The organism is Pseudomonas sp. JQ170C, from assembly GCF_035581345.1.
GTDB lineage: Bacteria > Pseudomonadota > Gammaproteobacteria > Pseudomonadales > Pseudomonadaceae > Aquipseudomonas.
Window position 1 is genome coordinate 4,116,721 of the sequence record NZ_CP141608.1, and the last position, 57,671, is coordinate 4,174,391.

Annotated in this window: 45 protein-coding genes and 1 pseudogene (2 of these 46 only partly in view); 30 read left to right on the top strand and 16 right to left on the bottom strand. The window is 59.5% G+C overall.

Annotated features, from left to right (window positions below):
* Positions 1-73, bottom strand: the 5' portion of a protein-coding gene (locus U9R80_RS18735) for a PACE efflux transporter (protein WP_301841785.1). It extends 365 nt beyond the left edge of the window; 73 of the gene's 438 nt are visible here — the first part of the coding sequence; the start codon lies at positions 71-73; the stop codon falls past the left edge of the window.
* Positions 74-197: 124 nt separating this feature from the next.
* Here U9R80_RS18735 and U9R80_RS18740 point away from each other — a divergent pair, with 124 nt between their 5' ends.
* From U9R80_RS18740 to U9R80_RS27390, 3 genes and pseudogenes are all read left to right on the top strand, one after another.
* Positions 198-1,073, top strand: coding sequence for a LysR family transcriptional regulator (locus U9R80_RS18740; RefSeq protein WP_301841784.1), 876 nt, complete (start codon positions 198-200; stop codon positions 1,071-1,073).
* 208 nt (positions 1,074-1,281) lie between these two features.
* Positions 1,282-2,265: pseudogene (locus U9R80_RS27385) on the top strand (cache domain-containing protein); the annotation flags it as partial.
* A 117-nt stretch (positions 2,266-2,382) separates the two neighbouring features.
* Entirely contained in the window at positions 2,383-3,168 is a 786-nt protein-coding gene (locus tag U9R80_RS27390; protein WP_442964983.1) for a methyl-accepting chemotaxis protein, read from the top strand.
* A gap of 51 nt (positions 3,169-3,219) precedes the next feature.
* On the opposite strand, the gene U9R80_RS18750 is transcribed toward U9R80_RS27390, so the two are convergent.
* The 3 genes from U9R80_RS18750 to U9R80_RS18760 form a co-directional block, all read right to left on the bottom strand.
* Positions 3,220-4,284, bottom strand: coding sequence for a YkvI family membrane protein (locus U9R80_RS18750; RefSeq protein ID WP_301841782.1), 1,065 nt, complete (start codon positions 4,282-4,284; stop codon positions 3,220-3,222).
* A gap of 82 nt (positions 4,285-4,366) precedes the next feature.
* Positions 4,367-4,744, bottom strand: a complete 378-nt coding sequence (locus tag U9R80_RS18755; protein ID WP_301841781.1) for a RidA family protein — start codon at positions 4,742-4,744, stop codon at positions 4,367-4,369.
* A gap of 21 nt (positions 4,745-4,765) precedes the next feature.
* Positions 4,766-5,896: an NAD(P)/FAD-dependent oxidoreductase gene (locus U9R80_RS18760; RefSeq protein WP_301841780.1), complete on the bottom strand. Its 1,131-nt coding sequence runs from the start codon at positions 5,894-5,896 to the stop codon at positions 4,766-4,768.
* A gap of 125 nt (positions 5,897-6,021) precedes the next feature.
* Between U9R80_RS18760 and U9R80_RS18765 the strand changes: the two genes are divergently transcribed.
* The gene (locus tag U9R80_RS18765; RefSeq protein WP_301841779.1) at positions 6,022-6,645 is read left to right on the top strand and encodes a helix-turn-helix domain-containing protein; all 624 of its coding nucleotides are present in this window, start codon (positions 6,022-6,024) and stop codon (positions 6,643-6,645) included.
* Between the two features lie 64 nt (positions 6,646-6,709).
* On the opposite strand, the gene U9R80_RS18770 is transcribed toward U9R80_RS18765, so the two are convergent.
* Positions 6,710-7,039 (bottom strand): DUF3077 domain-containing protein, encoded by a 330-nt coding sequence (locus tag U9R80_RS18770; RefSeq protein ID WP_301841778.1) that lies wholly within the window; start codon positions 7,037-7,039, stop codon positions 6,710-6,712.
* Between the two features lie 480 nt (positions 7,040-7,519).
* On the opposite strand from U9R80_RS18770, the gene U9R80_RS18775 reads away from it, so the two are divergent.
* From U9R80_RS18775 to U9R80_RS18815, 9 genes are all read left to right on the top strand, one after another.
* Positions 7,520-8,305 carry a sulfite exporter TauE/SafE family protein gene (locus U9R80_RS18775; RefSeq protein WP_264652681.1) on the top strand — a complete coding sequence of 262 codons (786 nt, stop codon included), beginning with the start codon at positions 7,520-7,522 and terminating at the stop codon, positions 8,303-8,305.
* Between the two features lie 158 nt (positions 8,306-8,463).
* Entirely contained in the window at positions 8,464-9,306 is an 843-nt protein-coding gene (locus tag U9R80_RS18780) for an ABC transporter permease (RefSeq protein ID WP_301841777.1), read from the top strand.
* A 12-nt stretch (positions 9,307-9,318) separates the two neighbouring features.
* Positions 9,319-9,972: an ABC transporter ATP-binding protein gene (locus U9R80_RS18785; RefSeq protein ID WP_301841776.1), complete on the top strand. Its 654-nt coding sequence runs from the start codon at positions 9,319-9,321 to the stop codon at positions 9,970-9,972.
* Between the two features lie 51 nt (positions 9,973-10,023).
* Positions 10,024-11,130 (top strand): ABC transporter permease, encoded by a 1,107-nt coding sequence (locus tag U9R80_RS18790; protein WP_301841775.1) that lies wholly within the window; start codon positions 10,024-10,026, stop codon positions 11,128-11,130.
* On the top strand, positions 11,123-12,211 hold the full coding sequence (locus tag U9R80_RS18795; RefSeq protein ID WP_301841774.1) for a polysaccharide biosynthesis/export family protein: 1,089 nt from the start codon (positions 11,123-11,125) through the stop codon (positions 12,209-12,211). Before U9R80_RS18790 ends, U9R80_RS18795 begins: the two co-directional genes overlap by 8 nt.
* Positions 12,212-12,281: 70 nt before the next feature.
* Positions 12,282-16,052, top strand: a complete 3,771-nt coding sequence (locus U9R80_RS18800; protein ID WP_301841773.1) for a CDP-glycerol glycerophosphotransferase family protein — start codon at positions 12,282-12,284, stop codon at positions 16,050-16,052.
* Positions 16,053-16,097: 45 nt separating this feature from the next.
* Positions 16,098-17,330 carry an accessory Sec system protein Asp2 gene (locus U9R80_RS18805; protein WP_301841772.1) on the top strand — a complete coding sequence of 411 codons (1,233 nt, stop codon included), beginning with the start codon at positions 16,098-16,100 and terminating at the stop codon, positions 17,328-17,330.
* An 18-nt stretch (positions 17,331-17,348) separates the two neighbouring features.
* Positions 17,349-18,368: a capsular biosynthesis protein gene (locus tag U9R80_RS18810; protein WP_301841771.1), complete on the top strand. Its 1,020-nt coding sequence runs from the start codon at positions 17,349-17,351 to the stop codon at positions 18,366-18,368.
* Positions 18,365-19,921, top strand: a complete 1,557-nt coding sequence (locus tag U9R80_RS18815; RefSeq protein ID WP_301841770.1) for a stealth conserved region 3 domain-containing protein — start codon at positions 18,365-18,367, stop codon at positions 19,919-19,921. The genes U9R80_RS18810 and U9R80_RS18815 overlap by 4 nt, the downstream gene beginning before the upstream one ends.
* A 554-nt stretch (positions 19,922-20,475) precedes the next feature.
* Here the strand turns inward: U9R80_RS18815 and U9R80_RS18820 are convergent.
* On the bottom strand, positions 20,476-21,411 hold the full coding sequence (locus U9R80_RS18820) for a KpsF/GutQ family sugar-phosphate isomerase (RefSeq protein WP_301841769.1): 936 nt from the start codon (positions 21,409-21,411) through the stop codon (positions 20,476-20,478).
* 235 nt (positions 21,412-21,646) lie between these two features.
* Between U9R80_RS18820 and U9R80_RS18825 the strand changes: the two genes are divergently transcribed.
* From U9R80_RS18825 to U9R80_RS18860, 8 genes are all read left to right on the top strand, one after another.
* The gene (locus U9R80_RS18825) at positions 21,647-22,687 is read left to right on the top strand and encodes a phosphotransferase (protein ID WP_301841768.1); all 1,041 of its coding nucleotides are present in this window, start codon (positions 21,647-21,649) and stop codon (positions 22,685-22,687) included.
* Positions 22,688-22,875: 188 nt separating this feature from the next.
* The gene (locus tag U9R80_RS18830; RefSeq protein WP_301841767.1) at positions 22,876-24,897 is read left to right on the top strand and encodes a capsular polysaccharide biosynthesis protein; all 2,022 of its coding nucleotides are present in this window, start codon (positions 22,876-22,878) and stop codon (positions 24,895-24,897) included.
* A complete protein-coding gene (locus U9R80_RS18835; protein ID WP_324803574.1) occupies positions 24,837-26,153 on the top strand; it encodes a capsule biosynthesis protein in 1,317 nt (438 codons plus the stop codon). Before U9R80_RS18830 ends, U9R80_RS18835 begins: the two co-directional genes overlap by 61 nt.
* Positions 26,150-26,926, top strand: a complete 777-nt coding sequence (locus tag U9R80_RS18840) for an SDR family NAD(P)-dependent oxidoreductase (RefSeq protein WP_301841765.1) — start codon at positions 26,150-26,152, stop codon at positions 26,924-26,926. Before U9R80_RS18835 ends, U9R80_RS18840 begins: the two co-directional genes overlap by 4 nt.
* Positions 26,927-26,933: 7 nt before the next feature.
* A complete protein-coding gene (locus tag U9R80_RS18845; RefSeq protein WP_324805243.1) occupies positions 26,934-28,442 on the top strand; it encodes an LTA synthase family protein in 1,509 nt (502 codons plus the stop codon).
* 6 nt (positions 28,443-28,448) lie between these two features.
* Entirely contained in the window at positions 28,449-29,024 is a 576-nt protein-coding gene (locus U9R80_RS18850) for a GNAT family N-acetyltransferase (protein ID WP_324803576.1), read from the top strand.
* The gene (locus U9R80_RS18855) at positions 29,021-31,129 is read left to right on the top strand and encodes a capsular polysaccharide biosynthesis protein (RefSeq protein ID WP_301841762.1); all 2,109 of its coding nucleotides are present in this window, start codon (positions 29,021-29,023) and stop codon (positions 31,127-31,129) included. The genes U9R80_RS18850 and U9R80_RS18855 overlap by 4 nt, the downstream gene beginning before the upstream one ends.
* Positions 31,130-31,140: 11 nt before the next feature.
* Positions 31,141-32,184 carry a phytanoyl-CoA dioxygenase family protein gene (locus U9R80_RS18860; protein WP_301841761.1) on the top strand — a complete coding sequence of 348 codons (1,044 nt, stop codon included), beginning with the start codon at positions 31,141-31,143 and terminating at the stop codon, positions 32,182-32,184.
* 55 nt (positions 32,185-32,239) lie between these two features.
* Here the strand turns inward: U9R80_RS18860 and U9R80_RS18865 are convergent, their stop codons facing one another.
* Both U9R80_RS18865 and U9R80_RS18870 read right to left on the bottom strand, forming a co-directional pair.
* A complete protein-coding gene (locus U9R80_RS18865; protein ID WP_301841760.1) occupies positions 32,240-33,592 on the bottom strand; it encodes an aminotransferase class I/II-fold pyridoxal phosphate-dependent enzyme in 1,353 nt (450 codons plus the stop codon).
* Between the two features lie 7 nt (positions 33,593-33,599).
* A complete protein-coding gene (locus U9R80_RS18870) occupies positions 33,600-41,123 on the bottom strand; it encodes a type I polyketide synthase (RefSeq protein ID WP_301841759.1) in 7,524 nt (2,507 codons plus the stop codon).
* A 1,141-nt stretch (positions 41,124-42,264) separates the two neighbouring features.
* Here U9R80_RS18870 and galU point away from each other — a divergent pair.
* The 4 genes from galU to U9R80_RS18890 all read left to right on the top strand — a co-directional run bounded on the left by galU (position 42,265) and on the right by U9R80_RS18890 (position 47,381).
* Positions 42,265-43,104 (top strand): UTP--glucose-1-phosphate uridylyltransferase GalU, encoded by an 840-nt coding sequence (galU, locus tag U9R80_RS18875; protein ID WP_324803580.1) that lies wholly within the window; start codon positions 42,265-42,267, stop codon positions 43,102-43,104.
* A gap of 206 nt (positions 43,105-43,310) precedes the next feature.
* Complete coding sequence (dusA, locus tag U9R80_RS18880; RefSeq protein WP_301841611.1) at positions 43,311-44,294, top strand: tRNA dihydrouridine(20/20a) synthase DusA; 984 nt, start codon at positions 43,311-43,313, stop codon at positions 44,292-44,294.
* Positions 44,295-44,419: 125 nt separating this feature from the next.
* A complete protein-coding gene (tal, locus tag U9R80_RS18885) occupies positions 44,420-45,346 on the top strand; it encodes a transaldolase (protein WP_301841613.1) in 927 nt (308 codons plus the stop codon).
* A gap of 130 nt (positions 45,347-45,476) precedes the next feature.
* Positions 45,477-47,381 carry an alkaline phosphatase D family protein gene (locus tag U9R80_RS18890; RefSeq protein ID WP_301841615.1) on the top strand — a complete coding sequence of 635 codons (1,905 nt, stop codon included), beginning with the start codon at positions 45,477-45,479 and terminating at the stop codon, positions 47,379-47,381.
* Positions 47,382-47,420: 39 nt separating this feature from the next.
* Here the strand turns inward: U9R80_RS18890 and rssC are convergent, their stop codons facing one another.
* Positions 47,421-47,903, bottom strand: coding sequence for an anti-sigma factor antagonist RssC (gene rssC, locus U9R80_RS18895; protein ID WP_013971741.1), 483 nt, complete (start codon positions 47,901-47,903; stop codon positions 47,421-47,423).
* Positions 47,900-49,084, bottom strand: a complete 1,185-nt coding sequence (gene rssB, locus U9R80_RS18900; RefSeq protein ID WP_301841616.1) for a two-component system response regulator RssB — start codon at positions 49,082-49,084, stop codon at positions 47,900-47,902. Before rssB ends, rssC begins: the two co-directional genes overlap by 4 nt.
* 270 nt (positions 49,085-49,354) lie before the next feature.
* Here rssB and U9R80_RS18905 point away from each other — a divergent pair, with 270 nt between their 5' ends.
* Positions 49,355-49,654 carry a PilZ domain-containing protein gene (locus U9R80_RS18905; RefSeq protein WP_301841617.1) on the top strand — a complete coding sequence of 100 codons (300 nt, stop codon included), beginning with the start codon at positions 49,355-49,357 and terminating at the stop codon, positions 49,652-49,654.
* A gap of 55 nt (positions 49,655-49,709) precedes the next feature.
* On the opposite strand, the gene U9R80_RS18910 is transcribed toward U9R80_RS18905, so the two are convergent.
* On the bottom strand, positions 49,710-50,417 hold the full coding sequence (locus tag U9R80_RS18910) for an MlaA family lipoprotein (protein WP_301841618.1): 708 nt from the start codon (positions 50,415-50,417) through the stop codon (positions 49,710-49,712).
* Positions 50,418-50,612: 195 nt separating this feature from the next.
* On the opposite strand from U9R80_RS18910, the gene U9R80_RS18915 reads away from it, so the two are divergent.
* A complete protein-coding gene (locus tag U9R80_RS18915; RefSeq protein WP_301841619.1) occupies positions 50,613-51,182 on the top strand; it encodes a phosphonoacetaldehyde phosphonohydrolase-related protein in 570 nt (189 codons plus the stop codon).
* Positions 51,183-51,306: 124 nt separating this feature from the next.
* Entirely contained in the window at positions 51,307-51,570 is a 264-nt protein-coding gene (locus tag U9R80_RS18920; RefSeq protein WP_301841621.1) for a DUF4404 family protein, read from the top strand.
* Positions 51,571-51,616: 46 nt separating this feature from the next.
* On the opposite strand, the gene queF is transcribed toward U9R80_RS18920, so the two are convergent.
* A complete protein-coding gene (gene queF, locus U9R80_RS18925) occupies positions 51,617-52,447 on the bottom strand; it encodes an NADPH-dependent 7-cyano-7-deazaguanine reductase QueF (protein ID WP_301841622.1) in 831 nt (276 codons plus the stop codon).
* A 69-nt stretch (positions 52,448-52,516) separates the two neighbouring features.
* Positions 52,517-53,011, bottom strand: coding sequence for a cupredoxin domain-containing protein (locus tag U9R80_RS18930; protein ID WP_301841623.1), 495 nt, complete (start codon positions 53,009-53,011; stop codon positions 52,517-52,519).
* A gap of 156 nt (positions 53,012-53,167) precedes the next feature.
* Between U9R80_RS18930 and U9R80_RS18935 the strand changes: the two genes are divergently transcribed.
* Both U9R80_RS18935 and U9R80_RS18940 read left to right on the top strand, forming a co-directional pair.
* On the top strand, positions 53,168-53,848 hold the full coding sequence (locus U9R80_RS18935) for a heavy metal response regulator transcription factor (protein WP_301841624.1): 681 nt from the start codon (positions 53,168-53,170) through the stop codon (positions 53,846-53,848).
* Positions 53,845-55,203 (top strand): heavy metal sensor histidine kinase, encoded by a 1,359-nt coding sequence (locus tag U9R80_RS18940; RefSeq protein WP_301841753.1) that lies wholly within the window; start codon positions 53,845-53,847, stop codon positions 55,201-55,203. The genes U9R80_RS18935 and U9R80_RS18940 overlap by 4 nt, the downstream gene beginning before the upstream one ends.
* A gap of 73 nt (positions 55,204-55,276) precedes the next feature.
* Here U9R80_RS18940 and U9R80_RS18945 read toward each other — a convergent pair whose 3' ends face one another.
* The 3 genes from U9R80_RS18945 to U9R80_RS18955 all read right to left on the bottom strand — a co-directional run.
* Positions 55,277-56,521, bottom strand: a complete 1,245-nt coding sequence (locus tag U9R80_RS18945; RefSeq protein WP_301841625.1) for a lipoprotein-releasing ABC transporter permease subunit — start codon at positions 56,519-56,521, stop codon at positions 55,277-55,279.
* A 72-nt stretch (positions 56,522-56,593) separates the two neighbouring features.
* Complete coding sequence (gene lolD / locus U9R80_RS18950) at positions 56,594-57,277, bottom strand: lipoprotein-releasing ABC transporter ATP-binding protein LolD (protein ID WP_177431073.1); 684 nt, start codon at positions 57,275-57,277, stop codon at positions 56,594-56,596.
* 7 nt (positions 57,278-57,284) lie between these two features.
* Positions 57,285-57,671, bottom strand: partial view of a lipoprotein-releasing ABC transporter permease subunit gene (locus U9R80_RS18955; RefSeq protein ID WP_301841626.1) — the 3' portion only. It continues 864 nt past the right edge of the window; 387 of the gene's 1,251 nt are visible here — the last part of the coding sequence; the start codon falls outside the window, past its right edge; it ends in the stop codon at positions 57,285-57,287.

The following is a 57,671-nucleotide window of genomic DNA, read 5'->3' on the forward strand; positions in this document are numbered from 1 at the left end:
CCAACGTCGACATGCACAGGCCGATCATTTCGTAGGCGGTTACATAGACCAGTTTGCGTTTGACACCTTGCACCGTATTACCTCGAATCCGTCTTCAATACGCCGCCCTGACGGGCAGCAGAGGCGCGCAAGAGTGCGTCAATCTTCTTGACAGCAAAAGTCAGCAGCTATCAGATTGACTGACAGGAGATTGAACTTTGAATTTTTCCAGCGACAACATCGAACTGTTTCTCGCGGTGCTCGACTGCGGCTCGTTCTCGGCTGCTGCCCGCGCCCTGGGTCGGGTGCCCTCAGCGGTGAGCATGGCCATTGGCAACCTGGAAGCCGAGCTGGGCTTTGCCCTGTTCGAGCGCACCCACCGTGAAACCCGCCCCACTGCCCTCGCCCAGGCGCTTGAACCCCACGCCAGGATGATTGCTGCGCAGCTGGGACAACTGCAGGTGCATGCGCTGGAGCTGTCCCAGGGCCTGGAAAGCACCCTGGCCATCAGCGTGGTGCCGGACATCGACCACACGCCACTGCTGAATGCGATCAAGACCATCAGCGAGCGGTATCCGCTCCTGGAGGTCGAAGTGCTCAGCGCACCCCAGGAAGAAGCCTTGCAGTTGCTGCACACCGACCGCGTCAGCCTGTGCCTGGCATTCGCCGGATTGTCGGTGGACCCGCAGCAGCGCTTTCAGAACATCGGCATGGAGTCGCTGGTGGCGACCATTTCGCCGCACCACCCTGCCCTGCAGCGCCAACCCCGGCAGATTGCCTACCTTGAAGACCTGGCCAACGTGCGCCAGATCCTGGTCGCCAGCCGTGACCTGCCGATCACCGACACCCGCGCCCTGATCGGCAAGGCCTACTGGCGTACCGACAGCCTGGGCATGGCCCTGGAGATGGTCGAGGCGGGACTGGGCTGGGGCGACTTCCCCCTGTCGCGGGTAGCGCCGCTGCTGGAGGCCGGTCGCCTGTTGCGCCTGGACTTCAAGAACACCCGCAACGAATTGCAATTGCCGGTCCATGCCTTCTGGCGCCACAACCAGCCACTGCCAAAAGCGGCACAAGCGCTGGTAAAGCTACTGTAGGAGCGGGCTTGCCCCGCGATTGCAATCTGCCGGCGACACCGCAATCTGCCAGCGACACCGCAATCGCGGGGCAAGCCCGCTCCTACACACCTGCGGCAATCTGGCTATCAACCTTTCAGCTTCCCAGCCGATACCGGTAAGAACAGGTACGAGCACTCGCCAAAAGCACCGCTCGGCACTTCTCTTCACTGGCACAAGGTCTCGGAACATGAACCTGAAATTTCGCCACAAGATCCTGCTGTGCGCCTGCGGCGTCGTGGTTCTGGCATTTGCGTTGTTCACCCTTTACAACGATTACCTGCAGCGCAACACCATCCGGCAGAACATCGAGTCCTCGGTCAAGCAGGCCGGCGCTCAAACCGCCAGCAGCGTGCAGAACTGGATGAGCGGCCGCATCCTGGTCCTGGAAAACCTCGCCCAGAACGTCGCCCACCAGGGCGCCAATGCCGACTTCCCCGGGCTGGTCGATCAGCCTTCGTTCACCAAGAACTTCCAGTTCACCTATGTGGGCCAGGCAAACGGCGTGTTCACCCAGCGCCCGGACGCCAAGATGCCCGACGGCTATGACCCGCGCCAGCGACCCTGGTACACCGCTGCGGTAGCCGCCAACCAGACCATGCTGACCCCGCCCTACATGGCCGCCGTCGGCGGCCTGGTGGTAACCATCGCCATGCCGGTCAAGAGCCAGGCCAACGGTGAGCTGATCGGTGTGGTCGGTGGCGATCTGAGCCTGGCAACCCTGGTCGACATCATCAATGCCGTGGACTTCGGCGGCATCGGCCATGCCTTCCTGGCCGACCGCAATGGCCAGGTGATCGTCAGCCCGAACAAAGACCAGGTGATGAAAAACCTCAAGGACATCTACCCGGGCAGCAGCCTGCAAGTGGCCCCGGGCATTCATGACGTCACCCTGGGTGGCCAGGAGCGGATCATCTCCTTTGCCCCGGTCAACGGCCTGCCGTCGGCCAACTGGTACATCGGCCTGTCCATCGACAAAGACAAGGCCTATGCCGGCATCAGCCAGTTCCGCACCTCGGCCATCATTGCCATGCTGATTGCCGTGGCCGCCATCGCCGGCGTGCTTGGCTTGCTGATCCCTGTACTGATGCGCCCATTGACCACCATGGGCCGTGCCATGCAGGACATCGCCCAAGGCGAAGGCGACCTGACCCGCCGCCTGGTAGTCGAGAACAAGGACGAATTCGGTGAGCTGGCCGGTGCCTTCAACCAGTTTGTCGAGCGGATTCACGCCTCGATTGCCGAAGTGTCTTCCGCAACCCGCCAGGTGCATGACCTGTCGGAACGGGTGATGAGCGCCTCCAATGCCTCGATCATCGGTTCCGAAGAGCAAAGCCTGCGCACCAACAGCGTGGCCGCGGCGATCAACGAACTGGGCGCCGCCACCCAGGAAATCGCCCGCAACGCCGCCGACGCCTCGCAGCACGCCAGCGGCGCCAGCGAACAGGCCAATGACGGCCGCCAGGTGGTGGAAGAAACCATCTCGGCGATGACCTCGCTGTCGCAGAAAATCAGCGAATCCTGCGCCCAGATCGAAACCCTCAATGCCAGCACCGACGACATCGGCCAGATCCTCGATGTGATCAAGGGCATCTCCCAGCAGACCAACCTGCTGGCCCTGAACGCCGCCATCGAAGCGGCCCGTGCCGGTGAAGCCGGTCGAGGTTTTGCCGTGGTCGCCGACGAGGTGCGCAACCTGGCCCACCGCACCCAGGAGTCGGCCGAAGAGATCCACAAGATGATCACCACCCTGCAAGTTGGCTCCCGCGAGGCGGTGCACAACATGAACGCAAGCCAGGTGTCGAGCGAGGAAAGTGTGATGGTCGCCAACCAGGCCGGCGAACGCCTGAGCAGCGTGACCCAGCGCATTGGCGAAATCGACGGCATGAACCAGTCGGTGGCCGCCGCCACTGAAGAGCAGACCGCCGTGGTCGAGAGCCTGAACCTGGACATCACCCAGATCAACGTACTGAACCAGCAAGGCGTCGCCAACCTCAACGACACCCTGAGTCACTGCGATGCCCTGGCCCAGCAGGCCGGTCGCCTGAAGCAATTGGTAGACAGCTTCAAGATCTGACTCGAGCGTTCTGGCGAGGGGCGCCCGGCGCCCCCCGCCAGACGTTTACCGCTACAGCGCGACGGCGCGCTTGAAACGCCCGATGCGCAACCAGCCGACCAGCACCGCCAGCATCAGCACAAAGCCCAGGTAACCGAAGAACGGATACACCTGACCGACCAGGCTGATAAAGCCGATCAGGCTGCAGACAAACGCCGCCACGCCCGCCGCCACAGAGCCCAGTCGAAAGCTGCGCGTACCCGCCGGCAACAGCCGCGCCATGAACGAGTAGAGCGTGCCGACCGCGGTGTTGACGATCATGCCGAAGATGATCACGCACATCACCACGCCCAGTGCCGGGGAAATTTCACTGGCAATCGAGAGCATCGGCATCGGCAAGTCGGCCACCGAATCCAGCCGCGACAGCAGGCCCGCGCTCATCACCAGCATCAGGCCACCCAGCGCCGCACCGCCGAGAATTCCGCCCCAGATCGCGGTTTTTTCAAAGCGTGCCGAGCCGCCGAGAATCGCCAGGATCGGCGCACCGGCGACGATGTTGTACGACACATAAAGGAAGGCGCCGAGCAGCCAATGGCTGGTGCCGGCCTCTTGCTGGCTGGCCACCTCATTGAGCGCCGCAAAGCTCAGGTCGCGGGTGAATACGCCGTACAAGGCAATGCCGCTGGCCACCAGGATGAGAAACGGCGTGACCGCACCGATCAGCACGATCACCTTCTGCACATCCAGGCAGACAATGGCGATCACCAGCACGGTCACCAGCATACTGCCCGCCAGCGCCGGCACGCCGAACTGCTGCTCCAGCAACGCACCGCCCCCGGCCAGCATCACCACCGTGACCGCGAACATGAAGAAGGTGATCATCAAGTCGACGAACAGGCCCAGGTAGCGCCCGCAGATGGCGTACACCACATCCTTGTGCGAAGCCGCCTGCAGGCGGTTGCCAAGGCCGGCCAGGGCCATGCCGAGAAAGGTGAACAGCGCCGCACTGACCAGGGCGCCGAGCAGCCCCCAGAGGCCGAAGTCGACGAAGAACAGCAACAATTCACGCCCTGAGGCGAAACCCGCACCGACGATGACGCCGATAAACGCACCGGCAATTTTCAGCTGCTCTTGCATGTCTGAATCCTCTGGTCTGTACGGCCCTGTGCGGGCCTTGTTGTTTTTGTCCAGCGATGCGCCAAGGCGGCGCGGGTACTGCTCAGTCGTTGCCGATCCAGGCCTGCACTTCAATCTCCACATCCACGCCCAGGGCAAGGCCTGCACTGACGGTGGAACGCACCGGGTAGCCCTGGGTGAAGAACGCCTTGTACACCTCGTTGAAACCGGCGAAATGCTGCATGTCCGACAGCCATACCGTGGCCTTGACCACCTGCTCGAAACCAACGCCGCATTCGGCGAGGGTTTCGCTGATGCGCTCGAGGGTGGCGCGGGTCTGGGCCTGGATATCGCCGCGCACCACTTCACCTTCGCGGGTCATAGGCACCTGGCCGGACAGAAACAAAAAGCCGCCGACCTTCACCGCCTTGGAGAACGGAAATGGCAGGTGGCTGGGGATACGCTGGATGCTCGAAGACATGGAAAACTCCTTCAACGGTGGTTAACGAAAACGTGCCGGTGACAAGCGCTGCGGCTCGACACCTTCGGCACTGAGGGGTTGCGGCAAGGGCTGGCCAAGCAGCAAGGCAGCGGCCAGTTGCGACACACCGGCCGCCGACTGGATGCCGTAACCGCCCTGGGCGGCCAGCCAGAAAAACGCCGGTTGCTCGGGGTCATGGCCAATCACCAGGTCGCCATCGGCGACGAACGACCGCAGCCCGGCCCAGGTGTGGCTGGGGCGGCGGATGCTCAGGGTGGTCATGTTCTCGATGTTGTAGATGCCCAGGGCAACATCCAGCTCTTCGGGCATCACGTCCTGGGGCGCGACCGGGTCGGCGTTGGCCGGGGAGCCGAGCAACTGCCCGGCGTCAGGCTTGAAGTAGAAGCTTTCATCCACACCGATCACCGCGGGCCAGCCAGCAAAGGCCTGGTCTTGCGGGCCCTCGAACGTGAAGGCGCTGCGGCGGCACGGTTGCAGGCCGACCGGCTGCACGCCACACCCGCGAGCCACTTCATCGGCCCAGGCGCCAGCGGCATTGACCAGTTGGCGCGCCTGCACCCCACTGCCGTCGGCCAGGCTCAAGTGCCACAGACCGTCCTCGAAATAGCCCTCGACCACCTCGGCATTGCACTGCACCTGGCCGCCCGCCTGACGGAAGCCGCGCAGAAAGCCCTGGTGCAAGGCGTGCACGTCCAGGTCCATCGCGCCCGGCTCGTGAATGGCGCCGGCCAGGGTCTCGGCGCGCAGGCTCGGCACCAGTGCCAGCGCCGCCTGGTGGTCGAGCAGCGTGACATCGGTGCCGCTGGCCAGGCTCTGGGCGTAGGTGGTGGCCAGCAGCTCCTGCTGGTCCAGGCTGGCGACATAGAGGCAGCCGCGCGGTTCAAGCAGCGGATGCTCGCAGAACCCTTGCGGCGGTGATTCATAAAATGCCCGGCTGGCCCGGGTCAGCGCCTGGATCTGCTCGGTGCCGTAGGCCTCCATGAACATGGCCGCCGAACGCCCGGTGGAGTGATAGCCCGGCTGGGCTTCACGTTCCAGTATCAGCACCTGCTGCGTGGGTGCCAGCCGGTACCCGAGAGAGGCACCGGCAATGCCGCCGCCAATGATCACGCTGTCGAACGTCTGCGTCATAACCTTGCCACCGCCTGTTCAAGAAGCTGAAATTATCACTTATGAGAATTCTAATATATGAGAATTTAGAAATACGCAAGCGGCCACGGTAAGATGCCTGCCCTGATGCCCGACCGAGATCCTTGATGAGTGCCGACCGCTCCCCTGCTGCCGACCGCCCTGGCGCGCTGCCCCTGATCGACCGCGCCGAAGTCGGCGCCCGCCTGCGGCTGGTGCGCAAGAGCCAGCAACTGACCCTCAAACAACTGTCGGAACGCTCCGGGGTGCCGGTATCGACCTTATCGAAAATGGAACTGGCGCAGGTGTCGGTGAGCTACGAGAAACTCGCCGCCGCGGCGCGCGCACTGAACGTCGACATTGCCCAGCTGTTTCGCTCGACCGGAATGGGCGATGCACCGGCGCCGACCACGGTCGTGGTCAACTCACTGCCCAGCGCACCTGGCTACAGCACCGGGACGTACGACTACCACCCCATCGCCGGGGAATTCCCCGAGCGCCTGATGACGCCGATGTACGCGCGGATCATTGCCCGGGAGCGGCAGCAGTTCGACGAATTCATCCGCCACCCGGGGCAGGAGTTTGCGTTGGTGCTCAGCGGGCGGGTGCGGATCGTGTTCGAGACAGGCGAAACGGTAAGCATCGGGCCGCAGGAAACGGCGTACTTCAACAGCAACGTGGGGCACATCTACCTGTCAGAGACGGAAGATGGCGGCGATGCCCATGTGATGGTGGTGATGACGGATCGGTGATCGGACTGTAGCCGCTGCCGCCAGGCTGCGATTGGGCGCGAAGCGGCCACAGGAGATTGCCTTGTTACGACTGCTGCGCAGCCGATCGCATGTCGGCAGCGGCTACGGAATCCTCCAGTGCATCCAGCAGGGCCTCCACCAACCCCTTGGCCATTTCCACCGAATGCAGGGTGGACCAGAGAAAGCCTTTGTCTGCATCGTCAATGCCGTTGGATGCCTGGTGCGCCGTGTCGTAGGCGCAGCGCAAATACAACGAGACATGCACCAGTGCATCGTGAGGGGCGATGCCGGCGTTGACGGAGAAGAGTTGGGGATGACCTGCGGCGCAGTCGCCGAAGGGTTTTTCAACGGTGGGATGGAGCGAAGGCGGTGGATCGGGGACTAATTTCTTCATGGTAACTCCTGCATGCAAAGGAGCTGCACCATCCGTTTCCACACGTGAGGTGGCAGCTGTACGCGGGGTGGAAAACCGGGGCATACAGGAAACCCGGCAGGCCAAAGGCCTCCCGCGCACAGCCGCCATAACGACTAATCCCGAATGACTACCGGGTTTCCACACCCGATCGCTGCACCAGCAACGACCCGTGGAGCCTAGAAGGAGCGGTTTCCAAGGGCAATCAGAACGAGATCGACAGACCGCGTACGATATTTCCTAGGACCAAAATTTGCCAGCCAGGAAACATCCCGAAGCACCACTACACCCCAGGTAGGAGCGGGCTTGCCCCGCGATGCGATGTGCCTGGAAGGTAGCTATCGCGGGCCAAGCCCGCTCCCACAGTGGTTATAACCTAATAACGAACTAGTCTATTTGGCTATAAAAAAACCTTTATGCTGGCTGCCATCCGATCACGGGCACGTTGGGCGTTTAGAGAATATGGATGTAGGTTCTTTCGGCTTTACCATTGCAGGCCTCGTCGTAGGTTTTATCGTCGGCATGACCGGCGTCGGCGGCGGCTCATTGATGACCCCCATCCTTCTCTGGTTCGGCATCAGCCCGGCCACCGCCGTCGGCACCGACCTGCTCTACGCGGCCATCACCAAAGCCAGCGGCGTCTGGGTGCATGGCAAAAACAAGAACATCGACTGGAAAATCACCGGCTGGCTGACCCTGGGCAGCGTCCCGGCGGCCGCCCTGACCTTGTGGTTCCTCAGCTCCCTGGATGCCGACACCCAGGCGGCCAACGCCGTCATCAAACAAGGCCTGGCCGTGGTCCTAATCCTCACCGCCCTGGCCATCCTGTTCAAAAGCAAACTGCAAGCCTTCGCCAGCAAACACGCTGGCGACCGCTACCACCTGAGCGGCACCAGCCTGAACCTGCTGACCGTCGTCACCGGTGTAATCCTGGGCGTCATGGTCTCCCTGACCTCCATCGGCGCCGGCGCTTTAGGCACCGTGGCGCTGTTTCTGCTCTACCCGTTCCTGGTCACCCGCCGCCTCATCGGCACCGAAATCGCACACGCCGTACCCCTGACGTTGGTGGCAGGCCTGGGCCACGCCAGCATGGGCAATATGGACTGGTCGCTGCTGGGTTACCTGCTGCTGGGATCGCTGCCAGGCATCTACTTCGGCAGCCACCTGACCGGGCGTATTTCCGACAGCGTATTGCGACCTTGCCTGGCGGGAATGCTATTGATGATCGGTTACAAGCTGGCATTTTGATATCGTTTTATGCAGGCCAATTACCATTAGTCCGAAAGAATTGTCCTACAGTCCTCTGGCTTGACGCTTATGCCATCTAGCGATTAATCTCGCGGGCCTTTACAGCATGGAAGCTATCCAGTTCCCCAAAACACGGCGCGGAACCGGAATTTCATGAAATGAATTCACCAGTGTGCCCCGGCGCACTGCTTCGCTTTGCGGTAAACATCTTGAAGCCTCGTTCCTCCTTCCAGATTCAAAAATCAGTCATCTTTGCCCTGGTTCTCCGTGAAGCGCGCGCGCGTTTTGGTGATCGACGGATGGGGGCGGTCTGGACGTTGATTGAGCCGATTTGCCATCTCCTGATCTTCACCCTGCTTTTCATGCTTATTCGTGGCCGCACAGTTGCTGGTGTCGATTACCCAGTGTTTGTGCTTGTCGGCATGGCCCCTTTCCTGCTTTACCGCAATACAGCCCTTCGCTTGATGGACAGCCTGCGCGAAAACCGCTCACTGTTCGGCTACAAGCAGATCAAACCTCTGGATACGTATATTGCCCGGGTACTGGTAGAAACCTGCATCAGCGCGACGGTCTACGCAATTATCGTATTTGGCTTCGCCTGGTACGGCTTTGACATGTCGGTACACAGCCCACTGCAGTGGGTTGCAACGCTGACCCTAGGCCTCTTATTCGCCTTTGGTCTCGGAATGCTGTTGGCATTGGTGACCCATGCCCTGCCCAGCCTGAAGATGGTCATCCGTATGGCCTTCTTCCCGCTGTATTTCATTTCTGGCGTGCTCATGCCTGCCGCCTACCTGCCTCAAGCAATGATGCCCGTGCTGCTGCTCAACCCCTTCCTGCACCTGGTCGAGTTGATTCGCGCCGAAGTATTGCCTCACTACACCCCTGTTGATGGTGTGTCTGAAACCTATGTCATCACCTTCACCATTGTGCTTCTTTTCATTGCCTTGGGTAGTTACCGCGCACGCCGACTGCACCTGATGTCGACCAAGAACGGATAAGGACAGTCCAACGTGTTTGAACTTAAAAACGTCACCAAGTCCTACCTGACGCCGAAGGGGCGTAGATTTGTGTTCCGCAACTTGTCGCTTGCGATTCCTCCAGGCAAGAACATCGGCCTGATCGGTCGAAACGGCGCGGGTAAATCTACCCTGATGCGCCTGCTTGGCGGTGCAGACATCCCTGACTCCGGTTCAATCGTCACGGACCGCAGCATTTCTTGGCCCGTGGGTTTGACCGGCGGCTTCCAGGGCAGCATGACCGGCCGTGACAACATCAAGTTCGTCTGCCGCGTCTATGGTGCCGAAGGCGATGCCATGCGCGAGAAGGTCCGTTATGTCCAGGAGTTCGCCGAAATCGGTGACTGGATCGACGAGCCGATCAAGACCTACTCCTCCGGCATGCGCTCACGCGTGGCCTTCGGCCTGAGCATGGCCTTCGATTTTGACTACTACCTGATCGACGAAGTGATGTCGGTGGGCGATGCGCAGTTCAAGCGCAAATGTGACGAAGTCTTCAAGGAAAAACTGCAGAAGTCGAACGTCGTCCTGGTCTCGCACTCCATGCCGGAGATCGAGAAGCTCTGCGATATCGTCTTGCTGGTACGTGATGGCGGCATCCAGGTTTATGAAGACGTCGCCGAAGGCATAAAGGCTTATAACAGCTGATCCAACACCCCTTACATCGCAGCACCGTTCCACTTCAAGGATGCATCACTTATGAGCAGTACGGGTAAAAACAAGGGCTGGCGCCTGGCGATTGGCATGGTGGTCGTTCCGATGATCCTGGCGGCTATCTACTACGGCGTGTTCGCCTCCGACCGCTACGTCAGCTCCGCCCAGGTGGTTGTCCGCCAGGATGGCAGCAACCAGGGGGCCCAGGTACCTGGCCTGGCCACCCTGTTGACCGGCACCAACCCCGCCTCCCGGGAGGAAACCTTGTACCTGCGCGAGTACATCGTGTCGATGGACATGATGCTGCTGCTCGAAGAGCGCCTGCACTGGATCGAGCAATACGCCGCCCAGCGCAGCGACATTTTCTTCTGGCTGGACAAGGACGCCGAGCGCGAAGACCTGCTCAAGTACTACCAGCGTATGGTTTCGGCGCACTACGACGAAACTACCGGCCTGCTGCGTGTAGAAGTTCAAGCCTTCACCCCCGAGCTGTCAGAGCAGATGCTGCGCACCATCCTCAAGGCCAGCGAACACTTCGTCAACGAAGTGAGCCACAGCATTGCCCGCGAGCAAATGAAGTTTGCCAAAGGCGAACTGGAAACCGCCCGCGTCAACTATGCAGAGCGCAAGACCGAACTGCTCGATTTCCAGAACGTCAACAAGGTACTGGACGGCGGCAACACCGCGCAAAGCCGTGCCAGCATCATCGCCGACCTGGAAGGTCAGTACACCAAAGAACAAGCCGTACTCACCGAGATGCTGTTCAAACTGCGCGCCGACTCGCCGCAGGTAAAACAGCAGAAACAAAAGGTCAACGCCATCACCCAGCAACTGGCGAAAGAGAAGCGCCTGCTGGTCTCCTCGCCTAACGGCTCGCAGTTGAACGTGGTCGCCTCGCGCTACCAGCAACTGACCCTGGACGCCGGCATCGCCGAAGAAAGCTACAAGACCGCGGTTGCCGCCCTCGACAATGCCCGTATCGAGGCCAGCAAGAAAATCCGCACCCTGGTCACCGTCGTCAGCCCCAACACCCCACAAATGGCCCTGTACCCAGAGCGCTTGTACAACCTGGCAACCATCCTGCTAGGCCTGCTCATGCTGTACGGCATCACCCGCTTCATCCTGGCTTCGATCGAGGATCACCGTGATTAAATCCCTTGTTGTCTCACACAAGTTCAACCTGAAACTGGCAGCACTGACCCTCGCGACCCTGGGCCTGGCGGGATGTGGCGGCACTATTTCCGGTGCTGGCCCGTACAAAGGCGATATCGAGGCCAAGAACCAGCCATACAACCTGGTCGAGATCAACGCCAACACCATCGCGCCGTACATGCGTAGCGCAGTGCGCCCTGTTCAGTCGAGCATCGCCAAACCGGTTGCGCCAACCGCGCGCCTGATGTCTGGCGACATTCTCAATGTACTGATCACCGACAACGCACCTGAAGGCTCGGCGCTGTTCGCGCCACTGGCTACCGGCGGCACCCAGCTCAAGACCCGCATCGACGACCAGGGCATGATCTCCCTGCCCTACGTGGGCCGTCAGTTTGTGGCAGGCATGACCCTCAACCAGGTTGAGAACTTGATCCGCAAGCAGCTCAAAGGCGTGACCACCGACGTGCAAACGCACGTTGAACTGGTGGGTGATCTGTCGGGTTCGGTGCTGGTCGCTGGCGCAGTGAAAACGCCGGGTCGCTTCAGCACCTTGCAAGGGCCGCTGACGCTGCTCGACGCCGTCAACCAGGCCGGTGGCCCGGTGCTTGAGCCGCACCTGGTGAACGTCACCGTGCGCACTGGCAACCAGGTGCAGCAGTTCAACTATGAAGATGTGCTGGCCGGCAACAACATCGTGCTGCGCCCGAACTCGGAAGTGGTGCTGGACCGGGCTCGTCAGCGCTTTGTTGCCATGGGGGCTGTAGGTGAACCTGGACTTAAGGATCTACCTGCGCAAAACACCAGCCTGCTAGATGCCCTAGGCTCAGTAGGCGGACTACGCGAAGGTAACGCGAACGCTGAAGGAGTATTCGTATTTCGGATGGAACCAAATAAAGCCAAACCCACAGTTCTGCGCTTGAACATGCGCGACCCTGCTGCGATTTTCTACGCACAGCAAATAGCCATGAAGCCAGACGATACTATCTATGTGACGAATGCCGCAGTATACGAATGGCAGAAAGTCATTTCCCCTATTGTGCAGACAATGATTTTCGGCACAGCAACTGGTATCGCAAAATAACATTGTCCCTTCTTCTTCATAGCGGGTAGTAACCCTACCCGCCTGTATTCATTAATTACCTCATACAGACATGACCAGAAAAAAACGGAAAAACAGCTCCAGGAATCGAGCAACCAACGTTAATAACGCTAGCAATCAAGCGATTCTTAACCATGTCGTTGAAGAAGTTAAAATACCGCTTCCGTTCTCAATCCCCAGTGAGCCGCTGAGAAAAGAGTCCTCATCGACATACTCCATCGTTTCGGCGGTTTACAACGTCGGCCTCTATTTACATGCATTTTTTGAATCCATCGTCAATCAAACGATCGACTTTGAGAAGTACATTGAAATCATCTTGGTGGATGACGGTTCAACTGATGAATCCGCGAAAATCATCCAAGAGTGGGTGGCGAAGTACCCCTTCAACATCAAATACTTCAAGCAAAGCAATGCAGGCCAAGCTCAAGCGCGGAATAACGGACTTCGGTACGCCAAGCATCAATGGCTGACCTTTGTTGACCCTGATGACTTTTTGTCGCTAAATTATTTTGAAGCGATAGATGCTTGCCTAAAAAAAGGTCACAAAGAAGGCAAAGAGCTGAAAATGGTCAGCGCGAACATGATTTTCTTCATGGAAAATCGAAATGAGTTCAGCGACAGCCACGCCCTTCGATTCCGATTCGCTAACGGTGACTTAGTCCTGCCGGTTAACGACCCTGGCAAATGCATCCAATTGAGCGCAAGTACCGCTATATTCAAACGAACCCGAGTACTTAGTGAAAACCTTTTCTTCAACCCGCTTATTAGACCCGCTTTTGAAGACGGACACTTCGTCAACAGATATCTGCTCGGGTTAACCGAAGGTCATATCGCGTATATTTCCGAGCCTAAATATTACTACCGCAAACGCGAAAACGGCACTTCCACCATTGATACGGCCTGGGAGAAACCAGGACGCTTTGATGCCCAGCTTCGCCTTGGCTACCTGAGCCTGATCAATGAAAGCCTCAAGAAACATGGCACAGTTAAAACCTTTATTCAGCGCACAATTCTTTATGACTTGGCGTGGCACTTCAAGCGCTTCATCAACAACGATGGAAAGCTTAGCCATCTAACCCCAGAAGGGCTGGAAAAATACAAAAGCCTTATTCGGGAAATCATGCAGCATGTTACGTTTGAAACCATCTTGAATTTCGAGCTCGCCGGCTTGTGGTTCTTCCAGAAGTTCGGACTGATTTCGTTCTATAAGAATACCGAGCCTAAGTTCAATATTGTTTACATTGATGAAACCGACGAACTTCGCGACCTAATCAAAATTCGCTATTTCACTAGGCACGCGAATACAAAAGAAATTTTGACCCTGGATTCAAAGCCGACCATTCCGGTATTCGATAAAACCCGGAAGCATGTTCTATTCGGCGATTCGTTTCTTTACGAGAGAATAGTCTGGTTCAAAGCCGGCGACACGAAAAACCTATTCATTCAAGTTGAAGGCAAACAAGATACGCGAATCAGCCTCAAGGGTAAACATTGCAAGACGGGTGTCGAAGTCGCTGAAGTCTTCAGACAGTTCCGCCCTCAAGCAGTGGATCCAAGCACCCTTCCAGAAGAAGTCAGGGAGTTGCGATCTAAAGCAACCGACAATGCTAATCGTTTGAAGTATGCTAACTGCTGGCTATTCATGGACAGAAACTCGTTCGCCGACGATAACGCAGAACACCTTTATCGGTATGTGAAAGAAAACCAACCTCACCAGAATATATATTTCGTCTTAGATGAAACGTCACCAGATTGGAAAAGGTTGAAAGCCGAAGGCTTTAAACTTATCCCGTTTGGCACGGATGAACACAAAACTGCCCTACTCAATGCCGTGCACCTCGTCTCATCTCATGCAGACCATTATGTTTTTGGCGGCCTGCCAAACGCCCACACAGCCGACCTGAGAAAATACAAATTCACATTCCTTCAACACGGTGTCATTAAAGATGACCTTTCTGCCTGGCTGAACAATAAAGACATTCATTGTTTTGTAACGTCATCCAAGCGTGAATACGATTCGATCTGTCATGGCGACAGCTACAAATTCAGCGAGCGGGAAGTTGTATTGACTGGACTCCCACGCCACGATCGACTGCGCACGACGCCAAGGAATGCAAAACCAAGCATTTTGATCATGCCTACGTGGCGTCATGATTTAGTCGGCAAAGCATCTGATGATGGCTTTGAGCGGGAAAAACAATCTGGGTTCGCTGAAAGTGAATACGCAACTTCATGGAAAGCATTCCTGCACTCACCCAAATTGAAAGCAATCGCCGACACGCATCAGTTCGAGATTGTATTTTTCCCGCATGCGAACGTCCAACCGTACTTGCCAGAATTTGAAGTGCCTTCTTACATAAAAGTTGGTACGCACGCACCCAACACCTCCATGCAACAGTATTTTGCTGATTGCGAGGTATTGGTCACTGACTACTCTTCGGTTGCGTTTGAAGTAGCAGCACTCGACAGAAAGGTCGTTTACTTCCAGTTCGATCACGATACTTTCTTCAACGGCAGCCACACCTACACCAAAGGCTACTATTCATACGAGTCTGACGGGTTTGGCCCAGTATGCAAGACATTAGAAAGCTCTCTGGAAGCCTTGGCCAATGCTGCAGACAATACGCTTGACCACGCACTTTACAAACAGCGTCGAGATGAAACGTTCGAGTTTCATGACACATTCAGTTGCGAGCGAGTATATAAATCTATTGTAAGACTTGAAAGAAGCACTGTATCACCCCTTGACTTGTCCAGGGCTGTGCGGCGCAGCGCCACTAAAGCAATGCAACACTCTAACTGGCAGTTGGCGCTTCACGCCTGGGAGCGACTCATTGAAAACTCGCCGACCATGCTGAGTGATTCCGATGCTGCAGAGTACTCTCGTACTCTCCGCGAGCTCCGTGAATATGAAAAATGCAGCAAGTGGCATGAAAAACTCAAAGCATCCGGTTTGTGGTCAGATCGAATGAAGGAAGAGGAGATTGCAGTTGGCTTTGAACTTAATCCAACTGGAATTGCGATTGACTCTTATGAGATGTATACAAAGAAATTCAAGGGAAAGAAGTTTTCGCCACAAGTAGTTACTGCTGCAGCCAAGCACTATCGCAAGGCCGGGAACATCGCAAAAGCTTTGGCACAATTTGATCTTTCAACTGACATGCATCACCCGTCCATTCTTTCTGAGCGCGCAAAAATTGCCGAGAAGCTGGACATGTGGGCAGAAGCGGAAGGACTTTGGACTGAGCTTAGAGAGATTTCTTACTCCGAGGACCTATCTCTCTGCATCGTACGCGCACAATACAAACAGGATTTGTTTGAGAAAGCGCTCAAAGAGTTGAACACTATCAAAGTTCCTGTGCACGACGATACTGCAAACATTATGGCCGGGGAGATTTTCTTCGCAAGCTCCAAATGGAAGGAAGCAGATAAATGCTGGACTGCAGCCGCTAGTTCCGAGGAGTTTACTCCCGATCATTGGCTGAAGCTTGCAAGGACTAGAAGACGACAAAATCAAATTTCCGAAGCTAACGAAGCTTTCAAAAACGCTAATAATGCGCTTGACGAGCGGACTCGCTATCAAGAGCAAGCTCTTCTCAGCTTAGCCTCTGCTGAGTGGAAAGCTGCCATCGAGCATTTGAATCAGTTCATTGCTCGTAAAGACTTGAAACCGAACCGGGATGCCACTGTAGATCTAGCAATAGCACTGCATCAGTCGGGCAACACTAAAGCAGCGAAAAAAACCCTAACTCAGTATTGCGAGCAATTTGGTAACAGCCCTCGAACTGAAAAAGCCTGGGCAGCAATAAAGCAATCGGCATAATCATTTTCAAGCTCAGGGAATCCTCCCTGAGCTTTAGGACTCGTGATGGACGAACTAGAATACAAATACCAAGCAACAACCATAAAATACAAGTTTAAAACCCGCATATATGATACACGCCATTTACTTGTTATTTTTTCTGGATTCGGTGCCAACTCTGAGTTCACCTATGACTTTGAAAATTCACTCCAAGCGTGCCCAGCAAACGTTCTATGGATAAAGGACGACTTTGGCGGGCACTGCTCATATTATATCCTGCAAAACAACGAATTCTCGCCCGAAATAGCCGTTCAAAAGTTAATTGAAAATACCCTGACGTCCCTTGGACTTCAAAAAGACGAATGCACCCTCGCAGGTTTCTCCAAAGGCGGCAGCGCAGCACTGTATCACGGCCTCAAATACAACTATAAAAATATTGTATCCACCGCACCTCAAATGAATATCGGGACTTATGTCTCAAATAACTGGGAACAAACAGCATATAACATGCTCGGCCCCAACAATGCTGAAAGAATCGAGCTATTAAACGGCCTTCTACCAAGCGCACTGAAATCAGACAAAAAACTTGACAAGAATATTTACCTTCTTACGTCAGAAGCCGACATACAATACCCCACTGAAATCGAACCATTTAAAGGTGAGTTTGTAAAATATAACAACTTCAACTTCTTCCTCAGTTGCTCCGTGCTTGTACGCGCCCACAATCAAGTTACTGCACACCACACCTCTCTTCTGCTCTCAATTTTTTATGCGCTGAGCAACAACATCGCCCCGCGTTTCGGTTATATTGAACTGCGCGGCGACGCGATCAATGAAGGCAAGAAAACTGATATTGGCAAACCAATTATCCAGCTCAAGACCCTCGAAGCTAGAAACAATAAAATCTTTATTGATGGCATCGGCATTCTGAAGCATGTCTCCAGTGATCAATGGAGCGATATAAAATTTCAATTAAAGCTTAAAGACATCAACTCCTCTTATGAAATTTCCTTTGATCTAGCTAAAGATAATCGACCGTTCTTGACGAGGGAATTCTATTCAGAGTCGTTCACTAGCTACGACAAATCGTGGTTTTGTACGATGAAGCATTCCGGTATCGATAGCACCGATATCCCAAGAGGCAAATACCAGTGCTTTCTGCGAATAATCATGAATGGATATGATCGTACCACTACACTTTTCTCTGAAGTCTCAAAATCCTCAAAGAATTCAGAGCAAACTGTTTCTACGTACTCTTCCAACGAAGGTGCATTCATAACAATTGACCATACAGAATAAGGCCGATTGCTCTTTACCATGAAGACCAATAACTTAAAAATTGGCACACACTACAACCGACTTACTACGATAATCCCTGTCGACCTTGGATTTCGCGCGCTGGACATATTGCGTAAAACGATCAACATTTGCAAGACTAATGAAAAGCTAGGCGGTTCTGTTGTCATCGGCCTTGCCGACAGAAGAACACTAATTGATAAAATTTTCATCTCGCTCGCCCGGCAATTCAAGCGAACAATAGTCGTGAATGTGCCTACTACCGGCGCGGTCAATACTGCCCTCCTGCGCAACAGAGCTTTTGAAAAGGCAGCAACAGAGTTCTTGCTTATTCTGGATGCTGACATATGGCCGGACTTTGAGCTATTTAATAAGTACCAGAGAAATATCGAACTGGGCTTAGCCCCCTTCTACTTTATCCCTTGTATGTACTTGTCTGCTTATGGCTCAAAAGCCTTGTTACGAGATGGAGATCCAGAAGGGATGACGGAGAAGTACTTCAATTTCTCTCGCAAGGAGTTCGTGCATCTTGCGAACCCCTCATCAATCACCATAATGCGCTCAATAGACTTTATTAACGCCGGCAGCTTCAACGAAGCATTTGAAGGGCACGGCTATGAAGACTTTGATTTCATGCTTCGCCTTGCTGTACACTATAACGTCCTAACTCCATGCGGCAAACTACTCGATACCTGCAATGCAAGATCCCCTCTTTTCCCCTCTGGATTTAGACGAGCATTAGGGCGGTTGTGCCTCCCGACATTATTGGAAAAAGATATGGCGTTTCATTTGTTCCACCCAACGCCAAAAAACAAAAGTTACCACGCAAGCCGAAGGTCCAATCTGGAGATATTCAAGTCCCTGCATGGTCATTTAGAGTCCAGCTTGCCCGAGTCCCGGACGTTGATCGAAGACTTCATTGGCTTATGCCAAAAGCACGACTTGAACCTCAGAGATTACTCCGCACTATTTGAAGACAAACCAGGCCACATCGATCGCTACGATACGTTCAGGCGTCGCCTGAGGTTTCTATTTAAATGAAAAAATTTAAGAAATTTTTTACTAACCCGGATCTGTTTTTCTATGACATGTTCCGGAAGCGCCTGAGCAATAAAGCCGTTAGCAGCCTCACTAAACAAGGCATCAAGCTCGTTAACAATCATTCCTACTCGGGCGATTCTGCAATTGATACGAACGCTCTGAGTCAACTGGGATTCAAGGGATATGTACTCGACAGGCTTCATGCGGGCGTGGGTGCTCGAGATGGCCGAGATCAAAATAGTTTAATATTGTGGGGCGAACATCTTTATCTATTATTTTGCCTAATTATCCACCACTGCAAAACAACCCATGCCCAAGTAGACATTTTTACCACTCATGGTGAAAACTTTAGCATTCGATCCGACAGCTTACCCGATGCTGCTCACTTGCTTGCACTTTTCTGCAAGCGTGCAAACTTCGTTATTGAACTATTCCACCCCACCAATGCAACGGAAGTCCTGAGCATTCACTTATTTGACATCGACGACACAGGCGTAGCCAGCGTCCGCACAAACAAGGCTTGGATAAAAAAATTCCCGTCAGCAGAAATAACTTCCCTGTATAACGGCCAGCGCAGTGCAGGAAAAAAAATTGACGCAGTTTACACTTGGGTCAACCAGTCCGACCCTCAATGGCAAGAGATGTGGAAGCAGAACTTTCCAGAAACTTACTACGACAAAGATCGCTATACTGATAATAGCGAGTTAAAGTACTCACTACGTTCCCTATCCAAGTATGCACCATGGATCAATCGCATCTTCATTGTTTCAAACTGCAAAAAGCCTAGTTGGCTGGTCCTTAACGATCGAATTCACTGGATTGATCACCAGGAAATATTCCCCGCTCCCGAAGCGCTGCCTACATTCAACTCTCACGCCATTGAATGCTGTCTTCATCGAATCCCTGATCTTGAAGAAAATTTTATCTACTTTAACGATGATTTTTTCTTGGCTCAGCCTTGTTTACAGTCTGACTTTTTCGATGAATTTGACCGCTCGATTTCTTATTTTGAACCTTACGGCATGGTCTCAGGCGCCTCTAACAGTGAAGACCCTGACTATCTAGTCGCCGCAAAAAACTCGAGACAATTGTTACAACTTCAGCTCCCAAGTTATGAAGCAAGACAACTCCACAAGCATGTCCCGTACGCGCTTAAAAAATCCGTTTTACAGAAAATAGAGCGTCATTACCCAAGCGCCTTTACCGCCACTCAAAATTCAAAAACCAGAAGCTCTAAGGATATTAACTTAACCTCCTTTCTGTATCACCATTATGCTGTAGCCCAAGGTTCAGCCGTGTGCGGTGACATCAGCAGCTATATCGTGAGACCGACTAATATCTTAAAAGTCATAAATCACGAGCCCTATAAGTACAAGATTCTTTGCTTCAACGACGGAAATGGCAGCGCCACCGACAGCGCATATAAAGAGCAGAGTACAAAGTACTTCAAGCTTCGCTACCACCAAGTAGCATCCTGGGAAGCCAGCAATTTCATAGCCGAAACCATCAATGAATCCACCCCGAAAAATCCTAGCTCAGCGGCTCTGAACTAGTAGTAATTCCGCCTAACATAGATGCAAGAACGGGTTTTTCGCATAGGAAAAACCCTACCTCTACTTCTATGCGTTGCGAAACGTTCACTTCAGGTTGCCCACAATGTCGATGGGCTGGGAAGCCCTCAAATCACTACTCGCTGACTGCCTAACCGGATCAAGGCCCTCGTTACACGTCATCAGATGACGCGACCACCCCAAGCATGACACCACCAAGACAACAGTAACGATACTCATTAGCACGATCAAAACTGTCATACATCTACCTCCGCGATTCATCTTCGGTAAATTTATCGTTTACGCTCGTTACTCTGAGTCCATAGTGTCTGCACGGGATGACATTTTTAGGACAGTGCAGGCAACCTTAATGCTAGCCCACAGGCTTGATGGGTATAAATTAATTTTACTTGGCCATAAATTATGGTCGACCTAGACAACGCAATAGCGGTATATGCCGCGCCTGAGATACGCGGCCATTCGAGAGATTTCTCGGAGCGGGCGGAAGGGAACGGGGGTGCTTACGCCAAACCTCTCCTGGAATTTCAGACAAAGGGTCAGTCGAAAATTTCAACCACGCCTACAACGGCTTCACTATCTGCCGCAGTGACTGCCAAAGCTCGGATTTTCTTCTGGCGCATATACAGCTCAGCATCGGAAAGCTGGGCGTCGGCGACAATTGTGTGAGGGCGAGCAGTCATGAAGGCTGAAACGCTCTGATTAACCACCCCTGGGTTGTCCAGCAGCGCCCGACGAAGATCACCGTCAGTCACGATACCAACAAGCTGGTTGTTCTCATTAACCAAAGTCAGCCCCAATCGACTCTGAGTCATCACCAGCAGGCAATCATGAAAGCTAGTATCCGGGCTGACCACTGGTGCCGGAGAATGCATAACGTCGGAGACACGGGTCAACAGCTTACGACCCAGGCTGCCACCAGGATGATAGCGAGCAAAGTCCATTGGCTTGAACTGGATGGCCTCGATAAGGGCTACTGCCAGTGCGTCTCCCATAGCCATGGTGACCAAGGTTGATGTCGTTGGGGCAAGGTTGTTAGGACAAACTTCACGTTCAACGGAAATGTCCAGCCAGATATCCGCGTGCTTGGCCAGAGTCGATTGACCGTTACCCGTCATGGCGATGAACTTGTTGCCGAAGGACTTCAAGCTCGGTATCAGCTTTATCAGCTCCTCCGTCTCGCCACTGTAGCTAATCAAAATCAGCACATCGATGGGCTTGAGCATGCCCAAATCGCCATGAAAGGCTTCAGCAGGATGCAGGAAGAAGCTCGGGGTTCCAGTGGAGGCGAAGGTTGCGACCATCTTTTGCCCGATTAAGCCGGATTTACCCATACCGCACACGACAGTGCGCCCTTTGCAACCAAGGATGAGCTCGACGGCATTCTGAAACTCACCTTCCAGACGGCCAGCCATTTGGGTGATTGCCTGCGCTTGAGCGATGAGAGCTTCTTTTGCTATTGCAAGGTGATTCATTTGTGACTTTCGTCCCTGATCAGCGTGGCATCGAGTGGCGAATTTTATGGTTTATGCAACATTTAGCAAAGGCCCTTTACTGAGAAGGGGGCAAATTTAAACCAAAATTCGCCACTGGGCCTAAGCTGGGGGCCCTTCCGAAAAATTTTCGTTGTACATGAAGGCGCTATGACGCAGCATATTGTTACCGAAACTGCTATAAATCAGATATATGGCGCTGGCCTAAGTTGAAGTCATGAACCTGGATTTACACCCTCTGCAAGGTTGCAGAACTGTCTTCCGCTGGCAGCAAGGCCACCTAGAACATCACCTACACGTATTGTTGCCGCAATGGCGTGAGCATCCCCTCGCTATCACTAGCCAGGACCTGGCGTCCAACGCCTCGTTCGTGAATTACGTGCGCCACCATCAACTCGTCGACCCCTGCACGGGTCAGCAAGTGGAACTGGTGGAGAAGTCGATTCGCAAAATTGCGTTCATCGGCAGCCAGGAAGCACGATTCTACCGAGCTCAAGACATGCTCACCGGCAGCGTGCATTTTCAGTACCCCGCCTGCCTGGGGATTGTTGAGACGCCGTGGGAGAGCCTGGTTTTTACCGAGTTCGTACGCGGAAAGCCACCTCGCATGCATGCCATTGCCAGGCAATTGGCATCGGGTATCGTCGAACTGGAAAACCTCAGCCACCGCTATTTGAGCGAGCAACCACTCCATAAGGCGCCGCTGTTTTGGAGCATGGATTTCTTCCGCCCCTGGTTCCTGCTGCGGCCTCGATTCAACTTTGCTCGTTGCCTACCCGAACTGGAGCGGCTGGGCCAGAGTGATGAGTGCTTTACCGGCCTGGCGAAGAAATTTAACGACTTTACACCCCTACTGAGCAAACTTGAATCTGCCGCACGGCGCAGCCCACGCTGTATCAGCCATATGGATTACCTGCGAAAGAACCTGTTCGTCGACGAGGGCAAGCTGCTGTTGATCGACTGGAGCGAGGTCAAGATCGGACGCGTGGGCTTTGATGGCGGCGCCTATCTTGGCAGCTTGTTCAGACGCAAGGACATGAAAGTGTTCCTCGCGGCACAACAGGAATTCATCGAGGCCTACCATGCCGCCTTACCCCACCGCTTCGACAGCGACGAAGCCTTGCGCAACTTGAACTATATGTTCCTGCTGACCGCGCTGTACCACTGCCTGCGCCCGGAAACCATCGAGGAGTACCAGACCAAGCAACGAATGCCGGTGCTACGTGAAAAGTACGACTATTTGCTCAGCCTGCTTTGAGCAACGCAAGGGTGGAACCCACTGGGCGAGCATGAAGATTTCGGATATTTCTGATTGATTTGTACGAAATGTCCGTCATCCGTTTGTGAATTTGTATTAACATCCGCGCGACATAATTTCCCCGACAGACAATCTATCGGATCTGCCGCGCACAGCCACACACTCAAACGGATTTCCGCTCCACGTTTATGGATGACGCTTCTCCTCGCCCGCGTTTGTTGATCCTGTCCAAAGGTGCTCAACGCATTGCCACGCTGCCCTCGCTGCTGCCCGATTTCGCGCTGCATAACGGTACTGTGGGCGACGTCGAGCAGGCTGACCGGGTTATGGCCTGGGGTCGTAAACCCAGCGCACTGATGGCGATGGACATCGCCGGCAAAGCCAGCAAGCCGATCCTCACGCTCGAAGACGGCTTTCTGCGCTCTGTAGGCCTTGGGACTGATGACCCGCCACTGTCGCTGATCGTTGACGATCTGGGTATCTACTACGATGCCGGTGCCCCTTCGCGCCTTGAACATCTGATCGCCTTGCCCCTGAGCCCTCGTGAATCCGAACGAGCTCTGGCGCTGCAGCAGTTGTGGCAGCAACAACGAGTGTCCAAGTACAACGATGCCCGCATCGAGCCAATCGACCTACCCGAAGACTGCATACTGCTGGCTGACCAGACGTTCGGTGACGTTTCGCTGCAAGGCGCCGGGCCGAGCGACTTCATGGCAATGCTTGCGGCCGCGCTGGAGCGTTACGCCACCAGCACTGTCCTGCTCAAGGTTCACCCGGACGTGGTTGCCGGCCGCAAACAGGGCCACTTTGACCTGAAGGCGCTGGCAGGCCATCCACGGATCCGGGTTCTGGCGCGCAATGTTCATCCCGCCGAGTTGCTGCCGCGCATGCGTGCCGTGTACGTCATGACGTCACAACTGGGCTTTGATGCACTCTTGTGGAATGTGCCCGTTCACACATGGGGCATGCCCTTCTACGCAGGCTGGGGCCTGACGGATGACCGCCTGCCGCCCCCGTCGCGGCGCCTGCCGGCAAGTCTTGCACAATTGATTCATGCCAGTCTGGTGCTCTACCCGCGCTATGTCTGCCCCGAGCGCGGTAAGCCTTGTACCCCGGAAGTGCTGATCAGTTGGCTTGGCCTGCAACGTCGTCATCGCAGCGCGCTACCGGGTGCCGTCCAGATGCTGGGGTTCAGCCGCTGGAAGGAGCCGCTGACCAAGTTGTTTTTCGACGGCACGGCCATCCGCTTCGTCAAACCCAAGAAGGCACCGGCCCCGGCACTGGCTGTGGTGTCCTGGGGCTGCAAGCACGACGACGCCCTTGCGACCCACCCGCATCCAGTCAGCCGGGTGGAAGATGGCTTTCTGCGCTCGGTTGGCCTTGGCGCGGGCAAAGCCCGCCCGCTGTCGTGGGTAGTCGATGATCTCGGCATCTATTACGACGCTACGCGCCCCTCGCGCCTCGAACACATCCTGCGGCATCACACTTTTGACCCGGAACTGCTGGGCCGGTCACAAGCCCTGCGCCTGGCCATCTGCCGCGCCGGCATCACCAAGTACAACTTGCCAGGCACAGCCTGGCAGCGGCCATCCCAGGCCCGACGGGTGATTCTGGTGACCGGCCAGGTGGAAGGCGACGCCTCGATCCGCTTCGGCGCCCATCGCATCCGCAGCAACCTGCAACTACTGAGGGCAGTGCGCGAGGGCAACCCTGACGCCTGGGTACTGTACAAGCCGCACCCGGAAGTTCAAGCCGGCACCCGCGCCCGCGGCAATGACGAAGCTCAGACCGTGGACTGGTGTGACGAGGTGATCGGCGATACACCTCTACAGCAGTTGCTGGAAGCGGTAGACGAGGTGCATGTGCTGACCTCGCAATCCGGCTTCGAGGCCTTGTTGCGTGGCGTTCCGGTCACCACCTACGGCCAGCCGTTCTATGCCGGCTGGGGTTTGACATGCGATCAGGACCTGCACGAAGACGTGCAGGCAAGACGTTCACGACGTCTAAGTCTCGACGAATTGGTGGCAGGCACGCTACTGCTCTACCCCACCTACGTCAGTCGCATCACCAACCGCTTCACCACCGCCGAACAGACTCTTTACGAACTACAGCATTGGCACGCGTTACCGCAGCCCGGAGCAACATCCAGATGGCAAGACTTGATTCAGCGCTTGAGCAGTTTATTGGGCTTGAAACGCCTGAGAAGCTGAAGGCGCGAGCAACGCTTCGCCCTCTAGCGCCTCATCCGCGTAACAGCTTCCTGTTTTTACAGGGCGTCAGCTCGCCGTTTTTCAATCGGCTGGCCACGGCGCTGCGGGCAATCGATCAACATGTGAACAGCATCAGCTTCAATGTCGGCGATGTGCTGTACAGCGCAGGCTCGCGCACATCCTGCTCCGCCCACCCGAATGAGCTGGAAGCTTATTACAGCGAGCGCTTTCGTGAACTGGACGTCACCGATCTGGTGCTGTTCGGCGACTGCCGTCCGGTGCATCGCCCCGCGGTTGCCCTAGCACGGCGCCTGGGCATTCGTGTGCATGTGTTTGAGGAAGGATATTTCCGCCCGTACTGGATCACCCTGGAACGCGATGGCGTAAACAACAACTCGCTGCTGCCACGGGACCCGGGCTGGTACCGCGAAGTCGGCAAGCACATTTCGCGCTATGAAAACGGCAATGCGTTCAAGCTGTCGTTTGCCGCACGGGCCGCCCACGACGTGCTGTACCACAGCGGTGGCGTGCTGAACAAAGTGTGCTTCCCCAAGTACCGCACCCACGCCCCCTTCAATGCTGCCGTTGAGTACGCAGGCTTCATCCGCCAGGGCATTCGCCTGTTGTTTGCCAGCCGCCGCGCCGATGAGCTGGTGGCCGAAGTCGCCCGCGAACACCGCCCGACCTTCCTGCTGCCCCTACAGCTGGACAGCGACGCCCAGATCAAGGATCACTCGCCCTTCGCCAACATGTTCGAGGTCATCAACCATGTGATCGCCTCGTTCGCCGCCCATGCGCCTACCAAGGCGCGTTTGTTGGTGAAAGATCATCCGCTGAGCCCAGGCCTGGTGAACTACAGGCGCATTACCGAGGCGCTGGCACAGCAATATGGCGTGAGCGACCGGGTCGACTTCCTCGCCACCGGGCACATGCCGACACTGCTGTCGCATATCGCCGGCATGGTCACCGTCAACAGCACCGCGGGTGCCTCGGCGCTGCTGCACAGCCGCCCGACCTTTGCCCTGGCCAACCCGATCTACGCCATGCCGGGGCTCACTCAGCAAGGCAGCCTGGACGACTTCTGGCAGCACCCTGAGGCGCCCGACATGGCGCTGTTCCAACATTTTCGCAACACCGTCATCCACACCACGCAAGTCAACGGCGGCTTCTACACCCGCTGCGGCATCGACATGGCCGTGACCAATTGCCTGGAAGTGTTGATGGCGAAAACTTCAAGAATCGAAAATTACCTATGACACACCCGTCTTCACCCCGCTGCATTCTTATCACCGGCGCTACCGGCGGCATCGGTGGCGCGCTGGCACCGGCCTATGCCGCGCCAGGCGTGACCTTGATCCTGCAGGGCCGCCGCCAGGACCGTCTGGAAGAGATGGCCAGCGAATGCCGCGCCCTGGGCGCTCGCGTGTTGCTAGAAGCGCTGGACGTGCGCGACCTGGAAGCACTGCGCGCCATGGTGCGCCGGGTCAGTGACGCCGAACAGCCTGACCTGGTACTGGTCGGCGCGGGGCTCAACACCGCAGTGGGCAGCAATGGCGAGGCCGAGTGCTGGGATGAAAGCCGCGCCTTGCTCGAGGTCAATGTGATGGCGGCGCTCGCCACGGTGGAAGCGGCCTTGCCGGCCATGCGTTCGCGCGGCCATGGCCAGATTGCCCTGTTCAGCTCGCTGGCCGGCTGGCGTGGTTTGCCGGTGACGCCGACCTACAGCGCCAGCAAGGCGGCGATCCGCGTCTATGGCGAAGCCATGCGCGACTGGCTGGCCCCGCAGGGGGTGAAGCTCAATGTGATTATTCCCGGCTACGTCGAATCGAAAATGTGCTTCGAGATGCCCGGCCCCAAGCCGTTCCTGTGGACCGCGGAAAAAGCCGCCCGCCGCATCAAGCGTGGCCTGGCTGCGGACCAGGCACGCATCAGTTTTCCGTTCCCGCTGAACCTCGGCACCTGGTTGCTGGGTGTGATCCCGCAGCGTCTTTCTTCGTTCATCCTGCGTGGTCTGAATTACAGTGATTGAGTTGTCCATCCTGCAGGTCGGCGTTATCGGCCTGCTGCTGACCGTGCTGGTCGAGCGCCTGCTGATCCCCCGCCCCAACCTGCGCCGCCCGTTGAGTTGCTGGCTGGTGCACGGTGGTTTGTGGTGCGCCTGCCTTGCGCTGCTGTATGGCCTGACCGCGCGCCCGCTGTTCAGTGGCGTGAACGTGTTGCTGTTGTGGCTGTTGATCGTGATGGTCAGCAACGCCAAGTACCACTCGTTGCGCGAGCCGTTTGTGTGCGCCGACTTTGAATACTTCAGCGATGCGGTGCGCTTTCCGCGGCTGTACCTGCCGTTCTTCGGCTTCGGCAAGGCGGCGCTGCTGGCCGTTGGATTCGTGGCTTACCTGTGGGCCGGGCTGACGTTCGAGACGCCCGTGACGGGTGGCCACATCGAGGCGTTCTGGCTGGCGCTGGGCGGCTTGTTGCTGTTGAAACTTGGCCATCGTCGCCAGGTGCCGAGCTTCGATGCCGAGGCGGACGTAAAACGCTGGGGGTTGGCTGCAAGCCTGTGGCGCTACTACTGGGCGGCCCGTGCGCCGGTTGACCGTGAAGCCCTGGGTTCGGCGTTCAACACCCGGGCTCCAGCCCCTACCACCGCGCCCCTGCCCGACCTGGTGTCGGTGCAGAGCGAATCGTTTTTCGATGTGCGTGACCTGTGGCCCGGTGTCAAAACCCAGGTGCTGGGCGAGTACGACCGCCTTGCCGGTGAAGCCCTCGCCCGTGGCAAGTTGCAGGTTGCCGCGTGGGGCGCCAATACCGTGCGCACCGAATTCGCCTACCTGACCGGCATCGCCAGCGAGCACCTTGGCGTACACCGCTTCAATCCCTACCGGGTACTGGCGCGCCAGGGCTTGCCGAGTGTTGCTGCGCACCTCAAGGCCCAGGGCTATCGTACCGTGTGCATCCACCCCTACAACGGCAGTTTCTACGGCCGCAACAAGGTGCTGCCAGCGCTGGGTTTCGATGAATTCATCGACGTGCGCAGCTTCAACAACTCGCAGAAAGCCGGCCCGTTCATTGGCGATTGCGCCGTAGCCGACAAGATCCGCGAGCTGCTGCAAGACCCTGCGCGCACCCAACCGCTGTTCATCCATGCAATCACCATGGAGAACCATGGCCCGCTGCACCTGGAGCAGGTCGAGGCCGCCGAACTGCCTGCCTGGTTCAACCGCCCGCTGCTCGCCGGCATGGACGACCTCGCGCCCTATGTGCGCCATATCGCCAACGCCGACCGCATGCTCGGCAAGCTACGCGAGACGTTGCTTGGGCACCCTCGCGAAGCCCTTCTGTGCTTCTTTGGCGACCACGTGCCGATCCTGCCGGATGTCTATCAGGCCATTGGCGCACCCGCCGGTGATACCGACTACCTGATCTGGTCGAACCGTCACCAGCCCGGCACGCATCCCGGCCCCATCCGGGTTGAAGCGTTGTCCAGCCGCCTGGTTGATTGCGCTCATCTGAAGCGCAAGCCTGTTGCTGTCGAAGGCGTGGCCTGAACCGTGGTGACGATTGTGCTGGGGTCCAGCCTTGCAGCGGCGCAGACCGCTGATCCCGCATTGCAGCGCGTGGTGACCCAGGGGCGAGGCTCACTGGCGTTCCTGCTGGGCAACACCGAAAGTCGCCAACGCCTGCTCGGCAACTGCATCAACTGGGACCGGGTCCTGCTGGCCATGGAAGAAGGCAAGGCGCTGGGCTATGTGGCGTTCAAGCATCACCTGCGCGGCCCCTACGCCCTGCGTGTGCAGCCCTTCGCCCAGGAGTTCGGCAAGGTTCAGGGCTGGGTCCGCTTCGCCGCCTTCTGTTTGAGCGAGTACCGCGAATGGCGCTACTCGTTTCTGCTGTACGGGTTGCGCGTGAACAAGTCGGCCCGTAACCGTGGCATTGGCTCTGCGCTGGTGCAGGCCTGTTGTGCGCACGCTGGCGCAGAAGGCTTCAAGGACGTTTTTCTCGAAGTGCCACTGAGCAACGACCGGGCACGGGCCCTGTACCTGCACAACGGCTTTGACCTGTTGCGCAAGCGCTGGGTGCCTTTCCCACCGGTGCGCAGTATGCACCGGCTTGCGGAGCCTGCCTCGTGAGTGGCCCAACGATCACATTGCAACCGCTGGTAGACGGCCCTGGCTGGGTCGGCGTGATGTCGCAGTGGGTGGCCTGGAAGGTGCTGCACCTGCCGCAGTTTCTCGGCCCTGAAGGCCCACCCTATTGGTTGTGGCGGCGCGGGCAAAAAGCCCCCAAAGGCCTGAAGGCTATCGCGGGTATCGGCTACAAGGATTCCTCGGCCCCGGCCCGGGTGCTGTGCAAGCGCTGGGGGTTGCCTTACATCGCCATTGAAGACGGCTTCCTGCGCTCATCTTCGCTGGGCGTCGAGGGCGACACACCGATGTCGCTGGTGGTCGACCCGGTGGGTATCCACTACCTCGCCGATCGTCCTTCGCTGCTGGAAAACATCCTCCAGGCGCCAGATGAACTGACCCCCGCCGAGCTGGACAGCGCCCGCCAATTGATTGCGCTGATGCGCAGCAGCGGTATCGGCAAGTACAACAATGCCCCGGATCTGGACCCGGCTGATCCATTGGGCCGCGAGCGCCCCCTGGTGCTGGTGGTGGACCAGACCGCGGGCGACTACTCCATCCCCGGCGGCGGCCTGACCGAGGCGGATTACGTTCGCATGCTTGATGCGGCTCTGGCAGAGAACCCCGATGCCGAAGTGCGCGTGCGCATCCACCCCGACTGCGTGGGTGGGCACAAGCCCAGTTGCCTGCTGGCGGCAGCGACTGCGCGGGGCGTTGCCCTGGAGGCCCGCCCGGTGTCGTGGGCATCCCTGGCCCGCCGCGCCCGGCGGGTGTACATCGGCACCAGCCAGGCCGGGCTCGAGGCGTTGATCCAGGGTGTTCCGGTGACCTGTTTTGGCCTGCCGTTCTACGCCGGCTGGGGCCTGACCGACGACCGCATGCCGATCCCCCGGCGCCAGGCGCGGCCGGACCTGGTGCAGTTGGTGGCGGCGGCCTATGTGCGTTATTGCCGTTACGTCGATCCGCTGACCGGGCAACTCACCGACGCACTGACGGTGGCCCGGCAACTGGCGCGCAAGAAAGCACAAGACGCGGAGTTCGCCGGCGACATCATCGTGCTGGGGATCAAGCGCCATAAGCAGCACAACATCCGGCGTTTTTTCAGCAGCCGCTGGGGCCGCCTGAGCTTCGCCGAAGACAGCCCGACCCTGGTAGCCGATGTCGCCGCCAGGCAAGGCAAGGTGCTGGTCTGGGCCGCACGCGAACCTGCCGATCTCAAAGCCCGTGCCGCCGCCGCTGATGTGCCGGTATGGCGTGTCGAAGATGGTTTTTTGCGCTCCAATGGCCTGGGCGTGCGCAACGCGCCAGCGCTGTCGCTGGTGCTCGACCGCCGCGGCATGCACTTCGACACCAGCGCCCCGTGCGATCTGGAACACTTGCTGGAACACACGGACTTCGATGCCGAGACGTTGATGGAAGCGGCCCGCTTGCGCGAAGGGATCGTTGCCCGGCGCGTGAGCAAGTACAACCTCAATAACGCCGCTGACAATCAGATCCACGCCCGCCCGGGCCAGCGCCGCATCCTGGTGCCCGGGCAGGTGGAGGACGACGCCTCGCTGCGCTACTGCACCGACGGCCTGCGCGATAATCTGTCACTGCTCGCCCATGTAAGGGCCAGCGCTCCGGATGCCTGGATCGTGTACAAGCCCCACCCGGATGTGGAGGCCGGCAAACGTCGCGGCTTCACACCTGACCACAGCCAACTGGCGTTGGCCGACCAGGTACTGTGCGGGGTCGATATCGCCAGCCTGTACGACCAGGTCGATGAAGTGCATACCCTCAGCTCCACCGCAGGGTTTGAAGCGTTGTTGCGCGGCCTGACCGTGGCCACCTATGGCACCCCCTTTTACGCCGGCTGGGGTCTTACCCACGACCACCTGCCCTTCACGCGCCGCACCCGGCGCCTCACCCTGGACCAGTTGGTAGCCGGCGCCCTGTTGCGCTATGCGCGCTATGCCGACCCCCAGCACGCTTTGCCCTGCGATGCCTGGCATGCCCTGACATGCCTGTCGAACCATCGCCCGCAGCAGCTTGCGCATCACCCGCGCCTGCAGCCGCTGCTCAATTACACCCGGACCATGCTCGGCTGCGGCCGTACAGAGGTCCCCTAAAGGACTAGACCATGCCTGCATCACTGAAGGATCTGGGCCGTTATGCGGCACTGCCCTGGCATTGCCTGCAACTGCTGACCCACGCCAAGTCATTCGAGAACAACCCTGTGCTGGGCAGCGCCCGGCTCAATGCCCTGGGCCTGCACGTGCAGCGTCGACAATTGGCCATGGCCATGGCGGCGATGCGGCGCCGGGCCCTGGCGCCACGGCTGGACGCTGGCGAGCTGGCACATTTTGAGGAGCAGGGCTTTTTCGTGCGCGAGAACGCCTTGCCCGCCGAACAGTTCGCCGCCTTGCGCGCCGAGCTGGGCAACCTGCGCAGCACCGGCTGGGAGATGCGCCAGGGCAAGGCCGTGACCCGGCGGGTGAGCCTGGACCAGGATGTGCTGGAGAAGAACCCGGCCAGCGCCGCGTTCGTGGCCGACCGCGGCGTGCGCGACTTGATCGCCTATGCGTCGTCCAACACCGGCGGCATCACGTACCAGCTGCAGTCGATCGTGATCGACGGCGTCAATGCCGAGAAGGACCCGCAAACCCGCCTGCATGCCGACACCTTCCATCCCACTGCCAAGGCGTGGTTGTTCCTGGATGACGTGGAAGATGACCAGGGGCCGTTCAGCTACGTGCCCGGTTCTCATCGCCTGACGCCGGAACGCCTGGCCTGGGAATACCGCCAGAGCCTGGATGCGGCCCGTTCGCCGGAGCAGATGCACCGCGAGGGGTCGTTCCGGGTTCACGAACATGAACTGGCCGAACTCGGCCTGCCAGCGCCACGGCGCTTCTCGGTTCCGGCCAATACGCTGGTGGTGGCGGATACCTCGGGCTTTCATGCCCGCTGCCCGAGCTTGCAGCCGAGCCACCGGGTGGAGATTTACGCGAGCCTGCGCCGTAATCCGTTCATTCCATGGCGCGGTGCCCACCTGTTCGCCCTGCCGTGGATTGCCAACCATCACATGCGCTGGGACATTCGCCTGAAGCGCTTGATGGGGTTCGACAAGCGCAGCCACTGGCGTTTTATCGAAGCGCTCAACGCTTACGAAAAGCCGTATATCTGACCGCTTCGCGGGGCAAGCCCGCGCCTACGGTAGGAGCGGGCCGCCCCGCGATCGTTCAAGAAAGCCGGGCCATCTCTTCGGCAACGATGGCCACGGTGCTGATGATCTGCTCCTCGGTGTGCTCGCAAGACACAAAGAACCGCACCCGCGCGGCCTTTTCCGGCACCGCCGGATAAAGGATCGGCTGGGCGTTGATCCCGCGCTCGAACAATGCGCTGGACAACCGTCCCGCCTTGAACGAGCTGCCGGTAATCACCGGAATCACCGCAAGCCCGGTGCTGGTGGCCGTATCCAGCCCCGCCGCTTTGGCCAGGCGCAGGAACAGTTCGCCACGGGCCTGCATCGTTTGCACCCGCTCCTGATCCCCCGCCATGCACTTGAGCGCCGCCAGCGCCGACGCGGTCACCGAAGGCGGCATGCCCACGCTGTACAGGAAACCCGGAGCCAGAAACTTGAGGTGCTCCACCAGCGCCGTGTTGCCGGCAATGTAACCGCCACAACTGGCCAGGGCCTTGCTCAAGGTTCCCATCCAGATATCGACGTCATCACCCGCCAGGCCGAAATGCTCGCGAATGCCTTTGCCGTTCGCGCCCATCACGCCCAGTGAGTGCGCCTCATCGACCATCAGAAAGACTTTGTGCTTGCGTTTGAGCTCGACGAAACGCGGCAGGTCCGGGTAGTCGCCGTCCATGCTGTAGATGCCTTCGACCACCACCAGCACCCGCTCGAAATGCGGGCGCTGCTCGGCCAGAATCCGGTCCAGTGCCTGCCAGTCGTTATGGGCGAAACTCAAGCGCCGCGCCCCCGACAACTGGATGCCCTGCAGCACGCTGTTGTGGATCAGCTCGTCATGCAGCACCAGGTCGCGCGGGCCGAACAGGTAGCCGATGGTGGTGACGTTGGTGGCGTGGCCACTGACAAACACCACCGCATCGTCAACCTCATAGAGGCTCGCCAGCTCACGCTCCAGCTCACGGTGCAGCGGACGATCACCCGACACCGGCCGGCTGGCCGACACCGAGGTGCCGTAGCGATCAATCGCTGCCTTGGCCGCCTCGGCCACCACCGGGTGACCGGAGTAGCCAAGGTAGTTGTAGCTGGCGAAGTTGATGTACTCACGGCTGCCGATGCAGGTTTCAGCGCCCGCCGTGCCCTCGTGCATACGAAAGAACGGGTTGGCCAGGCCCAGGCGTGCAGCGCTCTGCTGCATCACCCGCAACTGCTGATAGCCGGGGTGCTGGTCGAAGCGATAGAACGCCTCGGGCACCTTCAGCGCGGCCTGCTGTGCTTGCTCCAGGGTCGCGCCGCCGGCTGTATCGCCCGCCTCGCTGCGACGGCGTTCCAGTGCTTGCTGGATCAGCCGTTGCTTGATACCGGCGCCTAGGCCGGTGGGCGTTTTTGCAGTCATCGGACTTTCACTCAATCAAACGGTTAGGGACTGCAGTGTTATCGGCAAGCTCGGCGTTAAGTTCAGCGATCTGTTCACGGCTCAGCTCACTGCCGTGACGCGCCAGCACGTTCTCGGCCAGGGCCGCAGGCGCCGAGGCTTCGTTGCCCCCCGCTTCGCCACGCAGCAAGTCGAGAATGCGCACGCTGAGCTTGTCGATGCTGGAGCTTTCGCTGAGCTCCATTACCGGCAGGCGAATGCCGAAACGCTCTTCCAGTGCGACGACCAGCTCGACACTCATCAGCGAGTCGAGCCCCAGTTCCTGCAGCGGGCGCTGGGTGTCCAGACGCGCCGCCGGCAAGCGCAGGATTTCGCAGACTTCGTGCTTGAGCAGCTCGACAAAGCGCTCCAGCACCTGTTCGTCGTCAAGCTCGGCGAGCATGCGCTGAATGTCTTCGGCGTCGTTGTCGTCGTCCTGTTCGCCGCCATGGGCGCGGACCAGTTCGACAAAGCGCGGCGTCGCCGCACTCGGCAGGAAGCGCGACAAGGCCTTCCATTCCAGCTCCAGCACGCCGATGCCGTCGTCACCCTTGAGCAGCATCTGCTCCAGGTGCGCCAGCGCCACGTCCGCCCGCAGTGCTGCTCCGCCCATGCGGCTTTGCAGGGCATCCTTGATCTGTTCGTTGCGGGCCAGGAAGCCGACGTCGTCGATGGCGCCCCACAGCACGGCGGTAGCCGCCAGCCCCAGGCTGCGACGATGGCGGGCCAGGGCTTCGAGCCAGTGGTTGGCGGCCACATAGTTGGCCTGGCCGGGGTTGCCAAACAGGGTGGTGGCCGAGGAGAACATCACGAAGAAGTCCAGGGCCAGTTCACGGGTCAGTTCGTGCAGGTATTGCGCGCCCTTGGCCTTGGGCTCCAGCACACGCTGCAGCTGCTCGGCCTCGAGGTTGCGGATCAGGCTGTCGTCGATCACCGTGGCCGCATGCACCAGGCCGCGCAAGGGATACGGGCTTGCATTGATGCGCTCGAACACGCCGCGCAGCTGCTGCGCATCGGTGATGTCACAGGCCAGCGCCTGCACATCAATGCCCTGGGCCTGCCATGCGGCCAGGCTTGGCTGGACCTCGACACTGGCCGGGCCACGGCGGCCGAGCAACACCAGGTGCCGCGCGCCTTTGTCCACCAGCCACTGCGCCGTGCGCAGGCCAAAGCCGCCCACACCACCAGTGACCAGGTAGGTGGCATCGCCACTGAGTTGCAGGTGCTGTACCGGCTGCTGACGGGTTTCCACCAACTGCTCGATCGGGTTGCCATAGGTGACCACGATCTTGCCGATCTGCCGGGCCTGCTGCATGTAGCGGAAGGCCTCGACCACCTGGTTGGCGTCGAACTCGCGGAACGGCAATGGGTGCAGGATGCCTTGCTCGAACAGCGCCATCATCTGCGCGAACAGGCGCCGGGTCAGGTCCGGGCGCTCGCTCATCAACTGGTCGGCATCGATGCCGAAGTAGCTGATGTTGTTGCGGAACGGACGCAGGCCGATGCGGGTGTTCTGGTAGAAGTCGCGCTTGCCCAGCTCCAGGAACCGGCCAAACGGCTTGAGCACCCGCAGGTTGCGGTTGATCGCTTCGCCCGCCAGGGAGTTGAGCACCACATCGACGCCACGCCCGCCGGTCATTGCCAGCACTTCGTCGGCATAGGCCAGAGAGCGCGAGTCGAACACCTTGTCGACACCGAGCAGGCGCAGGAAGTCGCGCTTTTCGTCGCTGCCGGCGGTGGCATAGATCTGCGCGCCGCACCACTTGGCGATCTGGATCGCAGCGATGCCCACGCCGCCCGCGGCGCCGTGGATCAGTACCTTCTCGCCCGGCTCCAGGCGTGCCAGGTAATGCAGGGCGTAGTAGACGGTGAAGAACGTACTTGGAATGGTCGCCGCCGCCTCGAACGACATGCCGTCCGGAATACGCGCCACGGCGTTGGCGTTGGTCACCAGGCGGTTGGCAAAACTGCACGGCCCGAAGCCCACCACACGGTCGCCCGGGGCGAAATCGCCCAGCACATCGGCGCCTTTGCCCTGGACCACGCCGGAGAATTCAAAGCCCAGGGTCGGCCCGGAGAAGCCGTTCTCGATGGCTTCATCCGACAGCAAGCCAAGGGCGAACATCACGTCGCGGAAGTTCAGGCCGGTGGCACGTACGGCAATGTCCAGCTCGTCCGGCGCAGGCAGGCGCGGCTCGCGCACTTCCCAGCGCAAGTTGCGCAACTGGCCGGGCAGGTCGAAGCCCAGGCTGATGCGCTTGTCGGCATCGCCCACCACCCGAGCCTGATCGTCCAGCACGCGCAAGCGCGGCACATAGCGCTGGCCATCGGCGGTGATGGCCAACTCGGTTTCGGCATCGGCGTGCAGCAGTGCGGGCAGCAGGCTGTCGACCGGTGCATTGAAGGCCAGGTCGAGCAGGCGAACCTTGCAACTGACCGACTCGTTCGCCAAGGTGCGGCCAAAGCCCCAGAAGGCGGCATCGGCAATGGCGTCGACGTTCTCGGCACTGTCACCGGCGTACAGGTGAGCCGCAGCTCCACGGGTCAACAGCCAGCATTGCGGCGCCATACCAAGCGACTCGCACGCCTGCACCAGTGCAGCCGCCTGCATGCAGCGCAGGCCCTGGCCATCGAGGCCCTGGTTGGCATCGAAGCCGACCAGGTGCAGGAGCTGCTCCGGTGCCTGGTCCAGCGCAGCCAGCTGTTGCGCCAGCGCCTGGGCATTGCCGGGCAGCAGCAGGCTGACCTGCTGGCCTTGCTCGCGCAGGGCCTGGGCCAACTGCTCGGCAGCGCCCTGCCCGGCCTCGGCCACCAGGGCCCAGCGTTGCACCGGTGTTTCGACTGTCGGCGCATGGCCACCCAGCGGTTTTTCCGCCAGCAACAGGTAACTGCCACAGGCGTTGCCCGGCAAGGCTTCGAGGGTGTGGGTCAGGGTCAGGCCATGACGCTGCAATTCATGCAGCCAGAACGACGGGCGCTGCTGACGCGACAACGCCTGCTGCGGGCCTGCCAGCCACCAATCGGCCTGAGCACCGAATACAAAGTCAGCCCAACGCGCCGGGTACTGCGCCAGCAGCGCCAGCTGCCCATGAGCATTAAGCGCGTTGGCGGCCTGACGCAGGGCTTCGCCGATGCTGTCCAGGGCGGCCAGATCCGTCGGTACCAACACCCAGTCGTACTGACCGGCGTCCGCCAACTGATCAAAACCGACAATGTCCAGTGCCGGGCAATCGTCGCGCAGCATCTGCGCCAACTCCGGCTCCTGCACGCAGTAGCTGTAGTCGACGCGATCGAAGTCGATACCGGCGTACAGCGACTCGATAAAGGACTGACCGCCAAAACCAAGCTCCAGCACCCGCAGGCGCTGCCCGGCCGGCAAGGCGGCAAGCCGTTGGGCCAGGGTTTCGCGTACCCCGGCAAGCAGGCGTTGCTGACCCGCTGCACCCAGTACCAGGCGTGCCAGGTTGGCCCCGCTGGTTTCTCGCGGCAGCAGCTGCTCGAGGGTCTGGCGACCGTCCAGCAAGGCCAGCAAGTGGCGACCGATGCGGCCGACCGAATGAATGATCTGGAAGTGTTCCGGATAGCTCTTGAACAGCTCCTGCCAGATTTCCTCGGAGGCAGGACGCTCGCCCGCTTCGACGACTTTCCAGTTGCCATCGGCATCACAGCCAAGGCTGCCGTCGTCCTGGCCGTGGCGCAGCAAGGTCGCCAGGTAATCGCCCGGCACGCCTTCGTGCTGTGACCACAGGGCAACCTGCTCGGCGCTCAACTGGCCGCCTGCCTGCTCGATCAGGTCGAGAACAAAACTGGAACACAGGGCTTCGAGCAAGGGCTCGACTTCATTGAGGTAACGCGCCTGCACAGCTTCGTCACCCAACCCTTGCAGATGAGCTACCAACGGCGTGCCGGCCTGGGCCTCACGCACCAGCGGAACCACCTGGCCAGGCGCAGCCACACCGACATGAGCCAGGTGTTTGATATCGCCCGAGCGGTCGCGCTGCAGGCGCACGCCGCGGAAGCGCGCGTCCTTGATAAACAGCACGGCATTGCCGGCTGCATCGAACAGGGTGAAATCCACCAGCAACGAATGCTCGGTGCGCTTGAGTTGCACGACTTCGGCCAGGCACGGCACACCGCCGGCCTTGGCAAAAGCGATACGGCCAAACTTGACCGGAATGAACGCCAGGCCCTTGTTGCTGCCCGGCTGGCTGACCAGCAGTTCGGTGATCAACTGGAAAGCACCGTCGAGCAAGGCCGGGTGCAGGTGCAGCGAGGCCAATTCGTCGGCGATGGCCTCAGGCACGCTCAGTTGCGCCAGCACCCGCGCAGGCTCCACCCAGACGGCGGAAACCGCCTGGTAGGCCGGGCCGTAGTTCAGGCCAACCGCGCAGGTCAGCGCCAGGTGCTGCTCGCCGGTGAAGTCCGCCGGGCGCTGCGGCAGCGCCGGCGCACGGCCACCAAGTAGCACGCCACGGGCTTCACCCGGCAAGCGTGCCACGACATGCTGCACCCACTCTTCGCGCTGGGCCAAAGTGCGCGAGGTGACGCGCAGGGTGCCGTCTGCCTCTTCGACGTTGACGCGGATTTTCTTGCTGCCTTCGCTGCCGAGCAGCAACGGGTTATGAATCTCCAGCTCTTCGATATCGACGAACTCACCCGGCTGGTGCAGCAACGCCACCGCCAATGCCAGCTCGGTGAAACCGGCGCCGGGGAACAGCACCGACTCACCCACCTTGTGATCGCCCAGGGTCGGGAACAGCTGGGTGTCCAGACGGTTTTCCCAGGTCAGGGCACGGTCGGCCAGCGGGTAACCCAGCAGCGGGTGCACACGCTCGCGCTGCAGTACACCAAAGGATTCGGCGCTGACCGGCAACTGGAAGCTGTCACGCTGCCAGGCGTAGTTCGGCAGGCGCACGTTGTTGCCTGCTACCGGGAAGTGCGGCTGCCAGTCTGGCTCGCCGCCCGCAATCAGCAGCTTGGCCATGCAACGCTCCAGCAACGCCGGGCTGTTGTCCTTGCGCAGCAAGGTGCCGATCACCTGGCCTGGCAACTCGCGCGCATTCAGGGCGTCGGTGACGTAGGCGCGCAGGATCGGGTGCGGACCGACTTCAACGTAGAGGTTGAAGCCCTGCCCCACCAAAGCGTCCATCGCGCCCTGGAACAGCACCGGGAAGCGGATGTTCTGCCACCAGTAACGGCTGTCCAGGCGCTGGCCGTCCAGCTCGCCGCCTACGACAGTCGAGTAGAATGGGATATCGCCGCTGCGCGGCCGAATGTGTGCAAGGTCGGCAATGACCTGTCGCTCGATCGGGTTCATCGCCGGCGAGTGGAAGGCATAGTCCAGGCCCAGGCGGCGGACGAATACCTGACGCTCGGTGAGCGCTTCTTCAAGCACGCTCAACGCCTCGACGCTACCGGCGACAGTGGCCCCACGGGCACTGTTTTCGCCCGCGATCACCAACTGGCTATCCAGGCCCAGCTCCACCAGCACGGCTGCGGTGTCTTCGCCCGACAGGCCCACGGCGCTCATCTGGCCGCTGCCGCGGGTCAGGCCCTGCAGGCGGCTACGGTGGAAGATCACTTGAGTCGCGTCTTCCAGCGTCAAGGCACCACAGGCCCAGGCAGCGGCCACTTCACCCACGCTGTGGCCAATCACTGCCGCCGGGTGGAAGCCCTGGGCTGCCAGTACACGGGTGACCGCCACTTGCAGGGCGAACAGCGCAGGCTGGGCGATCTCGGTGCGCACATAGCGATCTTCACCGTTTTCACCCAGCAGCTCGGCGCGCAGCGAATAGCCCGCCAGTGGCTGGAAAATGGCATCGACTTCAGCGACGGCAGCCTCGAACAGCGGGTTGCCAAGCATCGCGCTGCCCATGCCCTGCCACTGCGAACCGTTGCCGGAGTAGACGAAGACCGGCCCCTGGACCTTGTCCAGCGCCTGGCCCGCTTCCAGCACCGAACTCAGCTCGCTGAGGCTCGGGTCGTCGGCGTAGTCCGCCAGCGCCTGGGCGGCTTCGGCCGGATCGGCGCTGACCAGCAGCAAGCGATGCGAGTGGACGTCGCGACGGAACATGGCCTGGTAGGCCACGTCGTAATAATTGGCCTCAGGGTGCGCGGCCAGGTAGTTGGCAAAACGCTCGGCCGTGGCGCGCAGGCCATCGGCATCCTTGGCGCTGAGCATCAATGGCACGCGACGCGCCTGGGTCGGTGCGGCAGACGCCGGCAGCGGCTCAGGGCTTTGCAAAATGACGTGGGCGTTGGCGCCACCGAAGCCGAAGGAGTTGACCCCGACGGTCAGTTGCCCTTCTGGCTTGAGTGCGTGGGTTTCGGTCACGACCTTGAGGTTGAGGTCGGCAAACGCGATGTTCGGGTTGAGTTCTTCAACGCCGATGGTGGCCGGCACTTTGCGCTCGATCAGGCAGTTGAGCGCCTTCATCAGGCCGGCAACGCCGGAGGCTGCTTCCAGGTGACCCAGGTTGCTCTTGACCGAGCCGATCGGCAGCGGATTGCCAGCCCCACGGGCCTGGCCCAGGGCCTCACCGATGGCGCGGGTCTCGACCGGGTCGCCTACTGCCGTACCCGTGCCATGCGCTTCCAGGTAATCAAGCTGCGAAGGGTCAATACCGGCCTTGGCATAGGCGCGCTTGAGCAACGCTGCCTGGGCATCGGCATTGGGCAGGGTCAGGCTCGACTTGCGGCCATCGGTATTGACCGCACTGGCGGCGACCACCGCCAGGATCGGGTTGCCGTCGGCCACAGCCTGGTCGTAGTCCTTGAGCAGGAACAGACCACCGCCCTCGGAGCGCGCATAACCGTCGCCGCTCTCATCGAAGGAGTGGCAACGCCCGGTGCGCGACAGCATCGAGGCCTTGGCGAAAATCATGAAACCGAACGGGTGCATGTGCAGGCTGATGCCACCGGTCACGGCCTGGTCGATGTCACCGCTGAGGATGGCCTGGCAGGCCTGGTGAAAAGCCACCAGCGAAGACGAACAGGCGGTATCGATGGCCATGCTCGGGCCGCGCAGGTCGTAGAAGAATGACAGGCGGTTGGCGGCGATGCTCATGGTGTTGCCGGTGGCGGTGGCGGCGTCGATCGAGGCCATGTCTTCCACCAGGCGATACGCCTGCTCCACCGCGGCGATCCCCAGGTACACACCACAGTTGCTGCCGCGCAGGCTGGACGGCTTGACGCCGGCGTTCTCGAAAGTTTCCCAGCACATTTCCAGCAACATGCGTTGCTGCGGGTCCATTACTGCCGCTTCGCGCGGCGAGATGTTAAAGAAACCCGCATCGAATGCACTGACATCGCCCAGGGTGCCGGCCGCGAAAGTGTAACTGGTAGCCGGGTTGGCTTTGTCCGGGTGCAGGAACTCGGCGTGATCCCAGCGGGAGGTGTCGACCTGAGTAACCAGATCCCTCCCGGCCATCAAGTTCTGCCAGAAGCTGCTCGTGGTAGAGCCGGGAAAACGGAAAGAACAACCAACAATTGCTACCTGTCTACGCTTTGTCAAAACCCATTCCTTTAAAACTCTTCCGGGCACCATCCCATCCATCGGACAGCCGGCGTGCCAGGCCAATATTCATTTGGCAAGTCGTTAAACGTCACCTGCGGATCATCTTTTTATCTGGAGGTTGCCTTGCTGCACACAGGAAAGGTGCAAGGCGAATGGCCTACACGCATCGCGTAGGAAATCTTCAGAAATACTGTGGGAATGATACGCGGTCTGGAGGGTCAGGGAAAACCCAAAGCGGCGGGTGGCGGGAAAATGTTCGATGTGGTTCACGTGAGTGAGAATTTGTCGTACGACTGAACTAACATTCGGCCTCGCTCGCAGCCTTTTTCCCCCTTCGATCAGGCGGTTAAAGCACCCAAGAGGTCGTTGTGACAACCCAGCTTTCAAAACTCATCTTCCTTCCAGACGCCCCCGGCAATACCGACATTGGTGCCCCGCACAGCCAAATTCCTCACTACGGCATATCAGCTTCATATGGGCTAGCCGGAGTTCGATCCCCACCTGAACCCGCAGTCAATTACATGGATTACCTCGTAGCACGCCTGCTTTCCCAGATCGACCAGCCACCGGGGCTTGTTGCGCACGTATGTGCTGCGCTGGAGTGGCCTGAGCGAATCACCCACCTGGTGCTGAGCGTTACTTCGAGCGGGGTGTATATGCCTTCATTTGGCGTATCTGACTGGCGACCTGAGTTTACTGTTGAGTATTCGCAGGCACCGCACTGATTTCTGGGTGACCAAAGCGATTTGAGTGGGCGGTTGGTGGAACTTCGTATGCCGGTGCTACGGCTACCGGGTGATAATGACCCTGTCAGCCCGGTTGGGGTGGATGAATATCAAGTGCTGCTGTTGCCCTGTTCAACGCTGCATGTTCTCAAGGGTCCAGGGCATGACCTGTCTGGGAGCCAGTCATGCGAAGAAGGAGGCGAAGTTGATTGATGGATACATGGAAATTCATGACGTAACAGGATCGTTTCGCGGACCTGAAAGATTCCACCCGCAATAAGATATGCCACCTCTATTCAGCAAGCTTGAAGTTGTTTTTATTCAAGCACTTACTGGACATCCAGCATTGTGGGTTTGTTTCCACTTGCTTTAGACTGCGCGGCAAAATGGACGCACTCATACCAAGGAACCTCATGATCAAGAAATGCCTGTTTCCCGCAGCTGGCTACGGCACTCGTTTTTTGCCTGCCACCAAAGCCATGCCCAAGGAAATGCTGCCGGTGGTGAACAAGCCACTGATCCAATACGGCGTTGAAGAAGCGCTGGAAGCTGGATTGAACGAGATTTCCATCGTTACCGGCCGCGGCAAGCGCGCCCTGGAAGACCACTTCGACATCAGCTACGAGCTGGAAAACCAGATCAAGGGCACCGACAAAGAGAAGTACCTGGTCGGTATCCGTCGCCTGCTCGACGAGTGCTCGTTCTCCTACACCCGCCAGACCGAAATGAAAGGCCTGGGCCACGCCATCCTGACTGGCCGCCCGCTGATCGGCGACGAGCCGTTCGCGGTCGTGCTGGCTGACGACCTGTGCGTCAACCTCGAAGGTGACGGTGTACTGCAGCAGATGGTCAAGCTGTACAACCAGTTCCGCTGCTCGATCGTCGCCATCCAGGAAGTCGATCCGCAGGAAACCAACAAGTACGGCGTGATCTCCGGCGAGATGATCCGTGACGACATCTACCGCGTGAACAGCATGGTCGAGAAGCCGGCCCCTGAAGACGCGCCGTCGAACCTGGCCATCATCGGCCGCTACATCCTGACCCCGGACATCTTCAAGCTGATCGAAGAAACCGAGCCAGGCAAAGGCGGCGAGATCCAGATCACCGACGCCCTGATGAAGCAGGCGCAGAACGGTTGCGTAATTGCCTACAAGTTCAAGGGCAAGCGTTTTGACTGCGGTGGTGCTGAAGGCTACATCGACGCCACTAATTTCTGCTTCGAGAACTTCTACAAGACCGGCAAAGCTTACTGAGTGCTCGGTGCTGTGTAAGAAAGCCACCTTCGGGTGGCTTTTTTATGCAGCGCGAATGCCTTGCACTCTTGGTAAACTGTGACCCTTATGTTTTTGATGCGGATCTGGGCGGCGTCTCGGCCACCCCTCTGGAAACGCCCGAAAACACCCCGAAAATGGTACAAACCGCGTCGTAGAAAATGCCTCCAGAATCCGCTTCAACCTCAATGAACACCCGATCTGAGCCCTCCCGCCGCTTCAGCGTGGCGCCGATGATGGATTGGACCGACCGCCACTGCCGCTTCTTCCTGCGCCTGCTCTCCAGCAATGCCCTCCTCTACACCGAAATGGTCACCACCGGCGCCCTGCTCCACGGTGACGCCGAGCGCTTTTTGCGCCATGACGAAGCCGAACACCCCCTGGCCTTGCAATTGGGCGGCAGCGTGCCGGCGGATCTGGCTGCCTGCGCCAAGCTGGCCCAGGAGGCCGGCTATGACGAGGTAAACCTCAACGTCGGCTGCCCAAGTGACCGGGTGCAGAACAATATGATCGGCGCCTGCCTGATGGGGCATCCGGCGTTGGTAGGCGATTGCGTCAAGGCGATGCAGGATGCAGTGCAGATTCCGGTGACGGTGAAGCACCGCATCGGGATCAACGGTCGCGACAGTTATGCCGAGCTGTGTGATTTCGTCGGGCAGGTGCGTGACGCGGGCTGTCGCAGTTTTACTGTGCATGCGCGCATTGCGATCCTTGAAGGGTTGTCGCCGAAGGAAAACCGTGAGATTCCGCCGCTGCGTTATGACGTGGCCGCGCAGTTGAAAGCGGATTTCCCTGATCTTGAGATCGTGCTCAATGGCGGTATCAAGACGCTGGCCGAGTGCCAGGCGCATCTGCAGACGTTCGATGGGGTGATGCTGGGGCGCGAGGCTTATCACAATCCGTATGTGCTGGCTGAAGTGGACCAGCAGTTGTTCGGCAGCCAGGCGCCGGTGATCAGCCGCAGTGAGGCGCTGGCCAAGTTGCGCCCCTATATCGCCGCGCACCTGGCATCGGGCGGCGCCATGCACCATGTGACCCGGCACATTCTCGGCCTTGGCCAGGGCTTCCCGGGGGCACGCAAGTTCCGTCAGTTGCTGTCGGTGGATATCCACAAGACCAACGACCCACTGGCCCTGCTCGATCAGGCCGGCGAGCTGTTGCAGGGGCGCTGACTCCGGAACCTGTGCCGGCTTGCGGACTCGAAGCTTTATCCATTGCCCTTGCTTGCCAGCCAGCCCTTGAGCGGCTGGCAGCGCTCGGGTAATGTCGACCCAATCGCACAGGACAGAGCACGCCCATGACCTCCAAGCTGGAACAACTCAAGCAGTTCACCACTGTGGTTGCCGACACTGGTGATATTGATGCCATCAGCCGTCTTAAGCCGGTCGACGCCACCACCAACCCCTCCCTGTTGCTCAAGGCCGCCGCCATGCCCGGTTATGCCGACCTGCTCAAGCAGTCGGTCGAGCACGGCAAGGGTGATGTCGGTCTTGCCTGTGACACCTTTGCCGTGGCCATTGGCGCCGGGATTCTCAAGGTGATTCCGGGGCGTATCTCCACCGAAGTCGATGCCCGGCTGTCTTTCGATGAGCCTGCCTTGCTGGCCAAGGCGCGCCAGTTGATCGACCTGTACGAAAAGGCCGGTGTCGGCCGCGATCGCGTGCTGATCAAGCTGGCCTCGACCTGGGAGGGCATTCGTGCCGCCGAGAAGCTGGAGAAGGAAGGCATCCAGACCAACCTGACGCTGCTGTTCTCGTTCGCCCAGGCGCAAGCCTGTGCCGATGCCGGGGTATTCCTGATTTCGCCGTTCGTGGGCCGTATCTACGATTGGTACAAGAAGTCTACCGGCAAGGAGTATGTCGGCGCCGAAGATCCAGGCGTGCAGTCAGTGACACGGATCTACGACTACTACAAGACCAACGGTTACAACACCGTGGTCATGGGGGCGAGCTTCCGTAACATCGGCCAGATCGAGCAATTGGCGGGCTGTGACCGCCTGACCATCAGCCCTGAACTGCTGCAACAGCTCAGCGATGACCAGGGCGACCTACCGCGCATCCTCAAGCCAGGCAACAAGGGTGAAGCACGCCAGCACCTGACCGAGGCGCAGTTCCGCTGGGCGTCCAACGAAGACGCCATGGCCACCGAGAAGCTGGCCGAGGGGATTCGCCAGTTCGCACGGGACCAGGAAAAACTTGAGGCCTTGTTGGCTGCAAAAGCCTGATACAAATCGGGTTTGCCACTGAGGCGAGGAATGCGGAGCATTCTTTCCTTTTCGCGGGTCAAGCCCGCTCCTACAAGCGGTAGGAGCGGGCTTGACCCGCGCTGCTTTCGACTTTGCTTTCAGAGATCTGATGCCTGAATCTTCTGCACTACCCGCAGTACTGGCCGGCCCCCTGCTGCGTCGCCTCGAATCACAACGGATGGTGTTCTGGCTGGTCGCCTCGCAGCCCCTGCAGCCCGTGCTGGAGTTAAGCGTTGCAGGCATTGCACCCAACATCGACTGCCAGGTCGTGCCCATCGGTCGCCAGGCCTTCGTACACCTGATCGACATTCACCTCGACAGTCCGTTGCCCTGCGATGTGCAGATCGACTATGACTTGATCCTGCAGACTGCTGCCGGCACACAGGGCATCGCCGAATGGGCCCCGCACCTGCTCTACGACGGCGCCCGGCAGCCGAACTTCGTCCTCCGCTCACGCCTTGAGCATCTGCTCCACGGGTCCTGCCGCAAGCCCCACCACCCCGCCGCCGACGGTTTGCTGTGTGCAGACCGCCTGCTGATGGAGTGCACCGATCCCACCGCGCGCCCCGCCCTGCTGATGATGAGTGGCGACCAGGTGTATGCCGATGACGTCGCTGGGCCCATGCTGCGTGCCATCCACGCCTTGATCGAGCGACTGGGGTTGTTTGACGAGCAATTGGAGGGCGCCGTGGTCGATGACAGCCAGGCGCTCTACCGCCACGCCGCCAGCTACTACCACCGCGCTGACCTGCTGCCCGCACTGGAAAGCAACGAAACCCTGCGCGAGCGCTTCTTCGGTGGCGCACGCAAGCCGATCTTCACCAGCAGCAATGCCGACAATCACCTGGTGACCTTTGCCGAGGTCATGGCCATGTACCTGCTGGTGTGGTCGCCGGTGCCGTGGACGCTGGTCGATGTGCAGATGCCGGCCGGGCTCACCGAACAGCGCCAGGTGCGCTTCAAGCAGGAGCGGCAGTTGATCCAGGGCTTCGTCAGCGGCCTGGGCGGGGTGGCCCGGGTGCTGGCGCACCTGCCGAGCCTGATGATTTTCGACGACCATGACATCACCGATGACTGGAACCTGTCGGCGCAATGGGAGCAGACCGCCTATGGCCATCCATTCTCCAAACGCATCATCGGCAACGCGCTGCTCGCCTATTTGCTGTGCCAGGGCTGGGGCAACGACCCTGACGCGTGCCGCGACCTGGTACTCAAATGCCAGGCATTGAGCCGCAGTGCCTTGGCCGACCAGGCCCTGGATGCCCCGTCGCAAGACGACCTGATTGATGACGTGCTGCGCTTTCAGGGCTGGCAATTCGTGCTGCCAAGCAGTCCGCCACTGCTAGTGCTCGACACCCGCACCCGCCGCTGGCGTAGCGAAAGCAACATCAAGAAGCCGTCCGGCCTGCTCGACTGGGAGGCCCTGAGTGAGCTGCAGCAAGCCTTGCTCGACCACCCCTCGGCCATCATCGTGTCGCCCGCCCCCATCTTCGGCGTCAAGCTGATCGAGACGGTGCAGCGGGTGTTCAGCTGGCTAGGCTACCCCCTGCTGGTCGATGCCGAGAACTGGATGGCCCACCGCGGCGCTGCCCAGGTGATCCTCAACATCTTCCGACATTCACGCACACCGGGGCATTACGTGGTGTTGTCGGGCGATGTGCATTACTCATTTGTCTATGAGGTGCTGATCCGCCATCGCCAGCGCAGCCCGCACTTGTGGCAGATCACCAGCAGCGGCATCAAGAACGAGTTTCCGCGGCGCCTGCTGGATACATTCGACCGCCTCAACCGCTGGCTGTACTCACCCCGCTCACCGCTCAACTGGCTGACCAAGCGTCGCCAGATGGAAGTCATTCCACGTACGCCCACGCACAGCAAAGCCGGCGAGCGACTGTGGAACAGCGCAGGCCTGGGCCAGGTGTTTTTCAATGAACATGGGCAGCCGCAGCGGATTTTCCAGCTCAACGCCAATGGCGCAGCAAAAACGGAATTCCCGCCAAGGGCATCGGACTAGTCAGGGAAGGCAGGCGCCGTAAGGCGCCTGTTGTGCAGGTCAGGTACGCTCGAGAGCGTTGACCAGATCATGGAAGGCTTCGCGGTTGGAATCGTTCAGGCCCATGAGGATCTTGTGGGCTTCAAGCACCTTGGAGCGCACCACATCTTCGTTCTGGTCCTGGGAAGGCAGGTCCGTCAGGCACTCGGGGCACGGGATGGGACGATCGACGATGTTGAACACCTGGTCGAAGCCCATCGACTGCAACAACCGGGAGATGTCCGGGTTGGTGGTCACCACGGTCGGCAGCAACCCGACCTTCTGCCGCGACAGGATCGAGAGTTTGGCCAGCAAACCCAGGGTGGTGCTGTCGATGCTTTCGGTTTCCGTCAGATCGATGACGATCGCCGAGAAGTTCAGCGCCGTGAAGATCTTTTCGATCGTCGCATCCAGCGCCGAACACAAGGTCAGGCGCACTTCACCGACAAATTTCAGCACAAAGGTGCCGCTCTGCTCGGCGAACTGGATTCTACCCGTACTCATTGAAGGTTCCTGCTCAACACCAATAGGGCGATATCATCCGGCATCTCCCCAAGCGTAGCCAATCCGAATCGTTGGCGCAGCCCATCCAGGCTGCCCCCTGCGGCCTTGATGATTTCAGGCAGGGCCGCTTCTTTATCTTTGAGTGTATCCCCAGGCAAAAGGTCCAGAATGCCATCAGAGAGCAGTGTCAGGCTGAACTGCGGTGGCAACTCCAGGACGTGATCCTGATAGGTCGCCTCTTCAAACAACCCGACCGGCAAACCGCGGCCTTCCAGATACCGGCTCTGGCCCGGGGTATAGAGCACTGGCAACGGCAAGTGACCGCCAATGCTGTAGGTCATGATGCCAGTATCTTCGTCGATTACACCACCGACCATCGTCACGTGCTTGCCCAGCTTGCAGTTGATCAGGCCGCGGTTGATGTGCCCGAGCACTTCAGACGGCTTGAAGTCACGCAGGGCCGCGCTGCGCTTGAACTCGAACAACAGCCGGGTAGTCATGAACTTGAGCAGCACCGTCACGAATGCCGACGACGCACCGTGCCCGGAAACGTCTGCCAGGTAGAAGGCAATGCGTCGCTCATCGACTCGGAAATAGTCGGCAAAGTCACCCGACAGGTACAGCGAAGGAATAATCTGGTGCTCGAACGACAGCTCGTCGGCGACCCAGGGGCTTTCCGGCAGCATGTTCATCTGCACCTGGCGCCCGGCCGTCTGGTCCTCTTGCAGCAAATGCAAGCTGGCTTCCAGTTCGCGGTTGGCGGTCTCGAGCTTTTCCCGGTAACGCTGGTTTTCCAGCACCAGGTGGGCCCGATCCAGCGCCCGGCGCACCGAATGCTCCAGTACCGCAAGGTCTTCCAGGGGCTTGATCAGGTAATCGGCAGCGCCCAGGCGCAGCGCTTCGACCGCGTCGTTCATGACCCCTGCACCAGAGACCACAATCACCGGCAACTCGGGGGCACGCTCGGTCACCTGGCGAATCAGCTCCAGACCGCCCATTTGCGGCATGCGCAGATCGCAGATCACAAGATCGGGCTGGTGCTGTTCAAAGACCTGGAGGCCCTGCTGGCCATTACTCGCTTGCAGGACACTGAAACCACTGTCTTCAAGGTAGGCGGCGAGACTCGCACGTACGACGTCGTCGTCATCGATTATCAGCAGCGTTGCACTGGTTTTCTGCATGTGGGCAAACGGCGCCAGAATTAGGTTGGCGTAGGCGGCTCGACAAGGCTTGAGCACGCATACTGGATTCGCTTCTAGCCACTCTTCTATGAGTTGTAGGACAAGACAGGCTGTCCGGCAACTAGCAGAGGTGCCCTGTAAGGCGCAGACGGTACTCCCATCCGCCGGGCGTTTCAAGGGTACGCCGATGCCCGCCGCTGCTCTTTACAGGCTAAAGAGCCGGGAGTTATAAAAACCCTTTGAACCGCAACGCAATGGAAGGATGCAGGTATGACCTCAACGCCTACGGACTACAGCGAGAAACGCGACTTCATACGAATGCGGGTAGATGCGGGTGTCAGCCTCATCCATGCGGACCAGGTCGTGGCCGCCACCTGCCTGGACCTCTCCAGCAGCGGCATGCAGATCCAGTCGCCTCGTCAGTTCAAGGTGGGCGACAACCTCGAGGTGCATATCGACTCCGAGCACCCTGCGCTCCAGGGCCTGCAGGCCAGCACCGAAGTGGTGTGGATCGCCGACCAGCCCCAGGGCCAACAAAAACTCGGCCTGCGCATCATCAAACTGATCTGAATCCGCAGCACAAAAAAAGGCGACCCAGGGGTCGCCTTTTTCAACATCGCACTACTTAAAAGTCGTCGACGACTTCGCCGTCTTTGACTTTGAACTCGCGGTTTTGCAGATAAGCGTTGCGAATGAACACGTATTTGTCGCCGCTGATCATCTTTTCTGCCGACAGCAGGCTGGCGCGCGTGTCGACCACATCCACGGCGAATGCCGTATTGCGGGTCGGCACGTGGTCGATGTAGCGGTAGGGTTCGGTGTAGGTATCCGGGTACTTCGCAATGGCATCACGCACGGTGCTTGGGCCGAGCAATGGCAGCATCACGTAAGGGCCGCTGCCCACGCCCCAGTAGCCCAGGGTCTGGCCGAAGTCTTCATCGTTGCGCTGCAGGCCCATCTTGGTGCCGACATCGAAGAAGCCGGCCAGGCCGAAGGTGGTGTTGACGATCAGGCGTGCCGTGTCGACGCCGGCGGCGTGCGGTTTGAGCTGCAGGACGTTGTTGGCAAGGTTGGTCACGTCCCCCAGGTTGCGGAACATGTTGTGGATGCCGTCCTCAAGGAACTGCGGGGTAACTGCCTGGTAACCCTTGGCCAGCGGCTTGAGCGCATAGGTGTCGACCGTGTCGTTGAACCTGAAGATCGGGCGGTTGATGCTCTCCCAAGGATCTTCCTCGGTGGCCGCCTGGGCCGCGCCGGCCGACGCCAGCAGCAGGCTTGCACAGACACAGGCCCGCGCCATCCGATCGATCACATCTGTACCGATCCTACGCATAGAGTTACTCCTTGACAGTCACAGCACCAGACGCCAAGCGCCTGGCGTTTAAAAGGAAACAAGTATAAAGGGTCTTTCCGTGATAACCAGCCTGACACAAATGAGGTCATGAAAATGTGAACATCTGTTTCTTGGCAACGTAACCAGAGCGTAACAACCCCAGCGTAGCCTGCAGGTTATTTCAGGGATGTTTCCATGCCAGACTCCCCCGCCTTTACCGCTCTACTGTTCGGCCTGCGCGGCTGTCTCGTCGACGTGGACAAGCCATCGAACTTCCCGCACCCCACCCCCGGCGCCCTGCAAACCCTCGACTGGCTGAATCAGCAGCAGGTGCCTTGCGCCTGGCTGGACGAGTTAAGCGGCGCCGACGCCGAGCACATGGCCAGGCCATTGCCTGACTGGATCAAAGCCCAACACCGCGCCCCAGCGCCATGGCCGGCGCCAGACGCCTGCTGGCAGGCACTGATGACCCTCAAGACCCGCACACTGGATGGCTGCGTGCTGGTCAGCGGCGAGCCGCGCCTGCTGCAATCGGGGCTCAACGCCGGCCTGTGGACCATCGGCCTTGCCACTTGCAGCTCGCTGTGTGGCGTCGACAGCCAACAGTGGCAAGCGCTCAGCCCCCAGGAGCAGGAACGCAAGCGTGGCAAGGCCACCCTGCAATTGTTCGCGCTGGGCGTGCATTCGGTGATCGATCACCTCGAATCGCTCAGCGACTGCCTGACCGATATCACCCAGCGCCGGCTCAAAGGCGAAAAACCCTGACGCAGGGCCCTTGATCCGGGTCATGCAAAGCGACGGGCAGTGGATTACTCTAATAGACACGACAGGGACCTTTCGCCCACAGGCGGGGTCCATGACTGTGCCTAATCACAAAGGGAGATCACCCATGCCTGCCCGCGAACTGCTAGAGCAACTCAACGCCCTGCGCGAGCAACTGGAGCAAAACCCGCCGCTCTCGGAAGAAGAGCGCGTCCACCTGCATGAGTTGATGCAGCAGATCGAGGCCAAGATCGAACTGGAGGCCGTTACACCGGACAACAACCTGGTCGACGGCGTCAACCTGGCCGTGGAGCGCTTTGAAGTCGATCACCCCGGCCTGACCGCCACCTTGCGCAACATTGTTCAGAGCCTGCAAAGCATGGGCATCTGAACCCGGCTGCAAATAAAAAGCCCCGTTCTTGAACGGGGCTTTTTCGTTACTGGCGAACCAGGCGCAGGTTCGGCAGCGTCACCACTTCGGTGCTGCGGTATGGGTTGATGTCCAACCCGCCACGTCGCACATAACGGGCGTAGACCGTCAGGAACTCGGGGTTGAGCAAGCGCTTGAGATCCAGGTAGATCCGCTCGACACACTGCTCGTGGAAATCCGCATGCTGGCGGAAGCTGATCAGGTAGGTCAGCAGGCTGGCATGATCCAGCGCCGCGCCGCGGTAATGCACGGTAACGCTACCCCAGTCCGGCTGGCCGGTGACCGGGCAGTTGGATTTGAGCAGGTGACTATGCAGGGTTTCTTCGACAATGCGGCTGTTGTCGCAGCGCAGCAGTTCGGGTTGAGGCTGTTCGTAGTTGCTGATGCTTACATCCAGGTCGTCGATGCACACACCCGGCAAGGCAACCACGCCCTGCCCTTCGACCTCGGCCAGGCTGCGAATCTGCACGCTCACCGGTTTGCCGGCGGCAGCGGACAGGTCCTTTTCAAGGCAGGCCTGCAGCGCACCGTACGACTCGAACACGGTCTGATTCAGCGAGTTCAGGTACAGCTTGAACGACTTGGATTCGATGATGTTCGGCGAATCGGCAGGAATGGCGAACTCACCAATAGCCACCACCGGCTTGCCCGAAGGCAGCAGCCAGGACAGCTCGAAGCAGTTCCAGAAATCCACGCCCTGCCAGGGCAGGGTCTGGGCAGTGACGCCCAGCTCGGCCCATTTCGCGGCGCGAGGGATCGGGAACAGCAGCGATGGTGTGTAAGTGGCGATGTATTCGCTGGATTTACCCAGCGGGGAATGTTCGGCGGCGGGATGCATGGCTCAAACCTGAAGGACGAAAATGCGCCTAGTTTATCGGGTTTGTGCCATGCATTGGGTATCGGGCTGTTATTGGCCGATGGTCAGCTTGCCGACCATGCCAGCCTGGTAGTGGCCCGGCACGTTGCAGGCAAACTCGATGGGGGTGGATTCGCTGAAAGTCCAGGTCAGCTCGCCACGCTTGCCGGGCTCGACCATCACGGTATTGGGATCGTCATGCTTCATGCTGCCGCCGTGCGGCATGGCGCCGTGCCCCATGGCGGCATGGTCCATCTGGCCCTGCATGGCGATCATTTTTTTCTGGTGCCTGGCATGCATGACGGCATCGCCGAGGCTGAACTCATGTACTACCGCGCCCTTGTTGATCAGCACGAAGCGCACGGTTTCACCGGCCTTGACCTGCAGACTGCGCGGCTCGTAGTACATATCACCCATGACGATTTCCACGGTGCGGTCGGCCTTGGCAGCGGATGCAGGCGCGCCAAAGGCGTAGGAATGTGCCGGTGACGCCAGGGTTGGCAGGCTGAACAGCGCCAGGGCGCCAGCAAATAAAAGGTGTTTCATGTCAGGCCCACTCCAGGGTTGCGGCAAATCAGGCTTCACTGTAGAAAACCGGCGCTGGCAGCTACCTGACAAAAAGATTACAACTTTGTCAGCTTGGCCACCCGCAACGCCCGGCGCGGTATAACCACCCGGCAACCCACGTCCAAGAGCCACGCGATGAAACTGCTGATCGTCGAAGACCAGACCAAAACCGGCCAGTACCTGTGCCAGGGCCTCAGCGAAGCAGGCTTTGCCACCGAACATGCCGCCGACGGCAATACCGGCCAGCACCTGGCCCTGACGGGCGACTACGACCTGCTGATCCTCGATGTGATGCTGCCCGGCCGCGATGGCTGGCAGATCCTGCAGGCCGTGCGCGCCGCCGGCCTTGAGATTCCGGTGCTGTTTCTCACCGCTCGCGATGCCGTGGAAGACCGCGTACACGGCCTGGAGCTGGGCGCTGACGATTACCTGGTCAAACCCTTTGCCTTCTCCGAGCTGTTGGCACGGGTACGCAGCCTGCTGCGCCGCGGCAGCAACCCTACCCAGGAAACCAGCCTGGGCCTGGGCGACCTGCGCCTGGACCTGATTCGCCGCCGGGTGGAGCGTGCCGGTCAACGCATCGACCTGACCGCCAAGGAGTTCGCTTTGCTCGAGCTGCTGCTGCGCCGCCAGGGCGAAGTGTTGCCAAAATCATTGATCGCCTCGCAGGTCTGGGACATGAATTTTGACAGCGACACCAACGTCATCGAAGTGGCCATCCGCCGCCTGCGCCTGAAAATAGACGACAGCCACGAACACAAGCTGATCCACACCGTGCGTGGCATGGGCTACGTACTCGAAGAGCGGGCGGCCTGATGCGTCGATTGTCCCTGGGCAGTCGCCTGGCACTGCTGTTCGCCGCGTGTACCGCAGCGGTGTCACTCACCGCTGGTGTGCTGTTCAGTCGCGCCAGCGAAATCCATTTCATCGAGCTGGACCAGCAACTGCTCAACAGCCGGCTGTCGGTGCTGCGCCAGATGCTCGAGGGTGTCCACGATGCAGCCAGCCTTGCCCCGCGCCTGAGCGACCTGCAATCGGAGCTTAGCCATCAGGCGGACCTGGCCGTGCGTATCCGCGGCAAGGATGGCCAGCTCTTGTTCGACAGCCAGGCAGGCCTGCCGGAGTCACCCCAGGTACCGGGCCTGAGCACCCTGCACAGCACCAGCAGCGACTACCGCAGTTTGTGCGTGAATCTCGACAGCAGCGATCCGACATCCGCCCAACTGACCCTGTTTCTCGACATCACCCACCACCAGCACTTTCTCCAGCGCATGCAGCAGCTGATCTGGCTGACTGTCGGCCTCTCGGCCCTGGCCACGGCATTGCTCGGTGCCTGGGCGGCACGCAGTGGCCTGCGTCCGCTGCGGCAAATGGGCGAAGTGGCCTCCAAGGTGTCGGCACGTTCGCTGACCACCCGATTGCCCGAGGGGCAAATGCCGCTCGAACTGGAGGAACTGGCGCAAACCGTCAATGCCATGCTCGAACGCCTGGACGACGCCTTCCAGCGCCTGTCGGCGTTCTCCGCCGACATTGCCCATGAACTGCGCACCCCACTGTCGAACCTGCTCACCCACACCCAGGTCACCCTTACCCGCCCCCGCGACCTGGATGAGTACCGTGAAGCCCTGCACAGCAACCTTGAGGAGCTGCAGTGGATGGCACAACTGGTCAACGACATGCTCTACCTGGCCAAGGCCGACCATGGCTTGCTGATGCCCAGCCGCCAGCAGCTGGACCTGGCTGAAGAAGCTGACGCGCTGATCGAGTACTACGCACCCCTGGCCGAAGATGCTGGCGTCACACTGGCGCGCAACGGCAACGCCAGGCTGGAAGGCGACCGGCACATGCTGCGCCGGGCCCTGTCGAACCTGCTGGACAATGCGTTGCGCTTTACCCCGGCCGCCGGCGAGATCCGCGTGGGTATCGAGGTGGAAGGAAGGCAGGTGCGCCTGCAGGTCGCCAACACGGGCAAGCCCATTGACCCCGCATTGCTGCCGCGCTTGTTTGATCGCTTCTACCGGGCCGATCCGGCGCGGCGTGAAGGCAGTAGCGAACATGCGGGGTTGGGACTGGCGATTACCCGTTCGATCGTGCAGGCCCATGGCGGGACGATCCGGGGAGAGTCTGGTGAGGGATGGACACGGTTTGTGATTGAGTTGCCGACAGGCTAAATGCATCGCGGGGCAAGCCCACTCCTACCTGAACCGGTAGGAGCGGGCTTGCCCCGCGATCAACCGCAAAGCTTCAGTCGTAACGCAAAGCGTACGCCGGCTCTACCTGCGATGCGCGCCAGGCCGGATACAGCGTCGCCAGGAAGCTCATGACCAGGCCCGCACTGCAGATCAGCGCGACGTCGCCCCACTGCAGCTCCGACGGCAAACTACTGATGAAGTACACATCGGAGGTGAAGATGTGCTGGCCGCTGACACGCTCCAGCCAGCCGACGATCTGGCTGACATTGAGCGCGGCGATCACCCCGAGCACGCCACCGATCAAGGTACCGACGATACCGATCAAGGTCCCCTGGACCATGAAGGTGCCCATGATCTGCGCCGGTGTCGCGCCGATGGTGCGCAGGATCGCGATGTCCGCCCCCTTGTCGTTCACCACCATGATCAGCGTGGCAATGATGTTGAACGCAGCCACGGCGATGATCATCAGCAACAACAGGCCGATCATGGTCTTTTCCATTTTCATGGCACTGAACAGGCTGCCCTGGGTGTGCGACCAGTCATCGGCGCGGTACTGGTCACCCAGTTCGGCGGCAATGGCCTTGGACACCTGCGGCGCGCTGTACAGATCCTTGAGCTTGATCCGCACGCCCTGCACCTGGCCCGGTTGCCAGCGCTGCATCTGCGCGGCATCGGCCATGTGGATGTAGGCCATGGAGCCATCCAGTTCGGCCCCCACCTTGAACACGCCCACCACATTCAGGCGCTGCATGCGTGGGGTAATGCCGCCGGGTGCGCTGCTCACTTCCGGCACGATCAGGGTCAGCTTGTCGCCGACGTTCAGGCGAAAGCGCCGGGCGGTGATCTCGCCGATCACCACCCCGTATTCCCCCGGCTCCAGGTTCTGCAGGCGACCCTGCACGATGTGCTGGCCGACGATCGAGACCTTGCCCTCTTCGGCCGGGTCGATACCGCTGACCTGAATGGGCTGCATGGCCCCTTTGTAAGAGAGCATGCCTTCCATTTCGGTCAGCGGTGCTGCAGCGATCACTTGCGGGTTCTTCAGTGCCGCCTCGGCTGCTGGCCGCCAGTCGCCCAGCGGTTGAACACCGAGAATGCTGGCATGAGGGACCATGCCCAGGATGCGCGAGCTCATTTCACGCTGGAAGCCGTTCATCACCGACAACACCACGATCATCGCCAGCACACCCAGGGACAGGCCGATCATCGAGGTCATGGAGATGAACGAGATGAAATGGTTGCGGCGCTTGGCGCGGGTGTAGCGCGCGCCGATGAAGATAGACAAGGGTCTGAACATGAACGGAAGCACCCAGGTAAAGAAAAGAAACAAGGTGCCCGCCGACTGCGGCGGGCACTCAACACGCCCAGATCAGATCGGCACCAGGTGCCCGTCTTCGAGGCGCAGCACACGGTCCATCTGGCGCGCCAGATTGAGGTCGTGGGTCACGACCAGGAAGGCCGTTTGCGAGGCGCTGCTCAGTTCCTGCATCAGGTCCTGGATGCCCTGGGCGGTGTGATGGTCGAGGTTGCCGGTGGGCTCATCGAGCATCACCAGGCCTGGGCGATTGACCAGGGCGCGGGCGATGGCCACGCGCTGACGCTCGCCGCCAGACAACTCGGCCGGCTTGTGCGTCAGGCGATGCCCCAGGCCCACACGCTTGAGCAGCGCTTCAGCGCGCTCGCGGGCTTCAGGAATGGCGGTACGCCCGATCAGCAGTGGCATGCACACGTTCTCGAGCGCCGTGAATTCCGGCAACAGGTGATGGAACTGGTAGACGAAGCCCAGCGCGCGGTTGCGCAACAGGCCACGGGCACGCTCGTTAAGCGCCGACAGTTCTTCACCGGCCAGCCAGACACTGCCCTGGGTTGGCGTATCGAGGCCGCCGAGCAGGTTGAGCAAGGTACTTTTGCCCGAGCCCGAACTGCCTACGATGGCAACCCGCTCGCCGGGATGCAGCTCCAGCTGCAAACCGGACAACACCTGTACCGACTCCGGGCCTTCCTCGTAGGACTTGCCCAGGTTGCGGCAACTCAGCACTGCTTTATCACTCATGCCCAACTCACTCATAACGTAGCGCCTCCGCAGGCTGGGTGCGTGCCGCACGCCAGGCCGGATACAAGGTGGCGAGGAAACTCAGGACCAATGCCGCACCGCACACCATCCACACATCCTCGGCCATGACCTGGGACGGCAGGTAGTCGATGAAATAGACGTCGGCATTGAGAAACTTGTGGCCGATCAGGGTCTCGATACCGGCAATCGCAGCGCTGACATTGAGCGCGGCAAAGATGCCGACCAGCGCGCCGATCAAGGTGCCGACCACACCGATCACCGTGCCCTGGACCATGAAGATGGCCATGATCTGCCCGGGGGTCGAGCCCAGGGTACGCAGGATGGCGATGTCGCCCTTCTTGTCGTTGACCACCATGACCAGGGTGGAAATGAT

Excerpts from the sequence above, each read along its gene's own strand:
- U9R80_RS18920 (WP_301841621.1), top strand. The coding sequence starts at position 51,307 with ATGCCTGCCCGCGAACTGCTAGAGCAACTCAACGCCCTGCGCGAGCAA.
- U9R80_RS18930 (WP_301841623.1), bottom strand. The coding sequence starts at position 53,011 with ATGAAACACCTTTTATTTGCTGGCGCCCTGGCGCTGTTCAGCCTGCCA.
- U9R80_RS27390 (WP_442964983.1), top strand. The coding sequence starts at position 2,383 with ATGAGCGCCTCCAATGCCTCGATCATCGGTTCCGAAGAGCAAAGCCTG.
- U9R80_RS18765 (WP_301841779.1), top strand. The coding sequence starts at position 6,022 with ATGAGTGCCGACCGCTCCCCTGCTGCCGACCGCCCTGGCGCGCTGCCC.
- U9R80_RS18840 (WP_301841765.1), top strand. The coding sequence starts at position 26,150 with ATGACACACCCGTCTTCACCCCGCTGCATTCTTATCACCGGCGCTACC.
- U9R80_RS18790 (WP_301841775.1), top strand. The coding sequence starts at position 10,024 with ATGAGCAGTACGGGTAAAAACAAGGGCTGGCGCCTGGCGATTGGCATG.
- U9R80_RS18755 (WP_301841781.1), bottom strand. The coding sequence starts at position 4,744 with ATGTCTTCGAGCATCCAGCGTATCCCCAGCCACCTGCCATTTCCGTTC.
- tal (WP_301841613.1), top strand. The coding sequence starts at position 44,420 with ATGACCTCCAAGCTGGAACAACTCAAGCAGTTCACCACTGTGGTTGCC.
- U9R80_RS18825 (WP_301841768.1), top strand. The coding sequence starts at position 21,647 with ATGAACCTGGATTTACACCCTCTGCAAGGTTGCAGAACTGTCTTCCGC.
- U9R80_RS18820 (WP_301841769.1), bottom strand. The coding sequence starts at position 21,411 with ATGAATCACCTTGCAATAGCAAAAGAAGCTCTCATCGCTCAAGCGCAG.
- U9R80_RS18815 (WP_301841770.1), top strand. The coding sequence starts at position 18,365 with ATGAAAAAATTTAAGAAATTTTTTACTAACCCGGATCTGTTTTTCTAT.
- U9R80_RS18860 (WP_301841761.1), top strand. The coding sequence starts at position 31,141 with ATGCCTGCATCACTGAAGGATCTGGGCCGTTATGCGGCACTGCCCTGG.
- U9R80_RS18835 (WP_324803574.1), top strand. The coding sequence starts at position 24,837 with ATGGCAAGACTTGATTCAGCGCTTGAGCAGTTTATTGGGCTTGAAACG.
- U9R80_RS18935 (WP_301841624.1), top strand. The coding sequence starts at position 53,168 with ATGAAACTGCTGATCGTCGAAGACCAGACCAAAACCGGCCAGTACCTG.
- dusA (WP_301841611.1), top strand. The coding sequence starts at position 43,311 with ATGAACACCCGATCTGAGCCCTCCCGCCGCTTCAGCGTGGCGCCGATG.
- U9R80_RS18945 (WP_301841625.1), bottom strand. The coding sequence starts at position 56,521 with ATGTTCAGACCCTTGTCTATCTTCATCGGCGCGCGCTACACCCGCGCC.
- U9R80_RS18910 (WP_301841618.1), bottom strand. The coding sequence starts at position 50,417 with ATGCGTAGGATCGGTACAGATGTGATCGATCGGATGGCGCGGGCCTGT.
- U9R80_RS18800 (WP_301841773.1), top strand. The coding sequence starts at position 12,282 with ATGACCAGAAAAAAACGGAAAAACAGCTCCAGGAATCGAGCAACCAAC.
- rssB (WP_301841616.1), bottom strand. The coding sequence starts at position 49,084 with ATGCAGAAAACCAGTGCAACGCTGCTGATAATCGATGACGACGACGTC.
- U9R80_RS18830 (WP_301841767.1), top strand. The coding sequence starts at position 22,876 with ATGGATGACGCTTCTCCTCGCCCGCGTTTGTTGATCCTGTCCAAAGGT.
- U9R80_RS18890 (WP_301841615.1), top strand. The coding sequence starts at position 45,477 with ATGCCTGAATCTTCTGCACTACCCGCAGTACTGGCCGGCCCCCTGCTG.
- U9R80_RS18780 (WP_301841777.1), top strand. The coding sequence starts at position 8,464 with ATGAATTCACCAGTGTGCCCCGGCGCACTGCTTCGCTTTGCGGTAAAC.
- U9R80_RS18810 (WP_301841771.1), top strand. The coding sequence starts at position 17,349 with ATGAAGACCAATAACTTAAAAATTGGCACACACTACAACCGACTTACT.
- queF (WP_301841622.1), bottom strand. The coding sequence starts at position 52,447 with ATGCATCCCGCCGCCGAACATTCCCCGCTGGGTAAATCCAGCGAATAC.
- U9R80_RS18905 (WP_301841617.1), top strand. The coding sequence starts at position 49,355 with ATGACCTCAACGCCTACGGACTACAGCGAGAAACGCGACTTCATACGA.
- U9R80_RS18775 (WP_264652681.1), top strand. The coding sequence starts at position 7,520 with ATGGATGTAGGTTCTTTCGGCTTTACCATTGCAGGCCTCGTCGTAGGT.
- galU (WP_324803580.1), top strand. The coding sequence starts at position 42,265 with ATGATCAAGAAATGCCTGTTTCCCGCAGCTGGCTACGGCACTCGTTTT.
- rssC (WP_013971741.1), bottom strand. The coding sequence starts at position 47,903 with ATGAGTACGGGTAGAATCCAGTTCGCCGAGCAGAGCGGCACCTTTGTG.
- U9R80_RS18750 (WP_301841782.1), bottom strand. The coding sequence starts at position 4,284 with ATGCAAGAGCAGCTGAAAATTGCCGGTGCGTTTATCGGCGTCATCGTC.
- U9R80_RS18915 (WP_301841619.1), top strand. The coding sequence starts at position 50,613 with ATGCCAGACTCCCCCGCCTTTACCGCTCTACTGTTCGGCCTGCGCGGC.
- lolD (WP_177431073.1), bottom strand. The coding sequence starts at position 57,277 with ATGAGTGATAAAGCAGTGCTGAGTTGCCGCAACCTGGGCAAGTCCTAC.
- U9R80_RS18760 (WP_301841780.1), bottom strand. The coding sequence starts at position 5,896 with ATGACGCAGACGTTCGACAGCGTGATCATTGGCGGCGGCATTGCCGGT.
- U9R80_RS18770 (WP_301841778.1), bottom strand. The coding sequence starts at position 7,039 with ATGAAGAAATTAGTCCCCGATCCACCGCCTTCGCTCCATCCCACCGTT.
- U9R80_RS18805 (WP_301841772.1), top strand. The coding sequence starts at position 16,098 with ATGGACGAACTAGAATACAAATACCAAGCAACAACCATAAAATACAAG.
- U9R80_RS18865 (WP_301841760.1), bottom strand. The coding sequence starts at position 33,592 with ATGACTGCAAAAACGCCCACCGGCCTAGGCGCCGGTATCAAGCAACGG.